This is a genomic window from Mucilaginibacter terrae (assembly GCF_042679325.1).
GTDB classification, from domain to species: Bacteria; Bacteroidota; Bacteroidia; order Sphingobacteriales; family Sphingobacteriaceae; genus Mucilaginibacter; species Mucilaginibacter terrae.
The window spans coordinates 57,672-99,071 of record NZ_JBHTMJ010000004.1 but is presented as its reverse complement, the minus strand read 5'-3'; the positions used below and the strand labels follow the sequence as shown (position 1 = coordinate 99,071).

The window sequence follows — 41,400 nt, the reverse complement described above, 5'->3', positions numbered from 1 at the left end:
AACATTACCTTGATTGGTGTAGAGCCCGAAGGGGCGCAATCTATGGTGGAAGCTATACGCAGGGGCCAACCTTACACCCTGTCGCAAATTAACCGTTTTGTTGATGGGGCGGCGGTTAAGCGGGTGGGCCAATTTACTTACAAATTGTGTAGTGAGGTACTGGATGAAATGCTATCGGTACCCGAAGGTAAGGTTTGTACCACTATCCTTAAACTATATAACGAGGATGCCATTGTGGTGGAACCTGCTGGTGCATTATCGATAGCGGTATTAGACCTGTGTAAAGAGCAGATTAAAGGCAAAAAGGTAGTTTGCGTAATTAGCGGCGGCAATAACGACATCGACCGTATGGGCGAGATTAAGGAGCAATCGTTATTATACGAAGGCTTAAAGCACTACTTCATCGTTCGTTTCCCACAACGCCCGGGGGCATTAAAACTTTTTGTGAACCATGTATTAGGCCCGCATGATGATATTACCCGTTTTGAGTTTATCAAAAAAACCGAGCGTGAACGCGGCCCGGCCCTGGTAGGCATCGAACTTAAATTGGCCGAAGATTACCCTGCCCTAATGCAACGTATGGAGGCGCACCGTTTTGATGTGATAGAGATTAACAGAGACCAGACTTTGTTTGAATACCTGGTGTAGGCTTGTTGTTGGTAAGTTAAAACTATATAAAGAAACATCCGTACAGCGGCACTTTGCATGAACTAATGCGAGGTTGATCAAAGGCTATCTTTAAAGCGGATATATTACCAATCAGTTCATCTTATACTCGTCTAACTTGCGGTACAGGGTGGTTAAACCAATGCCCAATAAACGGGCTGTTTCCGTTTTGTTACCATGGGTATGGGCCAGTACTTTATGAATGTGCTGGCGCTCAACAGTTTCGAGGTCCATAGAGTTACTGTTGGTACTTGGGTAATTAAATTCGAGGGGTAGCAGGTTGGGGGTTAGGATATCCGTATCGGCCAGGATCACCACACGCTCCATTATATTTTTGAGTTCGCGGATGTTACCCTTCCATTGGTGACGTTTAAGAACAGGTAAAAAATCGTCGGAAAATTTAACAGAAGGCTTGCCTGTTTTAGCGGCAAAATCTTTAAGGTAATATTTAGCCAGCAGTTCAATGTCGTTACTGCGTTCATTAAGCGAGGGAAGATAGATGGTAAATACCGATAAACGATAAAACAGGTCTGACCGGAACCGGCCGGCTTCGGCCTCCTTTTGCAAATCGCGGTTGGTGGCGGCCAATATACGTACATTTACTCTGGTGGTTTGGGTATCTCCTACCTTAATAAAGGTTTTGCTCTCGAGTACGCGTAGCAGCTTGGCCTGCAATTCGAGGCTAACCTCCCCTATCTCATCTAAAAACACCGTACCGTGGTGTGCCTCTTCCAGTAGGCCTTTCTTGTCTTTTAATGCCCCGGTAAAAGCACCGGCCTTATAGCCAAACAGTTCGCTTTCCAGCAATTCGGCCGTAAAGCTACTGCAATTGATAGCCACAAACGGCATCAGCCTGCGTTGGCTTTCGTAATGTATGGCCGATGCAAACACCTCCTTGCCTGTGCCGGTTTCACCTAATAACAAAACGGTGGTATCGGTAGCGGATACCTTGCGTGCCAGCGATACGGCATCTGTTATAGGCTTGGATGTACCTATGATTTGTGCAAAACTATACTTATTGTGTACTTTCTTTTCCAGTTCGTGTACGCGGAGCTGCAACTGTGCTTTATTTAAAGCCTGGTATATCAGCGGAATAATCTTTTCGTTATCGTCGCCTTTGGTAATGTAGTTAAAGGCACCGTTTTGTATGGCTTTTACCCCATCGGCAATAGTACCATAAGCGGTAAGGTTAATAACCTCCACATACGGTTTTTTCGATTTAATTTCTTTAACTAAGTCTACCCCGTTTACATCGGGTAATTTCACATCGCTAATTACCACCAATATCTCTTCCTGCATGAGCAGCTTTAACCCTTCTTTGCCTGTTGCTGCCTGCATTACCCGGAAACCCTCCAGTTCAATGATGCGGGAGAGCAAGCCGCTCAACTTTTTTTCGTCATCGATAATGAGTATAGTGGATTGCATTTGCCGTGAGTTTTACTGCCGCAAATGTAATATTAAGAAAGGAATAAGTGGCAACTGCCCTATACCTCTCCATAGAAATCGCTTTTAAGATTTTTATTTCCCTCCTGAGAAAGAAAGGACTGAACTGTACGTAGGCGGGGGTATTATAAATTAATTTATACGCCAACCATAGCCTGTAAAAGAAACATACGCACACCTCTCTTGAGAGGAGAACAGCACATCTCCCAATTTTTAAGAATCTTTTCCCCTGTGTGCCTCCAACCTGTATTACAGGTCTACCTTGAAATTAATATGCTTAGGTGATGTGCTACTACTTTTTTTGTTATACCCTGCAAGCAACAGGTACACTTTACATTTGGCCGAATATTCCATATCCGATTTTGAAATATGGGTAGTAAGCACACTGTAGTAATCATCTGTTTTTTGTACCCTGAAATCGTTTCCTGGATTGACCACATCATAAAGCATAACATAGTTTTCAACCATTGCGGCTTTATAACTCATGGATATAGCATAGGCTACAAAAAGTTTTAGGGGTTCTGTATCCATAAGTATTTATTAATGGGTTAAATGGCTGGCAAGGATACAAGATATGAAATTTTTTAGTGTTTCATATCTCTACTAAACTTTACAACCCGTAATTTATCGTTAAAACAGCTCAATGCCTTCATCGCGAAAAAATATTTTCAGCTTCCCGTTTTTACTCGTTAAATTAACTGCATGAAAATAGCTACTTACCTGTTATTGTTTTTGAGTACACCGGCCATAGCGCAGGTTTTTAAAACGCGCGAACCACTGGCCCATACGTTTTCTGTAGTGGCGCGTGACCCGGCTACCGGGCAAATGGCTGCCGCCGTACAAAGCCACTGGTTTAGCGTAGGCACTTCGGTTATATGGGGAAAATCGGGCGTGGGCGTAGTGGCTACGCAATCGTTCGTTAATAAATCATACGGACCATTGGGTTTGCAATTGATGCAAGCTGGAAAAACGCCGCAGCAGGCTTTAACCGAACTTACGCAAAAAGATGACGGCCGCGATGTAAGGCAGGTAGCCTTTTTAAATACCAAAGGCCAGAGCGCCGTACATACCGGCAGCAAATGTATTGCCTACGCTACCGATAGGCATGGCGTAAACTACTCGGTACAATCAAACATGAGGCTGACCGATAAGGTTTGCCAGGCTATGGAAAAAACTTTTTTAGCTAACGCCAAACTGCCACTGGCCGAACGGGTGGTAGCTTGCTTACAAGCGGCACAGGCTGCAGGTGGCGATATACGCGGGCGGCAATCGGCGGCATTGATCGTGGTATCGGGCACGTTGGCCAAAGAAAGCTGGAACGATAAATTGATTGATCTTAGGGTGGATGACAGCCCAAACCCCATTAACGAACTGGCCCGCCTGCTGAAACTGCAACGCGCTTATGAGCACATGAACAATGGTGATTTGCAAGTAGAAAAAGGGAACATGCCTAAAGCCATGGCCGAATATACCGCTGCCGAAAAAATGTTTCCTGCCAATTTAGAAATGCAGTACTGGCATGCCATAACGCTGGCTAACAATAAAGGAGTGAAAGAAGCTTCGGTGATCTTAAAACGCATTTACGCCAAAGATGCCAACTGGCGTGAGCTAACCCGCAGGCTGCCTAAGGTGGGCCAGTTAACCGTTACTGCCGAAGAATTGAAAATGTTGCTATTATAGATAGAGAATAAGCATTGCCTGCAGAGCCACCGGTTAAAACCATGTTTCCAATCTGCGGCTCTGCAGGCAACACTTTAATACTTAATCGTTCAGCACAAACACCGTCATACTTCGTGGCCCGTGCGCACCCAATACCAGCGACTGCTCAATATCGGCCGTTTTACTCGGGCCTGCAATAAAGGCACCCCAACCGTATTCGTTACCGCCTATGCGGGTGTAGGCCTTATGCATGGTGGGTACTATATTTTTTGCACTTACCACTGCGGCTAAATGCTGACATATAAAGGGTACGGCACGATGGCCTACCAGGTCTTGCGTGATCCATATCGCACCGTTTTCGGCCACGGCAAAGTGGGCGTAAATAATGGCCAGCTCCACATCGGCCAGGTGATGGGCAGCAGGATTAATTTCATAAGCTGCCGTAGCAATGTCTTCCAGTTCGGGCACCAAGCTCAGTACGCGTTTCTCCAACGAGTTATAGCTGTTTTTGATGATCGACTTGATTTCTTCCATACTGTTCACCCGGTACATCTTGCCGCCAATAGCGGTTAGCACGGCTTCGTACTGCCCCAGCGCATCTTCATGCTCTATTTCCTGAAAGGGTGCAATATCCGGTAACGGCATCAAATCGGGCTGGTTTTGCTTTACGGCTGCTAATATTTTTTCTCTGCTCATTTTAAATGAGTGAATGGTTGATTGAGTGAATGAGTGAGTAGTTATTCCAATAATATATTGGTCTATACTCTTGATTCTATATTCTTGACTCTAACTCTTGTTTCTTGTCTCTTACTTCTTGTTTCTATTTTTACTGTACCACTCGCCAAATGATTGTTCGGGCGATGAGGGCATATCGCGGTTCTTGAACCAGGGGTTAAGTTTGTTATTTACAGCGAAAGGCGCGTACTTAATAGTTAGCCTGCCCATTTTACCGGCAGCATGGTACAAGGTAGGCGATGCCAGCGTGGTAGCCATTACCTGCATGGCTACTTTCTTAGCTGTTGGCGCATAACCTTCTTTAACCAGTACCTGGCGCCATTTATACAACTGATCATGAATATCGATCTTTACCGGGCATACGTTTGAGCATGAACCACATAAGGTTGATGCGAACGGCAGATCGGCATACTTACGCATATCGAAGTTTGGCGCCAATATAGAACCTATAGGCCCCGCTACAGCGGTATGATAGCTGTGACCACCACTGCGGCGATAAACCGGGCAGGTATTCATACAGGCACCACAACGGATGCATTTTAACGAGTTGCGGAAATCCTCTCTGCCTAATTGTATGCTTCTGCCATTATCTACCATAACGAGGTGCATTTGTTGGCCTTCGCGTGGTTTTTTGAAGTGACTGCTATAGGTGGTAATTGGCTGGCCGGTAGCACTACGGGTTAACAAACGTAAAAAAATACCCAAATGCTCACGCTTAGGAAGCAGTTTTTCGATACCCATGCTCGCGATGTGTACATCGGCCAAATGAGCGCCCATATCGGCGTTACCTTCGTTGGTGCATACCACAAACTCGCCGGTATCGGCAATGGCGAAATTAACACCCGTTAAAGCTACTTTACGGGTCAAAAAAGTCTCCCTCAAACTTCCCCGGGCGGTTTCGGTTAAAAACTGCGGATCAGACATGTTAGACGGTGTTCCTAAATACATGTGGAACAAATCGCCTATTTCTTCCTTTTTTTTGTGGATGCAGGGCAGCACAATATGGCTTGGCGCTTCGCCGGCCAGTTGTACAATACGCTCACCCAAATCCGAATCAATCACTTCTATACCGTGGGTAGCCAGGTAATCGTTCAAATGGCACTCCTCGGTAAGCATGCTTTTGCTTTTCACCATCTGGGTCACCTCGTTCTCTACCAGTAACCGGTGAACAATCTCATTATGCTCCTGGGCATCGGCTGCCCAGTGTACGGTAATGCCGTTAGCTTTTGCAGTAGCTTCAAACTGCTGCAAATAGTTATTCAGATCGCTTAATACATTATGCTTGATGTTGGATGCCGCTTCACGCAGGGCTTCCCACTCAGGCAACTGGTGAACGCTCTTATCGCGCTTGGCACGAATCCACCAAAGCGTTTCGTCGTGCCAGTCTACCCGGTCTTCGTCCCGGTTAAATATATCGGCCAATTCGGCGTGTGATGCTGCGGCCCCCCCGCCCCCTGAAGGGGGAGTAGAAGTACCGTTGCTTTTTGTGGCTTTTTCCATATTTCTATCCTTAACACTATCTCATTCAACTTCTGTTCTCCCCTTCAGGGGGTTAGGGGGCAACATTTGCATTCAATATTTCTGCAATGTGCAGCACTTTTACTTTACTGCCCTGGCGTTTTAAAATGCCTTCCATGTGCATGAGGCAGCTCATATCGGCCCCGGTAATGTACTCGGCACCGTGTTTCAGGTGATCGGCTACGCGGTCTTTACCCATTTTGGCCGACACGGCTTCTTCGGCAACGCAAAAGGTACCACCAAAGCCGCAGCATTCATCCTTACGGTCCAGTTCTACCAGTTCCAGGTCTTTAACCATATTGAGTAACGAGCCCGGTTTAGAGAAGCTGGGTTCCACCAATTCGGTCATTGAGCTTAAATGTAAACCTCGTTGCCCGTGGCAGCTTTGGTGTACACCCACTTTATGCGGAAAACGCGCCGGCAAGCTTTCTACCTTTAAAATATCGGTTAAAAATGAGGTCAATTCCCAAACCTGGTGCGCTATTGCTTTAGCCAGTTCGGGCTGCTTATCATCATACAAATGATCGCGGATGTGCAGCACGCAACTACCCGATGGCGATACAATATAATCGAAGCCCGAAAAATTATCAATGAATAACCGGTTACAGCCACCCGTTAAATGCTCAAACCCCGAATTAGCCATAGGCTGGCCGCAACAGGTTTGATTGGGCGGATACACCACATTTACGCCCAGTTTTTCTAATAGTTGCAGCGTAGCTATGGCAGCCCCGGGATAAAACTGGTCAACATAACATGGTATAAATAGTCCTACAGTCATATATGTACAGTATTCGATGCTGTTTTATAACGTTTAAGTTGAATTAAATTATTAGGTAAAGCTTTATTATTCCACGATTTATGTATAGCCAGCGCAGTGCCTACAGCAGTAGCTTGTGCAACAGAAGCCGCCCATACTTTAACATCAGGAAACAGATCGGCCAGCAAGCTCATAAAAATTTCGTTCTTGCCAAAGCCACCGTCCACATAAATATCTTTCACATCAGTTCCCTGTAGCACCAGTTGCGTGGTTTGGTATTGTAACGAAGCCAGATCAAGCATGAGTTGATGGTATGCTTCGGTATCGGTTGCAAAAGCGGCCAGATCTCTATTACAGAAACCCGATGTTATCAAACCTGTAACATCTTTAGCGGTACTTGCAGGGGGCTGTTCGGCCTTTAGCTTGGTAATAACTTCCGGCTGATAACGCATGGTACGGTATTTGGCTGCACTTTGCTTAAAATATGCCGATATGCGCTTAACCTCCTGCTCGTGCTCGTTACCCGAAAATACGCGCGATGCCTTTACCGGTTTACCCTGGTATTGGAGGTAAGCCAGGCAGTCTTTACTTAGTTCTTCGGGTGTTAAGGGCTGGTTATTAAACGGGTTTAAACTTATGCACCACGTACCGGTAGATAACAGCACAAACGGTTCGGTAAAACTTACCAGGTATGGTATAAGTGCCGCCGAACTATCGTGCAAACCAATACCAACCGCGCAGCTTTTACCTTCAATGATCATAGCTAAAGCCTGATTTGAGGGAAATATGGGAGCCAGCTTTTTGCGGAGATGTTCTGCTTTAACCCAAGTATGATAGTCTTGCTGGTTAAAATCCCAAAGCTGGGTATGGCAGCCAATACTAGTAATATCAGAATATGCCGCTCCCGATACCAGCAAACTTAAATATTGCGGCAGGTGCAAGGCATACTTAACCTGCTTAAACAAGTCGGGCTTTTGATGTTTAATATGGTACAACTGCATTCCTGAATTGAGGTTACCCAATACCGGCGATGCTGTTTCGGCAGCTATGGTTTCGGGTGAACCGTATTCCTGGTAAAACTGCTTGCTTATTTCTTCGGGATATGCCTTGAGGTAATTATACAGGGGTGCCAACGGCTCGCCCTGCTCGTTAATATATACCAGGCTTGCCCCGTACGATGAAAAGTTTATAGCCTTGATCTCAAATTGAGGGAGCCGGTAAATTTCATGCAGGGAGTCGAAAACAGACAACTGCAAACTCTCCAGGTTTTCACAGGCATCGCCGTCCTCATCTAACGTTTCAATAAACCTTGCCGACTTTTCGTAAACGATGTTATAGTCCTCATCCAGCAAAAATAATTTTTTGTTGGTTTTGCCTACATCAAATACTGCTATTACGGGTGTTTTGGCCATGCTTATAATCCTGTGGCTACAGTTTTTTCGCCACGTTCGCTAATTAAATTTTTACGTACATCAAGGCTACGGTAAGCAGCCAGCGGGTTAAGCGCACCACCGGTTCTTAAACGGGCTTCGGCCACTAACGGGCGTACATCGGTACGGTATGCTTCCTGTAAAATTTCCTGTGCTTTAGCTACATCGTTTGACAATTGTGCTTCTCTCAAAGCAACTGTATCAACAATAAGGGCTTGTGCATAAGCGATCTTGATAGCCTCAACCGATTGGATCAGGTCTTCGATAGGGTCTTTTACATTGTGCGATGCATCGATCATCCAACCCAGGTCTTTAGAGTGGGTCATGCCACGAGCATCCATACCTTCAACCAGTTCGTTAAAAATCAGGAATAATTGATATGGGTTAATGCTGCCTACAGTTAAATCGTCATCACCGTATTTTGAATCATTAAAGTGGAAACCGGCCAGTTTGCCTTCCATTAATAATAACGAAACAATTTGCTCGATGTTAGTATTAGGCAAGTGGTGACCTAAATCAACCAATGTAGAAGCTTTTGAACCTAATTTATTGGCTAATAATAAGGATTGACCCCAATCGCCAATGGTGGTTGAATAGAAATTCGGCTCGTAGGGTTTGTACTCTACCCAAACTTTCCAGTCATCAGGCAGGGCCTCATAAATTTCCTGCAAGCTTTCTAACGTGTTTTGAAACGCATTGCGGAAATTTAGCTGCCCTGGGAAATTAGAACCATCGGCCAGCCAAACAGAAAGCGCATTTGAACCTAATTCGATACCGTATTTAATTACTTCGATGTTGTGGTCAACTGCCTGTTTGCGTACTGCTTTATCAACATGGTGTAACGAACCGTATTTGTAGCTATGCGCCTGATCTTTTTGATCCTGAAAAGTATTAGAATTTACGGCATCGAAACGTAAACCGTTTTGTGCCGCCAAAGCTTTAATAGCATCAGCGTTTGATGGGATATCCCATGGAATGTGCAACGAAATAGAATCGCTCGATTTATTTAAAGCATGGATAACGCCTACGTCTTCGATCTTTTCTTCCAAACTGCGCGGCTCACCACCGCCCGAAAAACGACCGAAACGTGTACCACCGGTTCCTAATGCCCAGCTTGGTATGGTAATGTTAAAAGCACCCAGCTTTTGCATTACTTCATCCAGGTTGTTAATATCGGCAGCTACATAATCAAATTTGCTTTGATGTTTGTCGCTCAACTGATGGTTGGCTTCATCAATTTTATATTTCTCTATTTGCATAACAGTTATAATTGGTAGCCCCTGCCAACCCTCCCCGGGAGGGAGGGCTTTAGGAGCTTGGTTTAATTTTTCATACACTGTGCCATAAAAAGTCCTCCCTCCCGGGGAGGATTCAAGAGGGGCTTGGGCTTTATCTTACAAAACCGGCAGCAACACCACCGTCAACGTTGATAACGTTACCTGTTGATTTACCCAGCAAGCCACCGGTTAAGGCAAAGCAAGCGTTGGCAATATCAATTGGTAAAATAATTTCGTTTAATAAAGTACGTTTAGCGTAATAAGCAGGCAGCTCTGCTACGGTAACGCCGTAAGCTTTAGCACGGCCCTCGGCCCATCCGCCAGCCCATATATTGCTATCGCTGATTACGGCATCGGGGTTAACTACGTTCACACGGATCTTATCAGGTCCTAATTCGGCAGCATTTAAACGGCTTAAATGTAATTGTGCAGCTTTAGCACTACCGTAACCGGCATTGTTTGGTCCGCTTACTAAGGCGTTCTTGCTTACAATATTTATTACATCGCCACCAATGGCTTGTTTTTTCATTACCGCAACGGCAGCCTGGGTAACAAAGAACTGGCCTTTTACCAATACGTCGTACAACAGGTCCCAATCCTTTTCGGTATGGTCGCCAATGGTTTTAGAGATAGATAAACCTGCGTTGTTCACAATTAAATCAACACCACCAAAGTTTAAAGCGGCAACATCCATTGCACCTTGAATTTGATCGGCACTGGTTACATCCATTACCGCGGTAGCGTATGAATCTTTACCATACAGGCCTTTAAATTCTTCGCCGGTAGCTTCTAAACGCTCAGCGTTCATATCGTTCAAAATAACAACGGCACCTTCTTCCACAAACTTTTTAGCAATTGCTTTACCAATACCACCGGCACTACCGGTAATTAAGGCAATACGACCGCTTAAAGCTTTAGGCTTAGGCATACGTTGTAATTTAGCTTCTTCCAACAACCAATACTCAATATCAAAAGCTTCCTGGCGTGGTAACGAAGTGTACTCAGAGATAGCCTCGGCGCCTTTCATTACGTTAATGGCGTTGGTATAAAACTCGGCAGCAACACGGGTAGTTTGCTTGTCTTTAGAGAAGCTGAACATACCTACACCCGGGAACAAAATGATCACCGGATTAGTATCGCGGATGGCCGGGCTGTTATCGTGCTTACAAGTGTTATAATAATCGGTATACATTTGGCGGTAAGCCTCAAATGCAGGAGCCAGTTTAGTTTTCAGGCCTTCCACATCGCTCAAATCGGCATCAGGGGCCAAATCTAAAACCAACGGACTAATTTTGGTGCGCAGGAAGTGATCGGGGCAGCTGGTACCCATGGGGGCCAAACGCTCTAAATCATTCGAATTGATGTATTCTAATACACGTGCATCATCGGTAAAATGGCCGATCATGTTGCGCTCGCTTGAGCAAAATCCACGCAGTATAGGCGCTAAAGCAACGGCTTGTTTTTTACGGCCGGCTTCATCTAAACTTTGTATTTTTTGACCGCCAAATACAGGGCCTTTTTTACCATAACTTTGCTCTAAGTACTCAGCGCATTTTTCAATTACTTCTAAGGTATTGATATAGCTTTCGTAAGCGGTATCGCCCCAGGTAAATAAACCGTGTGAGCCTAACATAATACCACGAATGCCCGGACTGGCATCTAAACAGGCTTTTAATTGTAAGCCTAATTCAAAGCCTGGTTTTTTCCATTCCACCCAGCCAATAGTACCGCCAAATAACTCTTCGGTTATTTGTTTACCGTCTTTAGCTGCTGCAATGGCAATAGCTGCATCGGGGTGCAGGTGATCTATATGAGCGAATGGTAAAAAGCCGTGTAAAGGCGTATCAATAGATGGCGCTTTGGAAGCCAGGTCGTAAATGCTGTGGTTAAACAGCTCCACCATCTCGTCTTCAAACTCCACACCACGGTAAACATTTTTTAAGCTCCGTAAGCGGTCAACATACAAAGCAGCAAGGCCGCTTTTTTTCAGGGTGCCTATATCGCCACCCGAACCTTTGATCCACATTACTTCCACTTCCTGACCGGTAAGCGGGTCTTTTTGCATTAATTTACAAGAAGTGTTGCCACCTCCGTAGTTGGTTAAGCGTAAATCGGCACCTAACAGGTTAGAGCGGTATATTAACAGGGCTACCTCATCGCCGGCCAGTTCGGCTGCTTTGGCGTCATCCCATAAATAGCTTACATGCTTAAATTCGGTTGTTTTAACAGACATATTGAGTTTAATAAATACTTATCTTAAATTATTATTTTAATGAATTACCATATCCTACAATGAGTACCGAAAGTATAATGGTAGCAATACCGGCTATTACTGTTCCAAATGCTTTGCGGCTTACGCCTTTCCACTCTTTTAAAACCAGCCCCCAAATGTTGGCTATCAGTATAATAAAGGCCATGTGCAGTATCCATGAACTTGGGCCATTTCCTAAACGGCTTTCGCCCATACCGTAGAAGAAAAATTGCAGGAACCAGGTGGTACCGGCCAGTGCCGAAAACAGGTAGTTAGCCAGCAACGGCGTTTTTTTATCGGTATAATTACCAAACGTTTTGTTACGCGCGTTGAGTATCATGCAATAAATAAGGTTGGTAGTTAAACCGCCCCAAAGAATGACGATGTAAGTTACGTTGTTTTGATACAGGAAATTACCCTGATCCGGGTTAGCCGCCATCCAAATATTGTTTGCGGTTTGGGCCATGGTATGACCGGCCTCTATACCAAAGTTAAAGCATGCGCTCAGCACACCCGATACAATGGCCAGGGTAATACCCAGGCCAAATTTGTAATCTGAATTATTACCGGCTACTTCTTGGTCTTTAGAGAGTTCACGCTCTTTCATTACGCCGGCTTTACCACAAATAACTATGCCAATAACGCAAACTAAAATACCCAAAAGCACCATTTGCCCCCAATGGGTGTTCATTAAAGTGGAGATGGTATCTTTATTAGGCTCGGGATTAAATTCATAATAAATGGACGGTATTAGCGACCCGAAAATAGAGCATAAACCCAAAATGATGGAACTGCCCAGGGCCACGCCTAAATAACGTACACCCAGGCCGTAGGTTAAACCGCCTATACCCCATAGTACACCAAATATAAAGGTTAACTGTAATATGCTGCCGGTAGTGTTTTTAATAATATCGGTAAAATTAGGGATAGTTAACCATGCGGCCAGCGGCGGTACAATTAACCAGGAGAAAATTCCTCCCACTATCCAGAAACTTTCCCAGGCCCAGCCTTTTACTTTTTTGTAAGGAATGTAGAAGCTGCCCGATGCAAAACCTCCGATAAAGTGAAATAAAACTCCTAAAATTGCCTGCATTAGATAATATAATTTTATAATTGGTGATAGCGAAATTAGAAAAGCTGGGTAACACAGCTATCATGCACTGTCATGGTTAAACAAATTTGTTTTTATAAATATAAACCCGTTACAATCGATATAAATATACTTTGTAGGCGCATTAAAGACAACACATGCGGTTATATCATATTAAATTATACAACGCAAATAGGTAAGAGAGCACAGGTTGTAATGCATTTTACATTTTTTAAGCTATCTTCATAATTAGTGCAGCGCTGTAGCTAAGTGTTTACACCGCAAATAAATCGTTGGTTGAATAAATATTATCCTAATTTTATTTTTTTAGCCACTACGTTATTAACCAATTAATACGCAATGAAACCTATTTCTTTTTTAGAGTATATTGAGATTGATTATTACTCTTCTACTCCTAAGTACTTACAATTGGCTAACTCCATTGCAAAGGCCGTGCGCGACGGCCGGCTGAACCGCAACGATACCTTACCCTCTATTAACGAACTCAACTACAATTTTGAAATCTCGCGCGATACGGCCGAAAAGGCTTATAAACATTTAAAATCAATAGGTATATTAGGTTCGGTACCGGGTAAGGGATATTATATTAAAAGTATAGAAACTCCGCAACGCTTTAAGGTATTCCTGTTATTTAACAAACTGAGCACGCACAAAAAAATTATATATGATGCCATAGTTTCCGGGCTGGATAACCAGGCAGCCATTGACTTCTACATTTACAATAACGACTTTTCGTTGTTTAAGAAAATGCTGGAAAACACTAACGACGATTATACCCATTATGTGATCATCAGTCATTTTTTAGATGGCGGTGGCGAAACGTCTCATGAGATCCTGAACAAGATCCCCAAGGATAAGCTGATACTGCTGGATAAGATGGTAAAAGGTATTGAGGGCGAGTACTCGGCAGTTTATGAGAACTTTGAACAGGACATATTTCACGCTTTGGAGCAAGCCCTGGCACCCTTGAGTAAATACCACACCATTAAAATCGCGTTTCCCGAACACACTTATCACTCTACCGAAATTTTAAAAGGCTTTTATAGTTTTTGTACCCAGTATGCCTTTAATTATAAAGTAGTTCATGATATACAGAATGAACCCCTGCACAGCGGCGAAGTTTATATTACCCTGATGGAGAACGATGTAGTAGTTTTAATAGAACGCCTGCTGCAAACCAATTACAAAATTGGCGAAGAGATTGGCATAATATCTTACAATGAAACCCCGCTTAAAAAGATTATTTTGAACGGATTGACCACTATATCTACTGATTTTCAAAAAATGGGTGAGATTGTAGCGCAAATGATCATTAACAACCAACACAAACACATCGAAAACCCTTTTTACCTTACTTTGCGCGCCTCCTTATAACAGCATATCTTTATTATCGAACTTTACCTCCGTTGCTTAACATACCTGTACCACATCCATATTTAACAACTGCCCTAACTTTTGCAGTTTAGAACTAATATGGCCTACCCCTACCGCACAGTGGTGTGCCGGGCCGTAACTGTTCCAGTTGTTTACAAACTTACGGGCACCAATGCTGAATTTATACCTGCTGTTGGTATTACCAATCTCTAATATAGGCCCGGCTACCGATTGGCCTTCGGCTACCAGCAGCATTAAACCTTTGCCCGGTTGCTCTACTACCGATAGCAGCGTTACCGGTCCGTTCTTTACCGACATTTCTACCGATAAACCGCGCCCAACCTTACCATGATATACTTTTAAAGGTCTTACTTTTGTTTTACCTTCGGCAATAGCAATATGCCCCGGGCCATCGTGCCCCATCAGTACCACATCGGCTGCAAAATCCATAGCATAATATTCGGTAAAAGAACCGCCAGCACCAAAGCTATCCATAATTTTCATGGCCTGAGCGTTTTTAATTTCATACTCCCCGGCCACCGGTATGCCACGTGCCGTTAGCAAAGAGTTTCCTAAGATGATAGAGCTGATGGTGTCTTCATTATCAAAATTACCGGTACCTTTATAAAAGTAAGCCATTGAACCAAGCTTGTAGGTTTCCACCAGCTTATCTAATGCTACCGAAGTACGGGCCGCGCGTTGTAATTCTTCTTCCGAGCAATCATCCTGTACATCAAATTTATGTTTAAAATCCGCTACGCGTGTCGCAATTTCCTCATGGGTTATGTTTTTGCGCAGGTAGGCCAGTTCATCTACTTCCAGCAGCTCAATATGGCCGCCAAATGTGGCATATTGCTGGGTAAGATCTGAGTAAATATCAAGCATACCGCTATAGTAATGCCCCATGGCACCCATGCGGTTATAAGCCATGATGTTGGCTACTTTGGCTGCTTCTACCCATTCGGTCACCTCGTCCCAGCACTCCGGGTCATTGTGCAGCATACCGGTTATCTGGTGAAACTTAATACCGGTACGGTTAAATACGTTTGCTATTTCGGGTACCGGGCAAGCCGAGCAGTAGGCCAACCATTCACCCGTCATTTTGGTGCGGTTGGCAATTTGGTTAAAGCTGGTATAATCAATTGCAGCTTCAGGCGCCAGGTTCAATATAATTACCGGAACCTTGGCCCGCTGTACTACCGGCAACACGGTTGATGACAGGGCGTAAGTAGTCACATATAAAAAGATCAGGTCCACATCTTCTTTACGGAACTTGCTTCCGGCCTCAAAAGCTTTTTCAGCATTATCTATCAGGCCAAGGTTCACTACCTCGGGGTGAATGGCGGCTATATTACCCTCAACTACCGATAAATAGCCCTCCAGGCGTTCTTTTAAACCTTCAAACTGTTCCCAGTAAGCATCTAAACCTATACCGAATAATCCTATTTTTAGCGTAGCCATAATATTAGTTCTTTTTGCTTTAAATGGTGGCAGAGCCACCTGTTTCAATTTACTTTTCCTGTTTTATAGCACCCATAGTGGTACACACACCCTTCAGCATCACCGTTGCATTGAGCCGGGTAGGCCATGCAAATATGAATGTGCAAAACGGCAAAACGCGCTTGCCTTATATTTTATAGCTTGTGCCAAAATAAAACATTACCTACACATCACCAATTTTTTGCAGATATAGGTCTTCTGTAGGATGAATGTGTTCTTTATTATCTTTTTGATTGGTCTATTGTATGTATAGGCTTATCGAAGACTTTTCACGTGGATGTTTCGACAGGCTCAACATGACAAGGTTTGTATTCAGTGCGTTTTAATATTGGTTAGTGGTAATAAACTTATCTCATCTGCTCTTGGCCGCAGATGCCAGCATGTGCTCCCCAGCTTTCGCCCGAAGCTGGAAGGCGACGAAGAAAGCAAACAGAAGCAGTTGCTTCGCAACAGCTTCTGTTTCATATTAGCTTTTGTCCTACTAACTCCCTCCCCTTCGGGGAGGGCGGGGTGGGGTTTGGGGCTTATTCATTCACAATCATGGCCTTAATCACCTGTGTTTTAGGGTCGAGCCAACTTTCAAAATTACCGATCACCTCGTTAAAATTCACCCGGTGTGTAATATAGGTTTTAGGATCTACCAGGCCTTGTTTCATACAGGCTACCACATGTTCAAAATCCTGACGGGTGGCGTTGCGGCTGCTCATCAGGGTCGATTCGCGTTTGTGAAACTCGGGGTGGTTAAAACTGAAAGCTTCCTTTTGCAACCCTATCAGTACATAACGCCCACCGTGTGCCAGGTAATCTATCCCGCCATTAATGGCTTTTAAGTTGCCGGTAGCATCTATCACTACCGATGCCATATCGCCGTTGGTAATGGCCTGTAGTTGCTCAACGGCGTTTCCATCCAGTGGATTAATGGTGTGCCGAATACCTAATTTGTTGCGGCAAAAGGCCAAACGGTCGTTGCTTACATCCATAGCAATTACGTTACCACCGGCAATACGGGCAAATTCAATAGTGCCTAAGCCAATAGGTCCGGCACCTATCACCAATACATAATCGCCGGGGTCTATTCCTGCGCGGCGGATACCGTGTGCACCAATGGCCAGCGGCTCTACCAACGCCAGCTCATCATAAGTTAAGCCCTCGCCATGTACCAGCGAGTAAGATGGCACCTGCAGGTAATCTGCCATTCCGCCATCGGCATGAACGCCGCATACCTGTATTTTAGCGCAGCAGTTGGGCTTACCTGTGCGGCAGGCTACGCATTCGCCACAATTAAAATACGGAATAAAGGTTACCGCTTCGCCTACCTCAAAACCGGGTGCGCCGTCAACCTCTGCCAATTCGCCCGATAGCTCGTGCCCTAAAACCCGTGGATAGCTAAAGAACGGCTGTGTGCCGCGAAAGGCATGCAGATCGGTACCGCAAACGCCGATGCGCTTAATTTTAATTATGGCATGATCGGTCTTCAACACCGGTGTACCGGCTTGGCCATAAGCAAAGCTGCCCGGTGTGGTACATGTTAAAATATTCATTTATTATACTTCCAAATTATAAAACCTGATGGCATTGCCACCCCAAAACATCATTTTTTCCTGATCGGTTAAATGAGCCACATAATGCCTCACCATTTTAATAACCCGGTTATAACCGCCGGCTACCATACACACCGGCCAGTCAGACCCAAACATTAGCCTTTCAATGCCAAAAGCATCAAAAACCACATCCATGTAGGGTTTAAAATCTTCTTCTTCCCATGCATACCAGTGCGCCTCGGTAACCATACCCGATACTTTGCAGTACACGTTAGGGTTTTTAGCAACCTCGCGGATATTCTTTTCCCATTCGGTAACCTCTTTATTTTTCATATCGGGTTTGGCAATATGATCTATTACAAACGCCTGGCCGGGAAACATTTCAGCTAACTCGGCAGCATACGCCAACTGATCGGGGAAGATCAGCACATCATAGGTAAAACCATATTTATTCAACAAGGAAATGCCACGGGTAAATTCCTTATTCAGCATCATATCGCGCTGCGGCTCGCCTTGCAGCACATGCCTAAACCCTACCATTTTGTCGTGCTTGCTGTAGTATTTCAGGTGCTCTTCCACATCATCGGCCTGCAAATTAACCCACCCTACTATGCCTTTAATAAAGGGGTTGGTGGCGGCCAGGTCTAACAAAAACTGGTTCTCCTTTTCGGTTTGACTGGCTTGTACGGCAATACACCCTTCAATATGGTTATGCATGAGAATATGCATCAGATCCTGCGGCAAAAAATCACGGCGGATCACTTCCATATCCTCGGTTATCCAACTATCTCTAACCGGGTCAAATTTCCAGAAATGCTGGTGGGCATCAATTTTAAGCATGGTAATTCAAGTGGTTTATATAAAATACAATATAAAGCTGCATAGCTCCACATTTATTAATAAATATACGATTTAAAAATTGCGGATGCTAAATAGCAGAAAGCTTAAACTATCCTGTACCGGCACGGTACAATTTACTCCTTTACACTATCTACCGCTTCAATAGCCATAATTCGCTGGTCAAATTCATCGCCATGAATCAGGGCTTTAGCTTTAATACGCATTTTATAAACGTAAATGGTTTTTTCCGAATATTCGAGAATATTGGCAATGGCCTCGGTATCGGTAATGCCCAGGCGTACCAGGGCAAAAATGCGCAGATCGGTGGTCAGCACTTCGTGTTCCTTAGGCCATATCTGGTCCTTTTCGTTAAAAAGAGAATTAAAGGCCGTTATGAAATTAGGGAAAATTTTCAGAAACACGTGGTCGAAGGTATAAAACAGGTCTTCGCGCTCCTTTTTAATATTGATCTTATTAATGATGATCTGAATATCCTCATACTTTTTGATAGACAACTTGGTATCGATAGAGTGTTTCAGCTTTTCGAGCTTTAAAATATAACCCGATATAGCGTTAAAGAAGTAGCCTATGTAATCTTCCTTTATCCGGGCATCTTCCAGCAGTTTTATGTTGATGCTTTCCAGTTCGGTATTCTTATCTTCAATGATCTTTTCTTTAGCCTGTACTTTTCGGAGTTGTTTGAACAGGATGAACGTGAACAGAATAACAAGCAAAGCAACAACGGTAATACCCATGAGGTACATCATAGAACGGGTGCGGGCACTTTCGGAGGCCATCAGTTCCTGCGCGGCTACAATAGGCAATACGGTGCTTATTTGAAATTGCCGCTGGCGGGCGCCGTAAAATTCGGCATCGGCCATGGCCTGCTGTATAAAAGTATAAGCATTTTTAGAGTCGCCGTTTTTGTAGAGCTGCTGCGCCAGCCAAAACATAGCCACCGTTTCTTTGGTAGACGACTGGATATCGCCGATGGCGGCTTGAATGAGCAGATCTATACTCTGGGGTTGGCGGCCTGTCATAATATACACATCGCTCAGGGTGGAGGCCACAATAGCGTATTGGTGACGGGTTAACTTGTGTTTGTAAAGCAGATCGGTAAAAATGGTCTCGGCCTGTTGATATTGCTTGTTCTTTTCCAGTTTATATCCGGTAAGGTATAGCTTATCGTAAGAGCCCTGCTTGCTCATGGCAATGGCCGAATCGATATACCGGTTGGCTACCGTGTTATAGCGGGGCGAATAATTGCGGTCGTTATTAAATTGGGCCAGGTCGTAATTGGCGCGGGTTAGTATAGAATAATATTCAAACCGCGAGGTATCGTTTAAATAGCGGGCATCTATCCCCTTCAGGTTGTCGAACGTTTCTTTAAACATACCCGATGACAGCAGAATGAAAGCGGTTTTTATTTTGCTGTAATTTTGTTTCGGCTTATCGTTCAACAAAATACCTAATTGCTGCATTTTACCGGCATACACCGCTGCCGAATCATACTGGTAAGACCGGTACTGATCATATATGAGGCTGCAAAGCTGATACTGCCTTGCCTTATTTTGTGCAGAGGTACGGTTAAGGTCTTTTTTGATCTGTTTTAATGCGGCTTCTTTTTGCTGATCATAGTTAGGTTTCCGGCTTATTTCGGTTTTGAGTTGTGCTAACAGATCTTCTGTTCCGCAAAAAGCACCAACCGTACACAACATTAACCATAAAACACAAAAAAAACTCTTCATACCAGGTTTATAACGCCTGCAAAAGTACATGTATTATTGCATAGTTAAAACGGGCATGGCCGACTAATATCGGGCAGCCGTGAGGCAAACATCAGCCTACAAAAAAGCCCTCATGCAATTAAGCATAAGGGCTGGCTAATAGCAATATAATAGTATTTAATAGTTTAAAGTGAACGCATTGCTGCTGTTATCAACCATTATGCTTTGCACATTGCGGCCTTCGGGCGCGTTAATGAACCCTTGCGGCTCGAAACGGGAGATAGGCGCAAGAAAGTTGTAAAACTCTGAGGCTGATTTTACCGCTTTGTTATTCACCTTCATGCTCAGGTTATTAAAGCCATGCAGCAACAATTTAACATGCTTAAACTTAGAGGTGGCGCTGCCTTCGGCTTTGGCAAAGGTGATCTGCTTTTTAACGGCATCGTAACTAATGGTGCGTTTATAAAAAGTGCCGTTTTCATAGTTGTAGCTTTCGCCATCATCCTCGTAATACACAAAACTGTTGTTGCGGTTACCTTTATAAATATGTACCGTAAGCGTATCGGTAGGTTTTTGCGCCGTGGTTTGCACCAGCGACTGCATAGGGATGATACTGCTTTCCTTTACATAAACCGGTAGTTTGTTCAGCGTTACCGGGATGATCTTTTCCTGCTTGCCAGCTATTACCTCGTCGGTGTACAGATCGTACCAGTTACCTTCGGGGAAATATACGTTACCATAAGTATCGGCACCGGTAAAAGGCGCTATCATAAATCCGTTACCAAACTCATACTGGTTTTGAAACTTGGTGCTGTACACTTTTTCATCGTGTGTGTAGTTGATAGCCAGCGAGCGTACTATTGGCTTACCATTTTGTGTAGCTTCGTAAAAAGACGAGTACAGATAAGGCATTAGCTGGTAACGCAGGTTTACATAGTTGCGCACAATTTCCAGCACTTCCTCGCCAAAAGCCCATGGCTCGGCCGATTTGGTATTTACCCCAGTATGGTTACGGAAATACGGGCTAAAAGCACCTACTTGCATCCAACGTGCATATAACGGTACGGTTGGATTACCGGTAAAGCCGCCAACATCCATACCGGTGAACGGCACGCCGCTTAAACCTAAACTGCTCAGCAAGCGAATGCCTAACAGCATGTGATCGTCTTCGGCACGGTTATCACCGGTCCAAATGGCGGTATAGCGTTGTAAACCTGAATAACCCGCACGGGTTAATATGAACGGACGTTTGTTAAGCGCCTTGCGGAAACCTTCGTAACTGGCTCGTGCCATTTGCAGTGCATATACGTTATGTGCTTGTAAGTGTGACACCCGTTTGCCTTCAAAATCAAACAGTACATTGTCGGGCATTTTTTGTCCCCAGGTCGATATTTCGTTCATATCGTTCCAGATACCGTTTACACCCACATCGGCATATTTTTTTATCTCCTGCTGCCACCAGGCGCGACCTGCCGGATTAGTAAAATCGGGAAAGTGGCACCAGCCAGGCCATACCTCACCAGTATAGTTGGTGCTGTCGGCGTATTTGATAAATACATTGTTCTTGAGTCCGCTTTCATAAACATCATAACCCTTCTCAGTTTTAATGCCCGGGTCAACAATCAGCGTGAGCTTAAAGCCCATACCCTCTAACTTGCTGTTCATTTTAGCCGGATCGGGGAAACGCTGTTTGTCCCAGGTAAACACTTTGTATTTATCCATGTAATGGATATCGAGTGTAATACCATCGGCCGGGATCTTCTTTTCGCGCAGGGTTTGTGCAATACGCATCACCTCTGTTTCGGGGTAGTAACTGTAGCGGTTTTGCTGGTATCCCAGGCTCCACAGCGGCGGCATTTTCATACGGCCGGTTAAGGCGGTGTAAGAAGTGATTACATCGGCCAGTTGCTTATGATAAATGAAATAATAGTTCATTTCGCCGCCACGGGCACCGAATGATGAAAAACGGTTGTTACTGGCACCAAAGTTAAAATCACTCTGGTAAGTATTATCCATGAAGATCCCGTAGGTCACCTCATGATGCACACCGATATAAAACGGAATAGTAGAATAAATGGGGTCCTGATCGGTGCGGTAACCGAACGTATCGGAGTTCCAGTTGGTATAACCTGCACCTTTGCGATCCATGTTACCGGTTTTTTCGCCCAGGCCTACAAAATGTTCGCCATCCTGCATGTGCTTGTACGTAGTAACCGATTCATTAACCCATGAGGTGTTCAAACCGGTTTCATCCTCGCTAATCACTTTACCATCTAAAGTATAAAAAGCCGTATGAAAAGGTTTTTTACCAATCACCAGCTTAACCGAATCGGTAACAATAGTTACTTCGTTTGCCGTTTGTGTGATGTTTGCTTTGGTGGTTTGTGGTTTGGCAATTACCGCGTACGAAAAATCTTCGCTCAGTTGCTGCTTATCCATACGTACCCGGATAACCGATGGTGTATAAACCGTAACTTCTATATGAGCCGTACCGGTATTCAGTTTCACCTGCTGACCGCTGATCTGTACATCGGTTACATTGCCTATGCTTTTAACCGCGTTGCTTTGCGCTAACGCCGGTTGCATACAGGCATAAGCTACCAGTAGACCGCTTAAAAGGTTTATGGTGTTTTTAATCATCTATATTTCTTGTTAAAGCATTAAGCCGGCTTGTTTGCCGGCTTACTATTTATTAAGATGTGTTTATTGTTTGGTTAGGGTGTAGCTAAGCGTGGTCATATCCACATGAATAGCGTAGGTTCCAGCGCTTGGTACGGTTAAATCTCCCCCGGTCAGGCTTAATTTACCACTACCGCCGTTGCCATAGGCAACATCCCAGTTCTTTTTGGTTGTAATTTTAAATGCCAGATTACCAGTAGTAAAAGTGATGTTACCGTCGTATATATTGTTGCTGGTAGGAGAAGCAAGTGACCCTACATTTGCTGCTGTTGGATCCCAGCCCTGGTAAGCACCCGGTACATAAAGATATGAAGTACGGGAGTATGGGGTAACTGTAAGCGTGATAACGTTCGAGTAAGCAGCATCAATATTTGCCGCTACCGACGATTTCATACGAACTTCTACCTGGGTAGATACGCCATCAACAAGCTTTAAATTATGTAACACGGTATTTAAGGCATCCTGGGTAAGTGTTACGCCGGTTACTGTAGCCGAAATTTCCTGGGGCACCACAAAATTGCTCCCCTTTTTACCAATTTGCAGGGTGTAAGTAACCGCAACGGATTTATAACCGGTTACCGGGGTAGCGGCAGATAAATTTAACGTAACGGCCGGGTTGGTTTCAGTTGCCAGCGAAAGTGGCGGCGTAGTGGTGGAAGCAGCTATAGTACCCGAATTACCTAAAGCGGCAGTAGTTTTAGTCTCGTCTTTTTTACACGAGGTAATCATAAGCAGCAATACGCCGCAGACTGCTATAAATGAAGTTAATATTTTTTTCATAACAAAATTATTTGAAGGCGCTGCCCGGTTTACCGGGCAGCGCTTGTATGATTAATAACCTGGGTTTTGAACTAAATTGCTGTTGTTAACAAGATCGGTATTAGGTATTGGGAACAGGTTGCGATACGCATCCACTCCTCTACCGTTTTGCACACCGCCTTTGTAAGGCCATAAGTAAGTGCTTGAGGTAAACAAACCGTAACGGATCAGATCGGTACGGCGGAAGCCTTCCCAGTATAACTCGCGGGTTCTTTCGTTTAATATATCTGTTAAGTTAACGCTGCTTAAGTTTCCTGTAGCGTTGCCATAAGCACGGGTACGTAGGGTGTTCACAGCGGCTAACGGTGTTATAGAACTACCGGTACCGCCACGTAACGCTGCTTCGGCACATATCAGGTACATTTCAGCTAAACGGAACAATGGAAAATCGGTTGAAGCGTAAACACCACCCGATGATGTATTGGTTGCGCTACCGTTAATAGCATAAGGTGTGCTACCATCTGAGTTAATGTTTTTAAACTTCACTACAGCTACCCCTTGGGTAAAATCATTAATGTTGGTTATATTAGTATTAGTACCAACGAACATGGCACGCTTATCGGCAGTAGTACTATAGTTGCCAAAAGTTAATGGCAGGTTACTGGTACTGCGGTTACCACCCCATCCACCGTTAGGCACACCGTATAAGGTAGGGTTCATACCCGCATTTAAAGATGCGTTAATGATATACGTAGTGGCACCATAATTTTGTGAATTGATACCGTCGTAGTTAATAGAAAGAATGGTTTCGGTATTACCTACATTGTTATCGGCCAAAAATAATTTGGCATAGCTTGATTGCAGCGTGTAACCCGAGTTAATAACTTTGTTAGCATAAGTAATGGCATCGGTATAACGGTTGGTACCTGCACCTAAATAAGTTTCGGCATTTAAATACATACGTGCCTGCAGGGCCCAGTCGGCAGCCTGATCGGCACGACCATATTCGTTTTGTTTTGGCGCAACCAGGGTAGTTTCAATAGCTTTCAATTCCGATTCAATGTAAGCGAATAGTTTAGCTCGGGTAATACGTTCGGGAATGTATTTACCAATAGGCGTAGTTTCGTCCACAAATGGCGGATTGCCGAATAAATCCATCAGCACCCAATACTGGTAAGCTCTTAAAAAACGAGCTTCGGCACGGTAGTTACGAATGTTAGTGGCATCGGTACCTGTAAAACCACGACTGGCAATAGCATCGTCAGATGATTCGCGTATAAAGGCGTTAGCTACGGTGATCTGGTAAAGTGAGCGGAAATATAATCCCCTCAAAATGCTATTGTTCGATCCCCAGCTTAAATTATGAAAATCGGGAACATCGGTATCGTTCCAGGCGCATACCGCTTCATCGGTCGACCATTCCTGAACACTCCAGTACAGGCGTAAAAAGTCGGAAGTACCGGCATCGATACCACCCAGATCTGAACTGGCCGAGCCGCCGCTACCGGTTAAGGCATAGGCGCTGTAAATTTTGGCCAGCGATTGTTTATAACCAGCAGGCGTACTGTAAACCTGGTCGGCCGTGGTAGCATTAGTTGGTGTAAGGTCTAATGATTTTTTGCAAGCGGTTAAGCTGGTGCTTATTATTACCGCTATGCCTATATATTTTAAAAAATTCTTTTTCATGTCTTCTCTAATCAAATAAGTTTATTAAAAACCTAAGTTCAAGCTTAAAGTATAAGTACGTGGGCGTGGATAAAAGTTATTGTCGATACCCGATACAATCTCAGGATCTAAACCTTTGTACTTGGTAACCAAAAATACGTTTTGCACGTTGGCGCTTAAGTTTAACCTGATCTTGTTGCGGTAGATCTTACCAAAGTCGTAAGCTAAACCTGCATTATCCATACGTAAAAACGAGGCGTTTTGTACGTAGTAATCAGAAAAATACTGGCTATTGGTAAAGCCTGTTTCCAGTAAATTAGCATTAGCGTTATTAATTAGCTCACCTGCCGTACTAATGATGGTATTTTGTGTACCGGCGTTTGATTGCAGGTTGTTATACATATAGTTGCCCAAATGTGCGCGCAATACGGTACTGGCTGTCCATTTTTTGTAGCTGAACTGTGTACTAAAACCCATGATAAACTTAGGATATGGGTTATTATACTGGTAAAGGTCGTTTCCGTTAATCGCACCATCATTGTTCAAATCTTCATATACGCCTTGCAATGGCTTGCCGGTTTTTGAATCATAAACTTGTTTATACACATAAAAAGTGTTTGGCGAATAACCTACCTGGTTCACTTGTATGGTATTTCCGGTACCACCAGATATTGAGCCTGTAAGCACTTGAGATGAACTATTGTTGCCAGTAGGCGATAAGTTAGTTACCTTATTACGGTTGTAAGCCACGTTGTAGTTAACATTCCAGGTAATATCTTTAGTTTTTACAGCAATGGCATTTAAATTCAACTCTATACCACGGTTTGTCATATTACCTACGTTAGTAGCAGCTAACTGGTTGCTGAAATTACTTCCGGCCGGGATAAATACACGAGATAAAAGATCCTTAGTGTTTTTATAATAAGCGTCAATACTACCGCTGATGCGCTGATTAAAAAATCCAAAATCGAAACCAATGTTAGTGGTTTGTGTGGTTTCCCATTTCAGACTGGAGTCGTATGCCGATGGGCTATATGTATTATAAAATGTGTTACCAAATTGGTAAGAAGAAGCATTGGTACTGTTCTGAAAATACGTTGGAATATATCCATAATAAGGAATACCATCCTGCTGACCGGTTACGCCATAACTTAAACGCAGTTTCAAATCAGATAAAACTTTAGAGCTTTTCAGAAAGTTTTCATCAATCATGCGCCAGGTAAAGGCCACACTTGGGAATACACCATAATTGTAGTTGTTATCTGGTGTGAATTTCGACGAGCCATCAGTACGGATAGTAGCTGCTAAAATATACTTGGTATCGTAAGTATAAATTAAACGACCATAGTATGAAAGCAACCGGTATTGAGGAATATCGAACGCGAAATTTGGAACACTGTTGGTGATAACCGGGGCAGCACTATTTGTACCGTAAGAAGCGAAATTACGGTTAGATGTCCTGAAATCATAGTAACCGTAACCTGCCGTAGCATTGAAATTACTTTTGATAGATTTAAACGTTTCGTTATAGTTTAAGTAAGCCTCAACAACCGTATTATAGTTTTTTTGGTGGTATTGAGAACTCAAACCAAAACTACCAAATGATTGTGCAGCAGTGAAAGGCACATACGTGCTGCCACCACCTTTTGAAAGATCGTATCCTAAATTCACATTGGCGCGTAATGCTTTCAGGAAAGGGAAACGGTAATCGGCAGTGATGTTACCGAATGTGCGGTAAGTATCGCCGATATTGGTATTATCATTCAAAAGCCCAACAGGGTTACGGGGGGCGTTAGGGTTTAAAACCTTATCGGCACCGTACCATTCGTAATAACCATTATATGGTGAAGACGGTAAATAAACCGGCTTTGTTGGATCGAAGAAAACAGCCGCGCCTACGGCTCCCTGGTTTGCAAAGCGGCTATGGCCGTAGCTACCGTTCAGATTTATATCCAGCTTTAAGTCGTTGTTAAAAAACTTAGGACTTAAACGGATAGCTGCTGTACTACGCTGTAAGCGGTCGGTTTTTAAAATACCCTGCTGATCCAGATAACCTACCGATACGCGGTAAGGCATTTTGTTCAGCGTACCGCCAATGCTTAAGTTATTATCGGTGGTTAAAGCATTTTGATAGATCTGGTCTTGCCAATCGGTATTTACCGAACCTAACAAGGCCGATTTGTTGGTTCCTGTTGCGGTATCGTATTGTTTTACATAAGCACGTACTTCATCGGCACTCAACACATCAACCTTATTGCGCAAGGTAGCTATAGAGTTTTTTGAGGAAAAAGAAACCTGGGGCGTTCCGGCGGTACCTTTTTTAGTGGTGATGATAATTACACCGTTTGATGCCCTTGAACCGTAAATAGCGGTAGAGGCTGCGTCCTTTAATACGGTGAACGTTTCAATATCATCGGGATTGATTAATGATAAAGGGTTGGCAACGCCCGATATGGCATTGTTGCTCAAAGGCACCCCATCAACTACAATAAGGGGATCGTTGCTGGCATTTAGCGAAGCGCCCTGACGGATCCGTATGGTTGCACCCGCACCAGGCTGACCGCTATTGGTACTTACACCAACACCGGCAATTTTACCTTGTATTAACTCAGCAGGGCTGGTAGTTGTACCTTTTTGAAAATCTTTGGAGGTAACGGTAGAAATAGCACCAGTTAACTCTTTACGAGTTTGCGTACCGTAACCAATAACTACTACTTCGTTTAACGATTTAGTTTCGGGCTGAAGGTTAAAGCTGGCTACGGCATTGGCACCCGCAGTAACTGTAACAGTCTGCTGACCAGTGGTAAAACCGAAAAAACGGGCGGTAATGGTATAACTACCAGCCGGTACATTGTTAATGCGGAAATTTCCGTCTACATCGGTTGGGGCACCCAGGGTAGTGCTGGTTAAACCAACGGTAACCCCTGGCAAAGGCTGGCCCGTATTGTCCAGTACTTTACCTGTAATGCTACCTGTTTGCGCAAATGCTACGCACGATAGTGCCAGCATTAAACAAAGAAGTGCATACTTTTTAAAATAATTTTCTCTCATACAACTTTATTATTACTGTAAAAGCTTAATTGGTTTATAAATGGTTAAAACATATTGTGACAGGTTGGTAGGCCTTTAGCTTGCGGGCAGATTAAGAAGAGTAAACTTTTATCATATACTTGGTTTATTTGGTTAATTCGAATATGTATTGGCCTTTAGCCGGTACGGTCAATTTTTGTGTAACCGGTAATTGCTTGCCGGTAATTACATCGCGGCCCTGGGTATTATCTTTAATTACATCTTTAAAGCGAGCCATATCTAACGTTTGATCAGCATCGGTTCCGTTCAGGATCACTAAAATTGTTTGATTGCCTTTTGTACGGGCATACACATAAGTACCACTATTATCGGGTACGAAATGGGTGAGCTTGCCACTGGTAACAGCCGGGGTTGCTTTACGCCATTGCAACAGCTTTTGAATATAGGTGAACGCTTCATTCTGTTTTTCGGTACGGCCTGCGGTAGTAAAAAAATTATCCTTATCGCCAGCCCAGCCACCAGGGAAATCGGTACGTACGTAGCCATCGCTTTTTTCCTTTTTGCCGTCCATCAATATTTCGGTACCGTAATAAATTTGTGGAATACCACGGGTGGTTAGCAAAAAGGCAATAGCTTGTTTGTAACGGCTTAGGTCGGCATCATCTTTACGTACAAAACGGTCCAAATCGTGATTATCTAAAAAGGTAAGCACATTATCAATGTCGGCGAACATAAAGTCCTGGGCTATTTCCTCATATATCCTATACATGGCGCTGCCTTCGCCCCCATTATTATTGTTATGATCGAACGCGGTATTGGTGATGAATGTTAAAGGGAAATCCATCACGCTTTTTAAGCCTGCATCGTGCTGGTTCAGCTTGTCCTTTTTTTGCCACCATGCCGAAGCCGATGACCTGCCGTACCAGCTTTCGCCTACAATATTAAACTGTGGGTACTCAGCTTCTACCTCACGGCACCAGCGTACCATAAAATCGTAATCGGGGTACGGGTAAGTGTCCTGACGGATTCCGTCTATGTGGCTATACTCTATCCACCAAATGCTGTTTTGAATTAAATAAGTTGCCAGGTGACGGTTACGCTGATTTAAATCCGGCATTTCGGGAACGAACCAGCCATCGGTAAGTGTATTCTTATCTATGGCAGCCGCATGCGGATCCATAATGGTGTACTTGGCATGGTTGGTTTGCACATACTTACCGTTATTGTTGTTGATCCAGTCTTTTGCCGGCAAATCCTTCATCCAGGGGTGTGAGCTACCGCAATGATTAAAGATCATGTCCATAACCACCTTCAAGCCTTTATTGTGCATGGTTTTGGTTAAGGCAGCAAACTGCGCGTTAGTACCAAAACGAGGGTCGATGTTGTAAAAATTGGTAATGGCATAACCGTGGTACGAACCGCCCGGCATCCGGTTTTCTTGCACCGGGTTTAACCATACTGTGGTAAATCCGGCATCTTTGATATAATCTAAGTGCTGTTCTATCCCTTTTAAATCACCTCCATGGCGGGCGTTGGGGTCGTTACGGTTTACGTTTACATTTTCTAAAGCGTCATTAGCAGGATTGCCGTTGGCAAAACGGTCGGGCGTAATGAGGTATAATACATCGGCACTGCTAAAGCCCGCGGCACCTTCTTTAGTACGTGCTTTAAGCGGGTAATTGTGGGTGAACTTTTGCGCACCATCGGTAAATTGCAGCTTTACCAGTCCCGGTTTGGTTTGTGCTGCAATGTTGAGGTAAATGAAAAGATAGTTGGCATTATTTGTACGGGCAACCTCTTTAATAGCTACACCCGGGTACTGTATAGTAAGCATGGATTTACCGATGTTGGGGCCGTAAACCATTATTTGCAGTTGGGTATTTTTCATACCTACCCACCAATTGGCTGGCTCCACACGGGTTATTTGTGCGGCAAGTGTTTGCCAAACAAACAAAATACAACCCACAATCAGTACAAATTTTTTCATCATAACTTTTATTTCGCCCTAAATTTATTTCAGCATACAGCATAACAGCAACACAATATAATTGCGCTGAGACGTATGGCAAATTGCTGAGTATGAATTTAGTGGTTTAATTGGTTTACACTATTCAAGCCTGTTAAAGGAATTGAACAATACAAAGTAAACGAGGAATTAGATGAGTTGATATTTCTTTATTGAAAATTTAAAAAATATCGTATTATTATAAATTTAACTTATTGTATATCAGCACAATAATAATAAATTTTACAAAAAAAATATAACGGTTTTTATCACTTTATTAGCAAGTTTTCACCGTTACACTAGGTCATATTTACCGTGTTAACATCTGTTTTTTACAAATGCAAAAGCCCTTAAACTTAGTTCAAGGGCTTTTAAAATATAACAGAATTTTATTTTGTACTATAAAGACACGCCCCGCTTCCAGGGAATAAAATCATCCTGACCATGACGTACCGCACTTACTTCTACCTCGCCACTGGCCACCTGTATCACATAATCCAAAATACGGGCACCGGCTTGTTCAATGGTTTCTTCACCTTCTATAATGGTACCGGTATTCAGGTCGATAATATCACTCATTTTATTATACAAATTAGTATTGGTAGCAATTTTTACAACCGGCACAATAGGGTTACCGGTTGGCGTACCCAAACCTGTAGTAAACAAAACAACATTCGCCCCCGAACCTACCTCGGCCGTTGTGCTTTCCACATCGTTACCTGGGGTACATAGTAGGTTCAAGCCAGGTTTAGTTACCTTTTCGGGATAATCCAGCACGTTTACCACCGGTGATGTACCACCTTTTTTAGCCGCACCAGCCGATTTAATGGCATCGGTAATTAAACCGTCTTTAATATTACCCGGTGAAGGGTTCATATCAAAGCCCGACCCGGCTTCTTCGGCACGCTGGGCGTAAGTACGCACCAGGCTTACAAAGCGCTGAGCATCTTCTTCCTGTACGCAACGGTCAATGAGGTTTTGCTCCACACCGCACAGCTCCGGGAACTCGGCCAAAATAACCGAACCACCTAAAGCAACCAACAGATCGGAAGTATAACCGATAGCCGGGTTGGCCGATATGCCCGAAAAACCATCTGAACCACCGCACTCTAAACCAATGGTTATTTTGCTTAAAGGAGCCGGTTGGCGGGTATTTTGATTGGCTTGTATTAAACCAGCCAGCGTTTTACGCATGGCCTGCTCTACCATATCGCTTTCCTTACCTATAGTTTGCTGATCTAAAATATATAGCGGTTTGCTAAAGTTAGGCGAGCGTTTCTGAATTTCGGCTTGCAAAATACTGGCTTGTGCGTTTTGGCAGCCTAAACTTAGCACGGTTGCACCGGCTACGTTAGGGTGGGTGATATAACCCGCCAGTAAACCGCATAAGGTTTCCGAATCCTGACGGATACCACCACAACCACCGGTATGGGTTAAAAATTTAATACCATCTACGTTAGGGAATACTTTGTTTTCCAGCCCGGCTACGTCACTGCTTTCCAGTTCGGTGTATAACACTTCCTCAATACTGCCGCCCGATTTTACTTTGCTGATGAGCTGCTGCGCCTTGGTTTCGTACACCTTTTTACGGCCGTAACCTAAGGGGCGCAGTAAGGCTTCCTGTAAAACTTCAATATTACGGTTTTCGCAAAATACCATAGGTACTACCAGCCAGTAGTTGGCGGTACCCACACTGCCATCGGGGCGGTGAAAACCATTGAATGTGCGGCTTGCCCAGTTGCTTACATCGGGCTGCTGCCAGCTGGCATGTTTGCCTTGGGTTAGGGTACTGTTGGCCGCATGCTTTACATTGCTTGTAGTTAAAACGCCGCCAGCAGGAATATAAGCCTGTGCTTTGCCTACCAGCACCCCGTACATAATAATACTATCGCCGGCATTAATGGCATTAATAGCCACTTTGTGCTTAGCTTGTATGGGGTTAACGGTAGTTACGCTGCCACCATCATAATTAATTACTTCGCCAGCCGGTAAATCTACCAATGCTACCAGTACATTATCATTAGGATGGATCTTTAATATGGTCTGTCTCATTAAAATTTACTTCCTTTAAACTACTGCTTCTTTTGCTAAAATCTGTTTGGTTCCCTGCGATACGATTTGTTGTAAATGCTTTAATACACTTTCCTTAAAACCAGGAAGTTGACAAAGATCGGCATCCCACAAGGTTTTATTGCTTAACAAAGTGTAAGCTACATCATGCAAATCGGGTTTTTGCCATGCCTGTGCAAAAGTTTCGGCCTGGCTATCGGTAATAACATATTCTTCACCATGATTGGTGCCTATATACTTGCCTTCGGCATTTTTAGTACATTTCATAAACCTGATAAAGGCTGCAAAGCCTAAAGCAAAATGCTCGGGCACTGTACTGTGCGATTTATAGTGGTTTATTAATAACGGAATTGCCCTACCTTTTATTTTGAACGAATATTGGGCCGAAATACTGATCCACTGATGATAGATATACGGATTGCGGAACCTGTCTAACACCTTGCCTGCAAACTCGGCCGCAGCAGCATAATCTACATCGTAAGGAATAGCAGGGGCAATTTCCTTGAGCATCAACTGGTACACAAAGTGCGTAAAACCGGGGTCGTCCATAGCCTCTTTAACCGTACGGAAACCCGAAAGGAAGGCCATACCACAGCTCAGCGTATGAGTGCCGTTCAGTAGCCGCAGCTTTATTTCCCTAAACTTTTCAATATTGGGAACAATTACCACACCTTTATCTACCTCGGCAAAGGAAAGCACAGAACGGATATGCTCATGGCCCTCTATAGCCCAAAGCGAGTACACTTCCGATACGATACGCAGATCATCCTGGTAACCGTATTCAGCTTCCAGTTGTGCGGTGGTTTGCGCATCGGGCTTGCCGGGTACAATACGGTCTACCAGGGAATTACAGAAATGGTTATGCTCTTCCAGCCAGTCCATAAACGCGGGCTCCAGCTTGTTCAGGTGGGCCAGCTCCAACACAATGGCTTCCAGTTTTTTACCGTTATCAACTATCAGTTCGGCAGGTACGATCACCAAACCGCTTTCGGGGCTACCGTTAAAGGTTTTATAACGTTCGAGTAAAATAGCCAGCAATTTGCCTGGAAAAGATATCGGCGGACGTTTGGTAATATCATCCTGCATGAGTTGAATGCCTAATTCGGTAGTGTTAGAGATCACTATCTGCAGATCGGGGCTTTGGGCCACTTTTAAAATGCTATCCCAATCGCTCCCGGCCGATAGTACGCGGCTAATGGCCGAACACACAATCTGCTCATCAACTTCGGTACCATTATCAATCCCTTTAATTAACAGGGTGTACAAGCTATCCTGCTTATTAAAATCGGTAGCCGAACCGGTATCGGTTGATTTAACCACCACAATACGCCCGTTGAATACGCCGTTGCGGTTGGCTTTGTCTATATAATAATCGGGCAGGCCGCGTAACAGTACACCTGTACCAAATTGCAGTACTTTTTCGGGCAGATCAAAAATATCCTGGTTGGGCAGTATTAAGCCGGGGGCACTTATTTTATTTAAATTATATCGGGATAATATCATATTTTAATCTATCAGTTAATTCCGTTCTTTTTAATCCAGGCAGGGTATTGTTTGTCCAATATTTTTTGAGGCCATGTACCATACCAGGCATAACCCGTACGGCGTTCTTCTTCTATTTCGGCTACGCTGTATTTCTTTATCGCATCGCGGCCCGAAAAGAAAGGCTTATTGGTTCCAATTTCGTAATATCGTGCCCAAATAGTAGAGTTTGGGTCGGCTATTATAACGCCATTAGGCTCTCTGTCAAACCTCGAACCTTTGATCTTTACCGCATCAAACCATTCTACCGCGCTTTTTATGGCCATTTTTATTTCTGTTGATGGATTTGGTACGCGTATTAAAAATTCGACTATAGCTGCCGATTCGGAAGAGCTCAAACCCACCAGCTCAAATTTACGGGCGGCAACCGCTTCCAGCGTGTGCCTGTCATACTGCTGACCCCAGGCTGTTAGCTTACCATTAACCCTTACCTGTGTTTTAACAATACAATCTACCCCTTTGTTCACCGCGTTAGCCGCCGGCGAAACCAGTGTTTGATCAACCACATCAAAACCTTTGGTACGGTTAGCCACATTGTTCAGGATCTCCATTACGTTGATCATAGCATTATCGTTAAACGTAATCTGTGCGCGGTACAAGCTGCTATCGGGATAGTATTGCGGCCAGCCACCATTTGCATATTGCGCTTTTAGCAGGTAACGGATCCCCTTTTCGGCCGATTGCAGGTAGGTTTTGTTGCTGGTTTGCTTGTAAGCGTTAACCAGGTAGTTAATTTCCTTATAAGTCGCCGCATTATCAATGGTAGCATCAATGCGGTTAATATCTTTTAAAGTGGCCGCTTTTTGGGCATCGGTCAGCGTTTTGGTATAGTCTACCTTCACCTCGCCAACCGCCTTAGGCCAACCGCCCACACTGCGCTGGTAAAGCAGCATATTTTCGGCCATAGGGTCGGTTTTTGCCGAGCCGTTTGTTTGCGCGCTCAGGCTATTGGTAAAGCTTGGCAGCAGTATGGTAATTAATATTTTTATATAGCGTTTCATGGCTTTCTATCTACTTGGTGAGCGGGTTCCATTGCCCATCGAGCGCCCAGGTTGCATTTATTTGCCCCGGCGCAGGTACATTTTTAGCAGTGTTCAGGTTATTGTTAAACCAATCGTAATCTCCGCCGGTACGGTGGCAATTGTAATAGTACACCCGCTCACCAAATTTTACACCCGGCGAACTGGCGGCCTTAAATACAGGCGCGTTAGCCATTGTTGCGGCAAACGTGCAATTGAGCAGGTAAAATTGCGAATCGCGGTGATAGCGGCCCAGCTTAAAACCTTCATCACCTATAAATTTACAGTTTACCAATACCGTTTTCTGGTTAACATTGCCCGATCCATCATGCCAGATAGCGGCCTCTTTACTGTGACAAATAAAGGTGCAGTTTTCTGCATAAGACCAGCCACGAGGGCAATAAAAATCAACCCCGCCCTCCATGGTACAGTCTTTAAAGTAAAACAAGCCGCTGGAATTGTTCCACGGGCTAACCGTATCGCCGCCCAGGGCACGGAAGGTACAGTTCAGTACCTTTAAACGGGTGGTTTGAAAAGAACGCAAAGCCATTTGATGCCCGGTTCTACCAACTGTTTTTTGAGCATTAGGTTCGATAGCGGTTGGGCAGTTAATTAGCGTGTCTTTTTTATAACTGAAGCCGTACCCGTTAATTACCGATAAATTTTGTAAGGTAATATCGCTGCCACGCAAATTCATGGTGGCTACGCCCCAGTCGTCGGCATTACCCTGGCAACGCCATATATCACGCGCAATATCCTGTGTAATAACTACCCCTTTTTCACTTTCGCCTCGGAGCACGATGTGGCTTTGGATGATCATCAGTTTTTCGGCGTAAGTTCCGTTTTTAATTAATATCACCCTATCGGTAGTTGCCGAATCGGGCAGGCTGTTGAGGGCTGCCTGTATAGTTTTAAACTGGCCTTTACCCGCGGCATCTACCACAATAGCTTTAGGCTGGGTAAAACCTAATTGTAAGCCAAGCACCATTAAACCCGCTATATGCAACAGCCCTTTCATATTTATTTTGCAGTAATTTGCTGTACCAACCAGGCAACTACATCGTTAGCTGCCTTAAAATTATCGAAGCCGGCAGGCAGTTTACGGCCATCGGTATATTCGTTATAAAACCAGGGATCGCCTACGGCCAGCACCGCGCCTTTGCCATATCTGGCCATAGCTACGGCAACCTCCCCCTGATGATCGAGCACCGATTTACCGGGGCCGCTCAACGCAAACGTGCTAATCTCTTTAATATAGATCTTTTTAGCCGATTTAAATACCGGGTTGCCAACAGGTATCATTACCGCGCCCTGTTCAAATTTATTACCTTCCACATGGTTAATGCTGTTTTGTTTAAACGTAAGCCCAAACTTGCCCATGAGTGTGTTAAAGTTTTTAAACTCGGCATTACCGGTATCGTTATGTAATACCAGCAATACACCGCCCGCCTTTACCCAATCGCTTACCGCACTGGCATGGGCAGGTTCTACATACCTGGCATCGGGATTTTCTTTAGGTATATCGGGGTCAACAATTACATAGATGGAAGCCGGTTTTAAGTTGGCCGCAGTTGGCGCCTGGTACAGGGTAGCCAGGTTTAACCCGTAATTACTAAAGATGTGGCCGAACAACGAGAAACCATTATTGTCTCTTCCCTCCCATTTGTAGTGGTATGGATAGGCAGCACCGGTAATATCTTTTTTACGCTCATCGTTAAAGTAACTATCGAGCATTACGGTTTTCTCTTTGCCTTTAGCTAAATCGGCCAAACGTTCCATTTCAACACTGGCTTGTATAAACGCGCCAACGCCCTTGGCATCGTTGGTGACTACCTTTTCTTTCAGGTAATAAGCGTAACTGCCATCGCGGTATGGGTCGCCGCCTAAACCGGCCACGCTCACAGTACCGTTCAGGTTCACTTGTCCGTTGGCATCGGTAGTAATAAATTGTTTGATGATGCCATTATAGCCGGTTTGCGCTACTGCCTTAAAATAGGTTGGCAAATAATGTAACCTTTCGGCTTTAGCCAGCGCGTACACAAACATGCACGAAGCCGATGCCTCAAGGTAGTTCCCTTTTTCGGTACCCTTATCCAGCACCTGGTACCATAAGCCCGATTTTTTGTCCTGGTACTTGGCTACTGCCGTTGCAAAACGGTTTAAGATCACCAGCAGTTCGGCACGTTTAGGGTGATTGGTAGGGATTTGCTCCAGCACATCAACCAGTGCCATACCGTACCAACCCATGGCACGTCCCCAAAAATTGGGCGATTTTCCAGTTTTAGGATCAGACCAGCGTTCTTTTTTGCTTTGATCCCAGGCATGGTATAATAAACCGGTTTTGGTATCACGCGACATTCTTTCCATCAGGATAAACTGGGTAGTAATATCGTTAAATGCGGTGTCTTCGTGAAAGGTATTGGCATACTCGGCGTAAAAAGGCTCGCCCATGTACAGGCCATCCAGCCACATCTGGTTAGGATAACGTTTTTTATGCCAAAAGCCACCTTCGGGTATGCGGGGTTGTTTAGCCAATTGCTCGCGTAATAATTTGGCAGCTTTGTAATACTTAGGGGTACCCAATACCTGGAACAAGGTTAACACCGTACGCCCCGGTAAAATATTATCGATGTTGTAATCCTCCATTTTATAGTTGAGGATATTACCATCGGCGGTAAGGTGGTGGTCTACCACGTTTTGTATGTATTTAAAATAAGTATTATCGCCGGTTTGCAGCCAAACGTTTTCCATACCTTTCCAAACTACACCTTGCTCATAGGTCCAGCGTACTTTGGTAGCCGTATCGGGCCATACTTTCATAGCGGTTTGTGCCATGCGCTGCGACCAGGGCAGGCTTTGCCCCTGCGCAAACTGGAACCCCAGCATTAATAACAAGCATCCTAAAAAACTCTTCTTCATAAATTCGTTATAACTTATTAATACTTTATATATGATAAGACGGTAACAGCTTACCATGGTTTACTACCGGTTTTGCAATAGCATAATCTGCAATTTTACTCATAATTTGAATACTTAGGCTCTTATTCAGGCTTTAAAATCAATGCAAACGTTCCCAAAATATTTGCATTGAATTAAACCTTCAAATATATATGCTTTTTTGTCCTGCACTATCCTGATTTATCTTACGCCTTTTTTGCTTATAGCAACAGGTTGCCAGTTATCTTTTCCACCTAATATATTGTTGATGGTATATAGTTTAGCTTTTGACGCGGTTAACTGTTTTGACCACGCCACCCGCTCAGCGATTGCAGCACCCGAACCGGTATTTTTATACTCGGCATAATACGCCGTCCGCTCTTTATCGGGGAACATGGCATCGCCTTTCCACTCGTTCCAACCGGCTGGTATAATATGGCTGCCCATTTCAGTATTCATGAACACGGTTTTAGCATAAGGCCTCCATGGCCTGCCTAAAAATACTTTTTTGGCGGCACTATCGGCTATTAGTTTGCAATACATCAGTACAAAACCATAGGCTTGCAGCGGCGTGGTAGCGGCTGCGGTAATGTAAGAATTAACCAAGCTTTTGATGGTGCAACGCTGAAAAACCACGGTAGCTTCACCAAAAATAAAATCGGTGGTACCTTCTATATAACAATCCATATAAAGCTGGCGACTGGTACCGGTGGCTACATATAAAGTATCCTGATTACCCAGTAAGCGGCAGTTTACAAATATACAACGGTCGGCCTCTACATGCAGGGCTACGGCCTGGCCTACCCTACCGGCAGTATTTTCGATGGTCAGGTTTTCGGCCCTGAAATCGTTGCCTTGCACCAGTACGGTGTACGAGGTGTAGGTGGTCATTTTGTCCTTCCCAAACGCATCCCTGCCACCAGGCACAGGTTTGCCCGAGTAATCGTTATTACTGATGATGGTATTATCAGTACTTTCCCCAATGAGTGAAATGTGCGTTTTCCAGGTGGGTATCACCAGTTTCTCGCGGTAAATTCCCTTTTTAATGTGGATAGTTACCTGTTTTTGGCTCAAATCGCGCACCGAATTCACGGCTTCCTGTATGGTTTTATAGTTACCGCTACCATCCTGCGCTACGATAAGCTCGGTTGGCGGTAAGGGCTGCTGCGCCCACACGCCGGTAGCGGCAGCCAGTAACAATATCCATAATATACGCAGCGTTTTCATTAAGCAATTAGTTAGCTATAATTAAAGCTTTACTATCTGCACCGTTTTTAAATTCGGCTTTGTTTTTAGCTTTAAATACATCGGCATTAAGCGCTTGTATGCCAGCTGTTTTTTTACCGCTGATGTTAAACAGCAGATCGGTGCCGGTACCATAACTTAAGCCGGTAAACTTAACACCGTTACTATTTTGAATGTTGATTAACGGGTTTGTTCCTTTGCTTTCTATGTACACGTTTTTAAGCGTTATATCCTGCCCTTCAATAATATCGGCACCCCTGTCGGCCTTTAATACGATATTATCCAGGTGGATGCCTTTGATACTCATTTCGGGCAGTCCACGTATGAGGAGGCCTCGTTCGGCACCGTTACAGGCTACGTTACTTACATAAAAATTTTTAAACTGCGGGGTGCCCTCGGTTACAGGCGGCAATTGGGCATCGGCAATATTTTGCATAGTGCCCGGGTCTTTAGCCATATAATACATATCAAACAAAATAGCCTCGTGTACAATATCTTTCATGGCTATATTCTTGATGTAAATATTCTCTACCATACCACCCCTACCGCGGGTGGTTTTAAAACGCAGGCCAATATCGGTACCGATAAAGGTACAGTCGGTTACGAAAATATTACGCGCCCCGCCCGACATTTCACTGCCGATCACAAAGCCGCCATGCGCACGGTAAACGATGCTGTTTTTCACGATCATGTTTTCGGTAGGCATCCCTCTTTTGCGGCCATCCTCATCACGACCCGATTTTACACAGATACCGTCATCGCCGCAATCAAAAGTGCTGTTGTCAATCATCACGTTCTTACACGATTCTACGTCGATACCATCGCCGTTGGCCGCATTCCATGGGTTACGTACACGCACTCCCTGTAAGGTAACATCCTGGCACATGAGGGTGTGCAGGCACCATGCAGCCGAGTTTTGAAAGGTGGTATTTTGCAATAAGATTTTTTTGCAGTTGGTTAACACCAGCATGTTGGGCCGGTAATAGTCCTTAAATTCGGCTGCCGTTTCGGCCGTTGTACCCGGTTCAATGTAACCGGCTTTGGGCGTTTTAGCCGCTTTGGCATAAGCCGCCGACGGATACCAGGTTTTACCGTTCTCGCTCAGTACACCGCCCGATGCCACTTTGCGTTTCCATTCTTCTTCGGTTAGGCGGTCTTTACCTATTAAGCGCCACGCCTCCCCGTTACCATCAATTACGCCTTCGCCGGTTATGGCAATGTTGGTAAGGTTAATGCCCGATATAGGCGACTCGTTACGGTAAGCGGCATGGCCTTCCCAGTTACCTTCAATAATTTTAAACTGGCTTTTATCGTCGGTAAACTGCAGCAGGGCGGCACGGCTTACATGCAGGTTTACATTGCTTTTTAATACAATAGGGCCGGTTAACCATAGGCCTGTTGGAATTAAAACCACACCTCCGCCTTTAGTGCTACAGGCACTTATGGCATTGTTAATGCTTTTGGTATTGAGGGTTACGCCATCGGGTTTGGCACCGTACTTAATAATATTAAACGTATCTTTTTTAAAAACCGGGCGGGCAACCTTTGGCAGGTTGGTCCACGAATACGGCTTGGTTTGAGCGGATGCATAATCCATACCGCTCATTAATAGCAATACTGCAAGAGCAGTTTTTTTTATATTCAACATCGGGTAAGTTGGTTTTATAACTAATCTGTCAAAATCAGGTAATTGTGAATGAAGCACCTTGAACTGTATAGCCCTAATTATGTGCAAAAAAATTATCAGGATTTGGGTTTTACAATACGGTTGGCGAGTTCCAGCTTTAGTTCACTAATACTTTTAAGTACCAGTTCGGCCATGCGGCGCGCGCCCAATTCGCTAAAGTGGGTATCGTCTTGCTTACCACCAGGGTAATTGGGGTTTTGCCCGGGTTCCAGATGATTAAATAAGAGTTTGGATGGTTCTGTGCCTAATTGCTGTAAAAGCTGCTGGCTTTTAGCATCTAAATCAATTAGCGGCACTTTGGTTTCCCTGGCAACCTCGCGCACCAATTGCGAGTAGGCGGTATGGGTTGAAACAATATGCCCAACACTATCGAACTTACGGCGGGCAACCGGTGTAATTAAAACCGGTATAGCCTGTTTGCTCCTGGCTTGTGTAATGTAACGCATAAGGTTCTTCTTAAATTCGGCTTCGGTAGTATAACTTTTTTTAGTGGGTACTTCATCATTATGCCCAAACTGTATGAAGAGGTAATCGCCGGCTTTTATTCCTTCGGCTACGGGCTTCCACAAGCCTTCTGCAATAAAGGTGCTGGTACTACGGCCGTTTTTAGCGCGATTATCAACCGTTACTGTAGTGTCAAAGTAGTTGGCAAAGGGCATGCCCCAGCCGGTTTCGGGGTACGTGTTTTTCTCTTTAATGGCAATGGTAGAATCACCAATTAAATATACGGTAATGTGCTGCTGAGGTAGCGTAAAGGCTATACCTGTTATGGCAAGCATCAGCAATAAAACATACTTAATAACCGCTTTTAAACGTAGCTTTATACAATACATAAGCAAATTAACAACTTGAAACGCCAATAGTATAAAACAGAATAAGGATGTTACACACACCCTTATTCTGTTTTAAAATTAATTTATTAATAGTTGGGAT

Annotated in this window: 30 protein-coding genes (1 of these 30 cut by a window edge); 3 read left to right on the top strand and 27 right to left on the bottom strand. The window is 44.2% G+C overall.

Annotated elements, in window-relative coordinates; all coding sequences use genetic code 11:
- On the top strand, positions 1-648 hold a 648-nt coding region (locus tag ACFQ3S_RS05340; protein ID WP_377162005.1), incomplete at its 5' end, for a pyridoxal-phosphate dependent enzyme.
- A gap of 111 nt (positions 649-759) precedes the next feature.
- On the opposite strand, the gene ACFQ3S_RS05335 is transcribed toward ACFQ3S_RS05340, so the two are convergent.
- Positions 760-2,091 carry a sigma-54-dependent transcriptional regulator gene (locus tag ACFQ3S_RS05335; RefSeq protein WP_377162003.1) on the bottom strand — a complete coding sequence of 444 codons (1,332 nt, stop codon included), beginning with the start codon at positions 2,089-2,091 and terminating at the stop codon, positions 760-762.
- A 267-nt stretch (positions 2,092-2,358) separates the two neighbouring features.
- The gene (locus tag ACFQ3S_RS05330) at positions 2,359-2,640 is read right to left on the bottom strand and encodes a hypothetical protein (protein WP_377162001.1); all 282 of its coding nucleotides are present in this window, start codon (positions 2,638-2,640) and stop codon (positions 2,359-2,361) included.
- 171 nt (positions 2,641-2,811) lie between these two features.
- Between ACFQ3S_RS05330 and ACFQ3S_RS05325 the strand changes: the two genes are divergently transcribed.
- Positions 2,812-3,789, top strand: a complete 978-nt coding sequence (locus ACFQ3S_RS05325) for a DUF1028 domain-containing protein (protein WP_377161999.1) — start codon at positions 2,812-2,814, stop codon at positions 3,787-3,789.
- 81 nt (positions 3,790-3,870) lie between these two features.
- Here the strand turns inward: ACFQ3S_RS05325 and ACFQ3S_RS05320 are convergent, their stop codons facing one another.
- The 7 genes from ACFQ3S_RS05320 to rhaT all read right to left on the bottom strand — a co-directional run bounded on the left by ACFQ3S_RS05320 (position 3,871) and on the right by rhaT (position 12,829).
- On the bottom strand, positions 3,871-4,464 hold the full coding sequence (locus ACFQ3S_RS05320; RefSeq protein WP_377161998.1) for a LutC/YkgG family protein: 594 nt from the start codon (positions 4,462-4,464) through the stop codon (positions 3,871-3,873).
- 111 nt (positions 4,465-4,575) lie between these two features.
- Positions 4,576-6,003: a lactate utilization protein B gene (locus ACFQ3S_RS05315; RefSeq protein WP_377161996.1), complete on the bottom strand. Its 1,428-nt coding sequence runs from the start codon at positions 6,001-6,003 to the stop codon at positions 4,576-4,578.
- A gap of 52 nt (positions 6,004-6,055) precedes the next feature.
- Positions 6,056-6,799: a (Fe-S)-binding protein gene (locus ACFQ3S_RS05310; RefSeq protein WP_377161994.1), complete on the bottom strand. Its 744-nt coding sequence runs from the start codon at positions 6,797-6,799 to the stop codon at positions 6,056-6,058.
- Positions 6,796-8,190: an FGGY-family carbohydrate kinase gene (locus tag ACFQ3S_RS05305; RefSeq protein WP_377161992.1), complete on the bottom strand. Its 1,395-nt coding sequence runs from the start codon at positions 8,188-8,190 to the stop codon at positions 6,796-6,798. Before ACFQ3S_RS05305 ends, ACFQ3S_RS05310 begins: the two co-directional genes overlap by 4 nt.
- 2 nt (positions 8,191-8,192) lie before the next feature.
- Positions 8,193-9,467, bottom strand: coding sequence for a TIM barrel protein (locus ACFQ3S_RS05300; RefSeq protein ID WP_377161990.1), 1,275 nt, complete (start codon positions 9,465-9,467; stop codon positions 8,193-8,195).
- Positions 9,468-9,597: 130 nt separating this feature from the next.
- Complete coding sequence (locus ACFQ3S_RS05295) at positions 9,598-11,718, bottom strand: bifunctional aldolase/short-chain dehydrogenase (RefSeq protein ID WP_377161988.1); 2,121 nt, start codon at positions 11,716-11,718, stop codon at positions 9,598-9,600.
- Between the two features lie 31 nt (positions 11,719-11,749).
- Positions 11,750-12,829 carry an L-rhamnose/proton symporter RhaT gene (rhaT, locus tag ACFQ3S_RS05290; protein WP_377161986.1) on the bottom strand — a complete coding sequence of 360 codons (1,080 nt, stop codon included), beginning with the start codon at positions 12,827-12,829 and terminating at the stop codon, positions 11,750-11,752.
- Positions 12,830-13,186: 357 nt separating this feature from the next.
- Here rhaT and ACFQ3S_RS05285 point away from each other — a divergent pair, with 357 nt between their 5' ends.
- Entirely contained in the window at positions 13,187-14,221 is a 1,035-nt protein-coding gene (locus ACFQ3S_RS05285; RefSeq protein WP_377161984.1) for a GntR family transcriptional regulator, read from the top strand.
- 36 nt (positions 14,222-14,257) lie between these two features.
- Here ACFQ3S_RS05285 and ACFQ3S_RS05280 read toward each other — a convergent pair whose 3' ends face one another.
- The 18 genes from ACFQ3S_RS05280 to ACFQ3S_RS05195 form a co-directional block, all read right to left on the bottom strand.
- Positions 14,258-15,682 (bottom strand): arabinose isomerase, encoded by a 1,425-nt coding sequence (locus ACFQ3S_RS05280; RefSeq protein WP_377161982.1) that lies wholly within the window; start codon positions 15,680-15,682, stop codon positions 14,258-14,260.
- A gap of 563 nt (positions 15,683-16,245) precedes the next feature.
- Complete coding sequence (locus ACFQ3S_RS05275) at positions 16,246-17,262, bottom strand: zinc-binding alcohol dehydrogenase family protein (RefSeq protein ID WP_377161981.1); 1,017 nt, start codon at positions 17,260-17,262, stop codon at positions 16,246-16,248.
- A gap of 3 nt (positions 17,263-17,265) precedes the next feature.
- Positions 17,266-18,102: an amidohydrolase family protein gene (locus ACFQ3S_RS05270; protein ID WP_377161979.1), complete on the bottom strand. Its 837-nt coding sequence runs from the start codon at positions 18,100-18,102 to the stop codon at positions 17,266-17,268.
- A 134-nt stretch (positions 18,103-18,236) separates the two neighbouring features.
- Positions 18,237-19,850 (bottom strand): DUF6377 domain-containing protein, encoded by a 1,614-nt coding sequence (locus tag ACFQ3S_RS05265; protein WP_377161977.1) that lies wholly within the window; start codon positions 19,848-19,850, stop codon positions 18,237-18,239.
- 156 nt (positions 19,851-20,006) lie between these two features.
- Positions 20,007-22,469 carry a glycoside hydrolase family 31 protein gene (locus ACFQ3S_RS05260; RefSeq protein WP_377161975.1) on the bottom strand — a complete coding sequence of 821 codons (2,463 nt, stop codon included), beginning with the start codon at positions 22,467-22,469 and terminating at the stop codon, positions 20,007-20,009.
- A gap of 63 nt (positions 22,470-22,532) precedes the next feature.
- Positions 22,533-23,288, bottom strand: a complete 756-nt coding sequence (locus ACFQ3S_RS05255; RefSeq protein WP_377161973.1) for a SusE domain-containing protein — start codon at positions 23,286-23,288, stop codon at positions 22,533-22,535.
- 51 nt (positions 23,289-23,339) lie between these two features.
- Positions 23,340-24,953 (bottom strand): RagB/SusD family nutrient uptake outer membrane protein, encoded by a 1,614-nt coding sequence (locus ACFQ3S_RS05250; RefSeq protein WP_377161971.1) that lies wholly within the window; start codon positions 24,951-24,953, stop codon positions 23,340-23,342.
- A gap of 24 nt (positions 24,954-24,977) precedes the next feature.
- Complete coding sequence (locus tag ACFQ3S_RS05245) at positions 24,978-27,983, bottom strand: SusC/RagA family TonB-linked outer membrane protein (protein WP_377161969.1); 3,006 nt, start codon at positions 27,981-27,983, stop codon at positions 24,978-24,980.
- 124 nt (positions 27,984-28,107) lie between these two features.
- Positions 28,108-29,952 (bottom strand): glycoside hydrolase family 13 protein, encoded by a 1,845-nt coding sequence (locus tag ACFQ3S_RS05240; protein ID WP_377161967.1) that lies wholly within the window; start codon positions 29,950-29,952, stop codon positions 28,108-28,110.
- A gap of 414 nt (positions 29,953-30,366) precedes the next feature.
- Entirely contained in the window at positions 30,367-32,019 is a 1,653-nt protein-coding gene (locus ACFQ3S_RS05235; RefSeq protein ID WP_377161965.1) for a UxaA family hydrolase, read from the bottom strand.
- A 15-nt stretch (positions 32,020-32,034) separates the two neighbouring features.
- Complete coding sequence (locus ACFQ3S_RS05230; protein WP_377161963.1) at positions 32,035-33,540, bottom strand: tagaturonate reductase; 1,506 nt, start codon at positions 33,538-33,540, stop codon at positions 32,035-32,037.
- 11 nt (positions 33,541-33,551) lie between these two features.
- Positions 33,552-34,580 carry a pectate lyase gene (gene pelA, locus ACFQ3S_RS05225; RefSeq protein WP_377161961.1) on the bottom strand — a complete coding sequence of 343 codons (1,029 nt, stop codon included), beginning with the start codon at positions 34,578-34,580 and terminating at the stop codon, positions 33,552-33,554.
- Between the two features lie 10 nt (positions 34,581-34,590).
- Positions 34,591-35,616, bottom strand: a complete 1,026-nt coding sequence (locus tag ACFQ3S_RS05220; protein WP_377161959.1) for a pectinesterase family protein — start codon at positions 35,614-35,616, stop codon at positions 34,591-34,593.
- 2 nt (positions 35,617-35,618) lie between these two features.
- Complete coding sequence (locus tag ACFQ3S_RS05215) at positions 35,619-37,517, bottom strand: glycoside hydrolase family 88 protein (protein WP_377161957.1); 1,899 nt, start codon at positions 37,515-37,517, stop codon at positions 35,619-35,621.
- 219 nt (positions 37,518-37,736) lie between these two features.
- The gene (locus ACFQ3S_RS05210; RefSeq protein ID WP_377161955.1) at positions 37,737-38,762 is read right to left on the bottom strand and encodes a pectinesterase family protein; all 1,026 of its coding nucleotides are present in this window, start codon (positions 38,760-38,762) and stop codon (positions 37,737-37,739) included.
- 7 nt (positions 38,763-38,769) lie between these two features.
- The gene (locus tag ACFQ3S_RS05205) at positions 38,770-40,428 is read right to left on the bottom strand and encodes a glycoside hydrolase family 28 protein (protein ID WP_377161953.1); all 1,659 of its coding nucleotides are present in this window, start codon (positions 40,426-40,428) and stop codon (positions 38,770-38,772) included.
- Positions 40,429-40,523: 95 nt separating this feature from the next.
- Positions 40,524-41,246, bottom strand: a complete 723-nt coding sequence (locus ACFQ3S_RS05200) for a rhamnogalacturonan acetylesterase (protein WP_377161951.1) — start codon at positions 41,244-41,246, stop codon at positions 40,524-40,526.
- 140 nt (positions 41,247-41,386) lie between these two features.
- Positions 41,387-41,400: the 3' portion of a RagB/SusD family nutrient uptake outer membrane protein gene (locus tag ACFQ3S_RS05195; protein WP_377161949.1), read on the bottom strand. The gene runs 1,795 nt beyond the window's last position; only the last 14 of its 1,809 coding nucleotides appear in the window; its start codon lies off the right edge, out of view — the gene reads right to left on this strand; its stop codon occupies positions 41,387-41,389.

Excerpts from the sequence above, each read along its gene's own strand:
- ACFQ3S_RS05335 (WP_377162003.1), bottom strand. The coding sequence starts at position 2,091 with ATGCAATCCACTATACTCATTATCGATGACGAAAAAAAGTTGAGCGGC.
- ACFQ3S_RS05330 (WP_377162001.1), bottom strand. The coding sequence starts at position 2,640 with ATGGATACAGAACCCCTAAAACTTTTTGTAGCCTATGCTATATCCATG.
- ACFQ3S_RS05325 (WP_377161999.1), top strand. The coding sequence starts at position 2,812 with ATGAAAATAGCTACTTACCTGTTATTGTTTTTGAGTACACCGGCCATA.
- ACFQ3S_RS05320 (WP_377161998.1), bottom strand. The coding sequence starts at position 4,464 with ATGAGCAGAGAAAAAATATTAGCAGCCGTAAAGCAAAACCAGCCCGAT.
- ACFQ3S_RS05315 (WP_377161996.1), bottom strand. The coding sequence starts at position 6,003 with ATGGAAAAAGCCACAAAAAGCAACGGTACTTCTACTCCCCCTTCAGGG.
- ACFQ3S_RS05310 (WP_377161994.1), bottom strand. The coding sequence starts at position 6,799 with ATGACTGTAGGACTATTTATACCATGTTATGTTGACCAGTTTTATCCC.
- ACFQ3S_RS05305 (WP_377161992.1), bottom strand. The coding sequence starts at position 8,190 with ATGGCCAAAACACCCGTAATAGCAGTATTTGATGTAGGCAAAACCAAC.
- ACFQ3S_RS05300 (WP_377161990.1), bottom strand. The coding sequence starts at position 9,467 with ATGCAAATAGAGAAATATAAAATTGATGAAGCCAACCATCAGTTGAGC.
- ACFQ3S_RS05295 (WP_377161988.1), bottom strand. The coding sequence starts at position 11,718 with ATGTCTGTTAAAACAACCGAATTTAAGCATGTAAGCTATTTATGGGAT.
- rhaT (WP_377161986.1), bottom strand. The coding sequence starts at position 12,829 with ATGCAGGCAATTTTAGGAGTTTTATTTCACTTTATCGGAGGTTTTGCA.
- ACFQ3S_RS05285 (WP_377161984.1), top strand. The coding sequence starts at position 13,187 with ATGAAACCTATTTCTTTTTTAGAGTATATTGAGATTGATTATTACTCT.
- ACFQ3S_RS05280 (WP_377161982.1), bottom strand. The coding sequence starts at position 15,682 with ATGGCTACGCTAAAAATAGGATTATTCGGTATAGGTTTAGATGCTTAC.
- ACFQ3S_RS05275 (WP_377161981.1), bottom strand. The coding sequence starts at position 17,262 with ATGAATATTTTAACATGTACCACACCGGGCAGCTTTGCTTATGGCCAA.
- ACFQ3S_RS05270 (WP_377161979.1), bottom strand. The coding sequence starts at position 18,102 with ATGCTTAAAATTGATGCCCACCAGCATTTCTGGAAATTTGACCCGGTT.
- ACFQ3S_RS05265 (WP_377161977.1), bottom strand. The coding sequence starts at position 19,850 with ATGAAGAGTTTTTTTTGTGTTTTATGGTTAATGTTGTGTACGGTTGGT.
- ACFQ3S_RS05260 (WP_377161975.1), bottom strand. The coding sequence starts at position 22,469 with ATGATTAAAAACACCATAAACCTTTTAAGCGGTCTACTGGTAGCTTAT.
- ACFQ3S_RS05255 (WP_377161973.1), bottom strand. The coding sequence starts at position 23,288 with ATGAAAAAAATATTAACTTCATTTATAGCAGTCTGCGGCGTATTGCTG.
- ACFQ3S_RS05250 (WP_377161971.1), bottom strand. The coding sequence starts at position 24,953 with ATGAAAAAGAATTTTTTAAAATATATAGGCATAGCGGTAATAATAAGC.
- ACFQ3S_RS05245 (WP_377161969.1), bottom strand. The coding sequence starts at position 27,983 with ATGAGAGAAAATTATTTTAAAAAGTATGCACTTCTTTGTTTAATGCTG.
- ACFQ3S_RS05240 (WP_377161967.1), bottom strand. The coding sequence starts at position 29,952 with ATGATGAAAAAATTTGTACTGATTGTGGGTTGTATTTTGTTTGTTTGG.
- ACFQ3S_RS05235 (WP_377161965.1), bottom strand. The coding sequence starts at position 32,019 with ATGAGACAGACCATATTAAAGATCCATCCTAATGATAATGTACTGGTA.
- ACFQ3S_RS05230 (WP_377161963.1), bottom strand. The coding sequence starts at position 33,540 with ATGATATTATCCCGATATAATTTAAATAAAATAAGTGCCCCCGGCTTA.
- pelA (WP_377161961.1), bottom strand. The coding sequence starts at position 34,580 with ATGAAACGCTATATAAAAATATTAATTACCATACTGCTGCCAAGCTTT.
- ACFQ3S_RS05220 (WP_377161959.1), bottom strand. The coding sequence starts at position 35,616 with ATGAAAGGGCTGTTGCATATAGCGGGTTTAATGGTGCTTGGCTTACAA.
- ACFQ3S_RS05215 (WP_377161957.1), bottom strand. The coding sequence starts at position 37,517 with ATGAAGAAGAGTTTTTTAGGATGCTTGTTATTAATGCTGGGGTTCCAG.
- ACFQ3S_RS05210 (WP_377161955.1), bottom strand. The coding sequence starts at position 38,762 with ATGAAAACGCTGCGTATATTATGGATATTGTTACTGGCTGCCGCTACC.
- ACFQ3S_RS05205 (WP_377161953.1), bottom strand. The coding sequence starts at position 40,428 with ATGTTGAATATAAAAAAAACTGCTCTTGCAGTATTGCTATTAATGAGC.
- ACFQ3S_RS05200 (WP_377161951.1), bottom strand. The coding sequence starts at position 41,246 with ATGCTTGCCATAACAGGTATAGCCTTTACGCTACCTCAGCAGCACATT.